The following is a 55,784-nucleotide window of genomic DNA, read 5'->3' as shown; positions in this document are numbered from 1 at the left end:
CCAACGGCTCGCAGCTTGCGAAATATGCCGCCGAGCTTGCAGACTGCGGCGTCAAGCGCATCAACGTCTCGCTCGACACGCTCGACCCGGCAAAGTTTCATCAGATCACCCGCTGGGGCGATCTCTCCAAGGTCCTGGAAGGCATCGACGCAGCCCAGGCGGCCGGCCTGAAGATCAAGATCAATGCCGTTGCGTTGAAAGGCTTCAACGACGCAGAGATTCCCGATCTCATGCGCTGGGCCCATGGTCGCGGCATGGACCTGACCTTGATCGAGACCATGCCGATGGGCGAGATCGAAGAAGACCGGACCGACCACTACATGCCGCTGTCGGAAATGCGCCGGCAACTGGAAGAGCAGTTCACCTTCTCGGAGATTCCCTATCGCACCGGCGGCCCTGCCCGTTACCTCGAAGTGGCGGAAACCGGCGGAAGGCTCGGCCTGATCACGCCGATGACGCATAATTTCTGCGAGAGCTGCAACCGCGTCCGTCTCACCTGCACCGGCACGCTCTATATGTGCCTCGGCCAGAACGACGCGGCCGACCTGCGTACAGCGCTGCGCGCTTCCGAAGACGATGCCTATCTCAGCCAGGTGATCGACGAGGCGATCGGCCGCAAGCCGAAGGGCCACGACTTCATCATCGACCGCGAGCACAACCGCCCGGCGGTTGCCCGCCACATGAGCGTCACCGGCGGCTGATCTTTCATCGGGATACCAATTTGGAAGAACAACCGACAGGCGGCCCCTCAACCGCCTGCCGGCACCTTCTCCGCGCAGGTGGGGAGAAGGGAATGTGGGGCACACCTTCGTGTCCCCACGTATTCCGCGTGTAAGTGGATAGCGCCTGTATGGGCGCGCTTGACCGTCCGGCACGTTCCCTCGCCCCGCCTGCGGGGAGAGGGTTGGTCAGCGGGTGCCCAAGCCGCCCGCCCGGACACTCAAGCCGCGTAGCTTCGATGCCCCTGTCCGCGGGCGCCGATACCGTCCGTCCCGGTACGGAAGCGTTCGATCTTGTCGTTGAGCGCTTCCACCTGCCGGCGCAGGCCATGGATCTCGGCGGTGTTTTCCTCGACCATCGCGGCGTTCTGCTGGGTGATCATCTCGACCTGATGCACCGCCGAGTTCACCTCGTTGAGACCGGTGTACTGGTCGGCGGCCGAAGCCTCGATGTTGCTGACGAGGTCGTGGATCGTGCCGATGTGGCTGTTGATCACTGTCAGCGCGTCGCCGGTTTCCTGGACGAGAGCGACGCCGCTCCTCACCTGTGCCGAGCTTTCGGAAATCAGCCCCTTGATCTCGCGGGCAGCCCCGGCACAGCGCTGGGCGAGTTCGCGCACCTCCTGCGCCACCACCGCAAAGCCGCGGCCCGCCTCGCCTGCCCGCGCCGCCTCGACGCCGGCGTTGAGCGCAAGCAGGTTCGTTTGGAACGCGATCTCGTCGATGACGCCGATGATCGTGCTGATCTTCTCCGAGGAGCGGTTGATCTCGGCCATGGCATCGATCGCCTTGGCGACCACTTCGCCGGAATGCTTGGCGTAGGAGTTGGTTTCACCGACCGAAACCGTTGTCTTGCGGGCGCTTTCGGCCGTCGCGCGGACGATATCGGTCAATTGACGCAGGGCCCGCGAGCTTTCCTCGAGGGCTGCCGCCTGCTGCTCGGTCCGGCGCGCCAGATCGTCAGCCGACGCGGCGAGATTGCCGGTGCCGCCGGTGATCTCGCCGGTGACAACGCGCACGTCGGCAAGCGTCGCCCGCAGCGCCTCGACCGCATTGTTGTAGGTGCGGGCCATGATCACGTAATCGGCGGGCAGATCCTCGGACATGCCCTCTTCGAGATCGCCATCGGCAAGTGCTGCGAGCACGTCGGAGAGCGCGTTCAGCGCCTGCATCTGCTCGGCCTCGATGCGGGCGCGCTCAGCAGCCCGGCGCGTTTCCTCTTCTGCAGAAAGCGCGCGCGCGGCCTCGGCCTCACGACCAAGCCGGACATTCTCGACCGCATTGTCGCGGAAGACGGCAACCGAGCGCACCATGTCGCCGATCTCGTCGCCGCGGTTGCGGCCTTCGATGGCAACGTCGAGGTCACCGTTGGCAAGCCGCGTCATCGTTTCGGTCACGCGCTTCAGCGGACCGCGCAGCGTCTCGACCAGCATCAGGCCACCGATGATGGCGAGCAGCGTGCCGGCGATCATCGCCACGATCGAAACGTCGGCCGAACGCTGGCTGTCGACCTTGCCGGCCTCCTGGGCGCTGCTGACGAAGCTTTCGAGCGTCGTGCTGGCGGCTGCGACCATCGTCGCCGCTTCGCTCTTTGCCGTTTGCCAGCGGCCGCCGACGTCGATCAATGCAGCGGTGTCCTTGTCGATGTTGTCGAGCGACGGGCCGAGCTTACCCGGAAGGTCGCGAAGGGCAGCGTTCTTGCCGCCGAGTTCGCCGAGCTTGGCTGAGGTTTCGCGAACCGCCAGGATGTCGGCCATGACCGGCTCGCGGCCGGCGGCATCGAGCTTGCGATGCAGTTCGCTGATGTGCAGCCGCGTGCTGTCGAGGCCCTTGAAGGTGTCGCCCATCAGCGCGATCAGGGTCTTCAGCTGCGAGATCTCGGCATCCATGCCGACGAAGCGCTTGGCGGCCGTGTCGGAATTCTTTGCGGCCTCCTTGGCAAAGTCCGCTTCGTATTTCGAGAACTTGCTGAGGATCGGCACCAGCGCGTTCTTCTTCGCCTCGTTGTCATCGCCGCCGGCAAGGGTCGCCTGCACCTTCGTTGCCTGATCCTTCAGTTCGGCAATCGGCGCCTGCACCTTTTCCGAGGCGATCTTTTCCGCCTCTTCGATCTGCTTCATGAGATGCGGCAGAAGCTTGTTCGCCTGGTCGATCTTGGCGTCGGGGTTGACGGCCATGGTTACCGGCAGGCGGAATTTCTTGATGCGCTCCGCAAGGGCCTGATAGGCGGCGGCATCGAACAGCAACGCCTTGGCAAAAGCTTCCTTCTCACCCGATTCCTTGCGGATGATGTCGATCTGCTTGTAGGCGCCATTGCCCTGTTCGGTCATGTCGGCAAGCGCCTTGTCGAGTGACGCTGTTACCTGGTCGCGCTCGAGCTTGGTCGCCCAGAGCTTGTCCGTCTGGCTGCGCATGGCTTGACCAAGCGTAAGCACCGAAGCGATTTCCGCCTTGTCCTCGGCACGGGTCAACAGGCCGTCGAGCGTCTTCACGCCGCTTTCCTGTTCGTCGATCTGGGCCGACAGTGCCGTGCGCGTCTCCTCGCTCGGCGCATCAGCAAAAGCCTGCAGCGCGCCGCGCAGCGCCTGGAAATCCGAGAGATTGTTGATGGTTTCCCGCGTCACGGTCATATGGCCGTTGAGCGTGCGGGCAGTGAAGAAGCCGATGAGACCAATGCCGGCGATAAGCGCCACGAGCGGAACCACGAAAAGCAGCACCTTGGTGACGATACGCAGCCGTTGCAGCAAGCGATCGATGAAAGACATTGCGCACCCCTGATTATTCTTATGGGAAGCAGGCCCGCGCGGCGGTTTTTCTTGGTGGAAACACCGATGGGCCATCGGCCGGAGGCTCTCCCAAGCCTCAAGCAAACGTCCCTGGAATGGCCACCCTGCAAGGTTTATTGCGGCGCCACCCCGCCGATCGCGTCATGCGAATGGATGCGGAATTGCCGCGACGATAGGCAGCGAAACTTAAGATTCCGCGAATAAGCTTATGTTCGAGCACACCGGCTTTACCGGCATGCGACAGTCTTTCCGGCAATGGTTCTCCCTCGAAGGCAATCCTTCTACTTGTCGGACAAGAAAAGTCGGAGCGGCATGCGATCCCGTTTGCACAACCCGGCAGCCAATGCTTAAACATTAGGCGATCCATTCACGGATTCGCCTCCCCATCCGCCGGCAGCGCAGGCCGCTTGCCCGGCGTCGCAGGACAGCCAGCATGCAAGCCTCCACCAATTTCCGCGGCATTCTTTTCATGTGCCTGGCGATGGTCACGTTCTCGTGCAACGACGCGCTCGTCAAATCCGTCACCGGCGCAATGAATGTGGGGCAGATCATCTTCGTGCGCGGTTTGCTGACGACGCTGATGGTCGTGCTCGCGGCCTGGCATTTTCGCGCCTTCCGGCCGATCGGAACGCTGATGCGGCCGGTGATCCTCTTGCGCATCGCCATGGAGGCGCTGGCCTCGGTCACCTATATCTCGGCCCTCGGCCAGATCCCGCTCGCCAACGCCTCGGCAATCATGCAGGCGCTTCCCCTGGCCGTCACGCTCGGCGCCGCGCTCTTCCTCGGCGAACCGGTCGGCTGGCGCCGCTGGACCGCGATCATCGCCGGCTTCATCGGCGTGCTGATCGTGCTCCGGCCGGGCCCCGAGGGCTTCACGCCGGCGGCGCTGACCGTGGTTGGGTGCGTCTTCGTCACCGCCACCCGCGACCTCTGTACCCGCCGCATCGGCCACGACGTGCCGGCGCTCTACATCACCGTATCGACTTCGCTCGTCACCACCCTCGTCGGCGCCTTGCTCATCCAGCCGATGGGCGGCTGGCAGCCGATGTCGACGACGACCATCAGCCATATCGCTGCGGCAAGCGTTCTGCTGATGCTCGGCTACCAGACGATCGTGCTGGCGATGCGGGCCGGCGACATTTCGGTGATCGCCCCCTTCCGCTACACCAGCCTGATCTGGTCGATTGCGATCGGCATCTTCTTCTTTGCCGAGGTGCCGGATCACTGGATGCTGGTCGGCGTCGCGATCATCATCGGTTCGGGTCTCTACACCTTCTATCGCGAGACGCTGCGCGGTCGCAAAGCCGTCGCCCAGCGCTCGCTGACCGGCCCACTGGAATAGGAGCCGACAATGCCCGGAAGCCGTCCCTCGCCCCTGATCAGCGCACCCCTGCCCGCCGTCGTGCTTGGCGGCGGATTGTCGCGCCGTATGGGCAGCCCGAAGTTCGGCCTTCAGCTGGGCGGCCAGACGATGTTGACGCGCATCGTCGTCCGGCTCCGGCCTCAGGTGACGAGCGTCGCCGTCAACCTCAACGTCGATCCGGCCGGCGCCATCGACAGAGGCGTGCTCGTCATCGCCGACACAGTCCCCGGTTTTTTCGGCCCGCTTGCCGGCGTGCTGACAGCCATGCGCCATGTCGCGGCGACCAATCCGGCAGCAAGCCACGTCGTCGTTGTTCCGACCGATACGCCGTTCTTTCCGGATGATCTCGTCACCCGAATGATTGCCGGCCTGACAGAGCACCAGCAGATTGCCGTTGCGGCATCCAACGGGCAGATGCATCCGTTGTTCGGGCTCTGGCCGGTCGCCCTTGCGGACGAGCTTGAGACCTTTCTGACAAGTGACCCGAAGCGCCGCGTCCGCGCCTTCATCGAACGCCACCCTTCGGTAACGGTCGATTTTCCGCTTATCGCGACGGCAGAAGGCGCATTCGATACGTTCTTCAACGTCAACACGCCCGAGGATCTGACCGACGCGGAGCAATGGTTGCGTTTCTTCGAGGATGACAAAACATGAGCGCCATGAAGATCTTCGGCATCGCCGGCTGGAAGAATTCGGGCAAGACCGGCCTGATGGTACGGCTCGTCACCGAGCTAACGCGGCGCGGCTACATCGTCTCCACCGTCAAGCACGCCCACCACGACTTCGATATCGACAAGGTCGGGGCCGACAGCTACCGTCACCGCGAGGCCGGCGCCCATGAGGTGACGATCGTCTCCGGCACGCGATTTGCCATCATGCACGAATTGCGCGGCGCCCCGGAGCCAAGCTTCAAGGAGATCCTGGCGCGGCTCGCGCCTTGCGATCTCGTCCTCATCGAAGGCTACAAGCGCGAACCGATCCCGAAGGTCGAGGCTCGTCGTCTGGAGTCAGCGAACCGCGAGCCGCTGGCGCCCACCGACCCCCACATCTGCGCAATCGCTGCCGATCATCCGGTAGAAGGCTCCGATCTGCCAGTGTTCGAGCTCGACGACACGGCGGCAATTGCCGATTTCGTCGAGAAGGTCACAGGGCTACAGCGCAAAGGCGTCTGAAATGCGCGAAGGCGCTGCAGGCTCAACGCTGTGAGGCACGGCGATACTCTTCAGGCAGCTTCGCCAGCAACTCCTGCGCTTTCTGCATCCCTTGCGCGGCCGCCTTGGCATACCACTCGGCCGCGGCTGAAAGATCCTGCTCCACCCCATCGCCTCTCGCATAGGCGATACCGAGAAAGAATTGGGCGTCCGCATTTCCTTGCTCCGCCGCCTTGCGGAACCACCTGACGGCAGCCGGAGCGTCAATCTCCACGCCGATGCCATTGAGATAGGCGATGGCGAGATTGAACTGCGCCAAGGCATAACCCTGGTCAGCCGAAAGCTTGTAGAGCCGCGCCGCCTCCTTCGCGTTCTTCTCGATACCTTGGCCATTCGCATACATGACCGCCAGGTTGAATTGCCCTTTGGGATCTCCGCGATCGGCAAGCATCAGGAACCAGCGGTGCGCCTCGGCGTAGTTTTCATCGACGCCGGCACCCGTCAGGTACATGGCGCCGACATTCATCTGCGCTTGCGGGTTTCCCTGTTCTGCCGCCTTCAGGAACAGCTCGAATGCCTGAGCCTCGTCCTTCTCGACACCGCGACCCAGCATGTAGAAGATTGCCAGATCCACCTGCGCCGAGACCATGCCCCGGTCCGCCGCCATCCGGCACCACTTCACCGCCTCCCGATCGTCGCGCCCGACGCCGAAGGCGCGCACGTAGATCGTGCAGAGGAGATTTTGTGCCTGCCCGTTTCCGGCATTCGCAGCAAGCCGCAGCCAGCGATCACCCTCCTTGGTATCGACCCGCCCCGCCTCGCTGTTGAAATAGAGCCTGCCGGCATTCACCTGCCCTTCGATGTTTCCCTGCTCGGCTGCTCGCACATACCAGTTGAGCGCCTCGGGAACGCTGCGTTCGACACCGGTGCCTCTCTCATACATAACGCCGAGATTGTACTGGGCGCGGGGTTCCCCGCCGATCGCGGCGCGCGACTCCCAGCGATAGGCCTCCGCGTCATTCCTCAGCGTACCGTTGCCCCGCAAATAGGCGACGGCAAGATTGTGCATGGCCGCAACCAGCCCCTGGTCCGCAGCCTTCCGATACCATTCGAAGGCCGCGGCCGGATCGCGCGCCGTTCCGCGCCCCTCCTGAAGCATGTAGCCGAGATTGTATTGGGCCGCGGCATAGCCCTGCTCCGCTGCCAGCCGGTAGTAGGCGATGGCCTGCGCGTCATCCTTGGCGACACCCAATCCCTGTTCGTAGTGAACGCCGATATTGTACTGGGCGGCCGGCGTCTTCTGATCGGCTGAAAGCCGAAACCAGCGAAGCGCCTCGACATAGTTCTGCTTCACACCTTCGGCACCGTTGAAGTAGATCGAGCCGAGCAGGAACTGGGCTTTCGCGTTGCCCTTCGCTGCAGCCCTCCCGTACCAGCCGATGGCTTTCATGAGATCGTGGGCAACACCTTCGCCAGTCTGGTAGCGCATGCCGAGATCGACCTCGGCCTCAACGTCACCGGCCTCGGCGCGGTCCAGCACCTGCTCGAATGGTGGCAGAGCCGTGCCTGCGCCATAGGCACGCGTAGGCAAGGAAGCCTGCACGAGCAGTGCGATAACGAGCCCGACGACGACACGTTTCATCCCACCCCTCCAGAACCGGTCGCATAGGGACAGAAGCCTACGGGGAGGAACCGGCAACGGAAAACGGATTTCGACGGGCCGCTACTTTGCGTCGAGCAGCGGCCTCGTGGCCGACGAGACATGAACCGCCGCGGAGGGCGCGCCGCATTCACGGCCCACACTTGCGGCTTACGCCAACGGCCTCGGCGTGCGGATATTTTCCGGTATCAGCCGTTGCTGGCGGTCAGTTCGTCGCGCCGACGGTCATTTCGTCCGGAGTGTCGTTCAGTCGCACGAAGCTGTAGCCCTTCGCCTTGAGGTCGAGGATGCCGCGGGCAACGCCGGCGCCGGCGGAATGGGTCGGTTGGTTGATATGGGCGATGATGACGTCGCCGTCCTTGGCGGCGCGAATGCGCTTCTCCGCCATCGCCGCACCCAGCACCGAGCCACCATCACCGTTCACCGAGTAGCCGGCGATGCGGTAGCCCATGGCGCGGATCTGGCTCATCGACGAATGGGTGTATTTGGCCGTCGCGCCGCGAAACCACTTCGGCGCCGGCAGGCCATGCGCCTTGATTGCGACAGCACCGCCATCGACTTCGGCGGCGACTGCCGCCTCGGAGCCGGCTGCCGCGATGCCATAGACGGAAATCTTCACGTCGATCGGCGGCACGTGCATGGCGCCGTGGTCCTCGATCTCGAATAGATCCGGATGCGCCTTCATCACTTCGACGACGAGGCCGTTGCGCTTCAGCCAGCGCGCGGTGACGAAGATCGTCGCGGGGATGCGGTTTTCGATCAGTGTGCCGAGGATGCGCATGTCGGTGGCGCCGCTGCAGGCATCAAGCGTCAGCGCCACCCGCGGCGCTCCGCCCTTTCCCTCGGGATTGGCGGGCAGACGCAGATCCGGCTCGACGAGCCCGGGCGCGGCGATGGCCGAATGGGCGAGCGTGGTGGCGGCAACGAGCGCGAGAACGAAGGTTTTCATGGCAATCCGAGGAAGATAAATCTGGGAAGGAATGTCAAACGACGGAAACCCGCCTTTTACGAGGCGGGTTTCCTAGTCTTATTCGGGCAGTCCTGCCCGAAGCTTGATCCGCGCAGCGCCAAACATTTTGGCGCCGCGCGCGCCTTGTTAGCGCTGCGCGAAGCCCTGTTAGCGCTGTGCGACCGGGCGAACCAGCGGGGTCACACGGCGAATGGTGACGCGACGGTTCTGCTGTTCGGCGTCCTGGGTGCGAACCTTCAGGAAGCGCTCGCCATAGCCCTGGGTCGCCAGGTTTTCCGGCGGAATGCCGTAGACCTCGGTCAGCAGCGAGGCAACCGATTCGGCGCGCTTGTCGGAGAGCACCAGGTTTGAGCGGTCCGAGCCGACGGCATCGGTGTGGCCCTCGATGAAGAAGGTTTCACCCGGATCCTTGGCGAGGATCTTCTCCATCGCGGCTGCGACCTTGCGCATGGTCTTGGCCTGCGACATCGACACTTCGGCGCTGCCCGTCGGGAAGGTGATCGTGTCGAGGTCGACGCGGCGCACCTTGTCACGCAGGCGGGCGGAGTGGCGGACTTCGTCCATGGTGTAGACGCGCTCGACACGCTCGACCGGCGGCTCGGCCAGGAACTCGTAGTAGTCGCGATCCGGATCGTCGGAAACGTCGGCGATGTAGTCACGAACCGGGATGCGCAGGCGCATCGGCGGCAGTTCGTAGCCGACGTCGATGATCGCCGGACGCGGACCCTCGTCACGCTCGGGCGCATAGATCATCAGGTATTCGTTGCCGTCGCGGTCGACACGCGAGCGCTGCAGGATGTCGCCGTAACGGTTGTAGACGGTGACGATCCGGTAGCCGCCCGGACGCACGATGGTTTCGCGGGTACGACCGCGCGGAAGCTGATCGTAGTAAGTCTCTTCCGCATCGTAACGCAGGCGCGGACGGTCGTCGCCACGCACGAAGATCTGGTCGCCGACACCGAGGATCACCCGGTTGTCGACCTGCTCGACGATCTTTACCTCGGTGATGTTGTTGGTGATGTTGTTGACCGTCGTGTTGTTGTTGATCACCGTGTTGTTGATAACAGTGTTGTTGACGATGTTGGTCGTCTCCGGAACCACGAAGACCGGAGCCTCATCGACGCGCGTCCCCTTTTCGTTGAGGTTCGCTTCGATCTTCTGCGGTAGGTCGGCCGGCATCTCGGCAGCAATCGCAGCCTGCGCTGCGGCATCGTCGGCCGGCGGAGGGGCGTCCTCTTCCTTGGCGCGCAGTTCCTCACGCAGCTTCTGGCGCTCTTCGCGCGCCTGGTTGCCGCCGGCATTGTCGGCGTCCTTGTCGCTGTCGAGCACGGCAGCACCGTTTTCGACCGGCAGCACGACGGTTTCGTCGGTCGCGGCCGGATCATCGGCGATCTTCACCTTCTCTTCTTCCGTGCGGGTGTCGACCACTTCCGGAGCCGGCTGCTGCACCTGTGGCTGCTCGGCCGTTACCGGCTGCTCCGTGCCGGGCTCGGGCTGACCTTCGCCGGTCTGCGGCTGCTCGGTACCCGGGACCGGCTGTCCCTCGCCCGTCTGTGGCTGTTCGGCACCAGGCACCGGCTGTCCCTCGCCCGTCTGCGGCTGTTCTGCACCAGGCACCGGCTGGCCTTCGCCGGTCTGCGGTTGTTCCGCGCCAGGCACAGGCTGGCCCTCGCCAGTCTGCGGCTGCGGCTCGACGGCGGGAGCGGTTTCGCCACCAGCCTTCGGCTCTTCGGCAGCCTTCTGCTCGTCAGCAGCCTTCTGCTCGTCAGCGGCCTTCTGTTCGTCAGCAGCCTTCTGTTCGTCAGCGGCCTTCTGCTCTTCAGCGGCCTTCTGCTCGTCGGCGGCCTTCTGCTCTTCAGCGGCCTTCTGCTCGTCGGCGGCCTTCTGCTCTTCAGCGGCCTTCTGCTCTTCGGCAGCCTTCTGTTCGTCAGCGGCCTTCTGCTCGTCGGCGGCCTTCTGTTCCTCTGCAGCCTTCTGCTCTTCGGCCGCCTTCTGCTCTTCAGCAGCCTTGCGGGCAGCCTCTTCCTCAGCAGCCTTCTGCTGCTCGGCAGCCTGACGTGCGGCTTCTTCTTCAGCAGCCTTCTGCTGTTCGGCAGCTTGGCGTGCGGCTTCTTCTTCAGCAGCCTTCTGCTGCTCGGCAGCCTGGCGCGCAGCTTCTTCCTCAGCGGCCTTCTGCTGCTCGGCGGCCTGGCGCGCTGCCTCTTCTTCAGCGGCACGCTGCTGCTCGGCGGCCTGACGGGCAGCCTCTTCCTCAGCAGCACGCTGCTGCTCGGCAGCTTGGCGTGCAGCTTCTTCTTCAGCGGCGCGCTGCTGTTCGGCAGCCTGGCGCGCGGCTTCTTCTTCCGCCTGGCGCTGCTTCTGCAGCAGCAGTTCCTCGTCGGATTGGCCACCGCCCTCCTGTGCAACCTCGAATGGCTTCATCAGGCTGTCGGCCACCGCGGGCGGAACCGCCACGGACACCGACAGCACCGGCAGCGCGACGGTCGCGAACAGCTTGGATCGAATCGACATTTTGTCTTCCTTCCTCTTCCTGGGAGGTCCTGGCCCGCATCCTCTCGTCAACCTGTGACACGCTGAAGAAGAGAATGCGAACACGAATACTTACGGGGCCTTGACCCAAGGTTTCGGCTTTTTTGTGTTGGCCGCGAGACGCGCGGTCCAATGCAACGCCCAAACCGCGAACCGGTTCCTTGACAAGGGCTAGCGGAGGCAAGATTAACCGCCGCTGAACGCCCCGTTCATGTTTCTCCCGCGCGGAAAACCACAATCATCGGTCGAAACTTGATTCCCGTTGAGCGCCTTCGCTTTCCTGTTGATTTTTAGTGGAAAAGAGTACGAATATCGCCACAACCGGCGGCAGACGCCCCGGCTGAAATTGGCATCCGCGAAAAACAACAATGCCGGATGTCGACCAACAGAGAGGACTATCATGCGTATTTCCAAGCGGCTGGCAGCCGCCGCATCGGCTGCCGTTTTCGTGCTCATGGCAGGCTCGGCCATGGCCGACGGCGAAAAGGTCGTGATCGGCACGGAAGGCGCTTACCCGCCCTTCAACAACCTGGAAGCGGACGGCACGCTGACGGGCTTCGACATCGACATCGCCAAGGCGCTGTGCGTGGAAATGAAGGCCGAGTGCACTTTCGTGACGCAGGACTGGGACGGCATCATTCCGGCGCTCATCGCCAAGAAGTTCGACGCCATCATCGCGTCCATGTCGATCACCGCCGAGCGCAAGGAAAAGGTCGACTTCACCAACAAGTACTACAACACCCCGCCGGCAATCGTCGTGCCGAAGGATTCGCCGATCACCGAGGCAACCGCAGCCGCCCTTCAGGGCAAGGCGCTCGGCGCGCAAGGCTCGACCACCCATTCCAACTATGCCGAAGCGCATATGAAGGGTGCCGAAATCAAGCTCTATCCGACGGCTGATGAGTACAAGCTCGACATCGCCAACGGCCGTATCGACGCAGTCATCGACGACGTCGTCGTGCTCTCGGAATGGCTGAAGACCGCTGACGGCGCCTGCTGCAAGCTGCTCGGCACCCTGCCGATCGACCCCGTTATCAACGGCGACGGCGCCGGTATCGCGGTCCGCAAGGGCGACGATGCGCTGCGCGAGAAGTTCAACAAGGCGATCGAGGCGATCCGCGCCAACGGCAAGTACAAGGAAATCAACGAAAAGTACTTCCCATTCGACGTTTATGGCAGCTGATTGACGGTTTCCGGTGCGAATCCATAGTGAATCATGCCGGAAAAACGTCGGTTGATGCGAAAATTGCAACGGCGGATGGCTTGCCCTTCCGCCGTTTTTGTTTGACAAGTGCCTAAAACAAAGCGCGATCGATACGCATAAAAACAGCGCAAAAGGGGAAATCTCTGACATGAGCGGGTTGTTTGCCGGCTTCTATTCCATCCTCTCCTGGATCGGATCGATCGTCGATCCATTCTGCGGCCCGGTCGGGGTCTTTACCTGGCTCGCACCTGGCACGCTTCTCGCCTGCGGTGACACCGGATGGGGCGACGATATCGCCCACGGCTTCGTCATTACCGCGAGCCTTGCCATCGCAACGCTGCCCGTCGGCCTGTTGATCGGCTTCTTCATCGCGCTGGGCAAGCAGTCCGAAGAGCGCACGGTTCGGCTCGCGTCGAACATTTACACGACGATCTTCCGCGGCCTGCCCGAACTGCTGACGCTCTTCATCGTCTATTACGGCTTGCAGATCCTCGTTCAACAACTGCTGGCATCGCTCGGCTACGACGGTCCGGTCGAGATCAATGCCTTCTTCGCCGGCATGATCGCACTCGGCGTCGTCTTCTCCGCCTATTGCTCGGAGGTGCTGCTGTCGGCTTTCAAGGCCATCCCGCATGGACAATACGAAGCCGGTGACGCCCTTGGCTTGCATCGCGGCCGCACCATGCGCCTCATCATCCTGCCGCAGCTCGTGCGCATCGCCCTGCCCGGTCTCGGCAATCTCTGGATGGCGCTGCTCAAGGACACCGCCCTCGTCTCGGTCGTCGGCCTGACCGACATCCTGCGCCAGACCGGCATTGCCGCCCGCGTGACCAAGCAGGCCTTCGAATTCTACGGTGTTGCCTGCGTGCTCTTCCTGATCCTCGCGATGATTTCCTCGATCGTCTTCTCCTACATTGAACGGCGAACCAAACGTGCGGAGATGGGCCGATGAGTGTCGTTGCAACGATGATCCCGCCGCAGGCGCCGCCGCCGGTTCCGCCGAAGCCCTACACGCTCACCCGCTTCGTCGGCAGCGTTGCGCTCGGCATCTGGCTGGCACTCGGCGTCGGTATCTTCCTGACCGTGGTCGGCGGCTGGGATCCGGACAAGTTTGCCAAATACGGCCCGCGCTTCATCAACGGCCTCGGCGTCACGTTGATGCTGGTCGGCCTTTCGATCGTCATGGGCGCCATCCTGTCGCTGCCGATCGCCTTTGCCCGCATGTCGAAGAACAAGGTCCTGTCGTGGTTCGCCTACGGATACGTCTACTTCTTCCGCGGCACGCCGCTGCTGGCACAGCTCTTCCTCATCTACTACGGCCTCGGCAGCTTTCGCCCGCAGCTGGAAGCGGTCGGCCTGTGGTGGTTCTTCCGCGACGCGTGGAACTGCGCGATCTTCGCTTTCACGCTCAATACTGCGGCCTACCAGGCGGAAATCCTGCGCGGCGCGATCGAGAGCGTGCCGCGCGGCCAGCGCGAAGGCGCTGACGCGCTTGGCCTTCCCCAGCGCGTCGCCTTCTGGAAGATCATCCTGCCGCAGGCAATGATCGTGGCGCTGCGCCCCTACGGCAACGAGATCATCCTGATGATCAAGGGCTCGGCGATCGTCGCGATCGTCACCGTCTTCGATCTCATGGGCGAAACCCGCTATGCCTTCTCGCGTACCTTCGACTTCCAGATGTATATCTGGGCAGCCATTCTCTACCTCATCATGGTCGAGATCCTGCGCAACATCTGGAGCCTGCTGGAAGCGCGGCTGACCCGCCATCTGAAGCGATAGGCTTTCTACGTCGGTTTCGAACAAAGCTTGGCAGCACTCCCTAAGAGAGGCTGCCAAGCTTTTGTTATTTCACGAGAAAGTTTCACTTCGGGACAAATATTAGCCCTTGATTAACAAATCAGGCGTTTCATCATAGGGACCAACCTTTGCGAGAAGTGAGGTCCACATGACGAACGAGATGGAACTTCAGCTCAAGGGCTACGGACTGACGACGGCGCAGATCCTCTACCACCTGCCCGACCATCCGGCCTTCCTGCAAACCTATATCTGGCAGCACTACGACATTGCGCCGGACTTCCCCGAAATGCGCAGCTTCCTGAAATTCTGGGAAGAGAAACTGGACGGGCCGCTGCATTCGGTGCGCTACGTGCACCGCAAGCTGATCTCGGCCACCGAATGGCGCGCACTGAAGGGCGAGCTCATTCTGCACTGAGAGCCGCCGACGGCGACCGCTCTCTGTCACCAGGAACCCTGGATCGGCGAGGCGTGACGCCCGGCGCCCTCAGACATGCACCTCCCCATGCGCGAGTTCGCCTTCGCGCGGCTCCTTGTGCAGCGAGCCGTAGAGCACCAGCCCGTAAAACACGATGACACCAACAATCACCGGCCAGCCGGGCAAGGGACCGAGGGCCGCATTCTGGGCGACGTCCATCCAGGAGCGCACGTGGCCGAAGGGCTCGCCATTGGTGGAGATCTTCGGCGAGGAAATCTTCAGCGCCCACGCGAGCAGCAGGATCAGGTACATCCAGCAGTAATTGCGCTGCAGCCGGCGGCAAAGCGCCTCGCGGTAGCTCATCAGGAAAGCGGGCTTGCGCAGGCTCTTGGCGATCGACGCCGCCCAATTGAGGTTCGGCGTGCCATCGGGCGCCAGGATCTGGGCGAAGTAGCCGCGCTCCAATTGCCGTACCCGGGCGCGATAGACGTCGAAGAAGCGATAGCGCCGGGCTTCGATCAGGAGCAAGAGCGTAATCAGCAGCATGGCGAAGAGCAGCACGCCATGATGCGACGACGGTGTCGACAGCGAGACCGAGAGCAGCGCCGCAACGACGGTGATTGCCCAGTTGGAGGTCCGGTCGATGCGGTCGCGCCAGCCGGCCATGCGCCCCATTTCGCCGCGATAATAGTGCACCACCGCGTTGATCTGCTCCTGCGACGTCTGCGGCAAGGGCGGGCCTTTCGGCTCCTTCGTTTCGGCGCTCAAGATCAGCGGCCCAAGCTCGGCGGACATCGGCATTCCTCCCGTCTTTTCTTATGCTTGCGATGATGACTCCTTTCCTGTCGTCGATAAATCCCGATGGCGCCGCATCGCGACGTTTTTCGTCCGGAAGGCCAAGGAAATCCTGCCACTGACCGCCAAAACGCCAGATCCACGCCCGCAAACCTTTCGCCGACGGCGATTGCCAAAAACCGGCTGCGGACGTAAGAAGCGCCCATGACCCAGAAAAGCACGAAAATCGACGAGGAAGCGCTGGCCGAGGCCTATAACCGCGCCCTCTCCCTGGAAAAGTCCGGCAAGTTCGATGCCGCGGCGCAAGCCTATGCCGAAGTGCTGGCGCTCGATCCGGAAGACCACGGCGGCGCTGCCGTGCGACTGGCTTCGATGGGACGCGGCGAAACGCCGGTGAAGGCGCCCGATGCCTATGTCGCCACGCTCTTCGACCAGCATGCCGAAGTCTTCGACAACGTGCTCGTCGACCAGCTCGGCTACTGCGTGCCGCTCCTCGTCCGCCAACGCCTGCAGGCGCTTGAACTCGGGCCCTTCGACCGCGTGCTGGATCTCGGCTGTGGCACGGGTCTGACCGGCGGCGCGCTCCGCGACATGGCCGAAGACATCACCGGCGTCGACCTCTCCGAGAACATGGTCGAGATCGCCCACGAAAAAGACCTCTACGAGACGCTTTACGTTGCAGAGGCGGTCGACTTTCTCGACGACAACGACGACGAGCCCTTCGACCTGATCGTCGCCACCGACGTGCTTCCCTATATGGGCGCGCTCGAAGCGCTGTTTTTCGGCGCGGTCGACAACCTCGTCCCGGGCGGCCTGCTGATCTTCTCCAGCGAAACCCTGCCCGCAGAGACCTTCGCCGGCCGCAATTTCATGGTCGGCCCGCACCAGCGCTTTGCCCATGCCGAGAGCTACCTGCGCGACCGTCTCGCCGCCACCGGCTTCGAGATCGTCGAAGTCGGCGACATCACGGTGCGCCTGGAAGAAGGTGAGCCGATCGCCGGACATCTGGTGGTCGCGCGCTTCAAGCCCTGATCGGGCCATGACAGCATCATGAGAAGGGAGCATCGCACGATGCTCCCTTCTCTCTTTTCCGCACCCGCGCCATCGGCTACACCAAGGCGAAAGCAATGGGAGTATTCGGAAAATGGCAAAGGTTGCATTCATTGGTCTCGGCGTCATGGGCTACCCCATGGCCGGCCACCTCAAGGTCCGCGGCGGGCACGAGCTGGCGGTCTATAACCGCACCTTCGCCAAGGCCGAAAAGTGGGCGGCCGAGTTCGGTGGTCGCGCGGCGCGTACCCCGGCAGAGGCCGCCGATGGCGCCGATTTCGTCTTCTGCTGCGTCGGCAACGACGACGACCTGCGCTCTGTAACGACGGCCAAGGACGGCGCCTTCGAAAAGCTGAAGGCCGACGCCATCTTCATCGACAACACCACAGCCTCCGCTGAGGTCGCCCGCGAACTCTACGAAGCGGCCAAGGCCCGCAATGCCCACTTCGTCGATGCCCCGGTTTCCGGCGGCCAGGCAGGCGCCGAAAACGGCGTTCTGACGGTGATGTGCGGCGGCGACGAAGCCGCCTTCGATCGCGCCAAGCCGGTCATCGAAGCCTTTGCCCGCATGGTCGGCCTGATGGGTCCGGCCGGTGCCGGCCAGATCACCAAGATGATCAACCAGATCTGCATTGCCGGCCTCGTCCAGGGGCTCGCCGAAGGCATCCACTTCGGCAAGAAGGCGGGTCTCGACATCGAGAAGGTCGTCGACGTCATCTCCAAGGGGGCAGCCGGCTCCTGGCAGATGGAAAACCGTCACAAGACGATGAATGCCGGCAAGTACGACTTCGGCTTCGCCGTCGACTGGATGCGCAAGGACCTCGACATCGTGCTCGCCGAAGCCCGCCGCAACGGCGCCAAGCTGCCGGTGACCGCGCTGGTCGACCAGTTCTACGGCGATGTGCAGGAAATGGGCGGCAACCGTTGGGATACGTCCTCGCTGCTCGCCCGCCTCGAAAAGTGAGCCTTAGCCCGTCCTCGACCGCGGGCGAGATCATCGCTCACCTGCGGTCTCTCGGCTCTGAAGACAATCTCGCCGGCATGGCGCGTTTCGGTATCGTCACCGACGCCGCCATCGGGCTTTCCAACGTCGAGCTTCACAAGATCACCCGGCTGGTGAAGACCGATCACCGCCGGGCGCTGGCGCTCTGGCAAACCGGCATTCGCGAGGCGCGCATCCTGGCCGCCTTCACCGCCGATCCGAAAGTACTGACGCTCGACGAGGCGCGCCGTTGGGCGGAAGATTGCAATTCCTGGGAAGTGGTCGATACCGTCGCCGACCTTTTTATTGCCGCGCGCTTCGAGCGCGAACTGATCCCGGAATTTTCAGCCGACGAACGGGAATTCGTCCGCCGCATCGCCTTTGCGATGATCGCGACGGCTGCAGTTCACCTGAAGAAAGAACCGGACGCAGCGCTTCTCGCCTGGCTGCCGTTGATCGAGCAGCATTCCGGCGACGAGCGCAACTTCGTGAAGAAAGCGGTCAACTGGGCGCTCCGGCAGATCGGCAAGCGCAACGCCGCCTGCCACGGCCCGGCCCTTGCGCTTGCGAAGCGACTGGCGGAAAGCTCGAACCGCGCCGCCCGCTGGACGGGCAAGGACGCGGTTCGCGAACTGTCGAACGACAAGATTCTGGCAAGGCTTGGCCTCCCCTGAGTCTGCTAGCTGAGGTCAGTCCTCGCTGGATTTCGCCTGGTCGATCATCATGTAGTCGAGCGGCAGCTCGGTCGTATACTTGATCTGCTCCATGGCGAAGACGGAGGAAACGTCGCGGATCTCGATCTTGGCGATCATGCGCTTGTAGAAGGCGTCATAGGCCGCGATGTCAGGCACGACGACACGCAGCAGATAGTCCACGTCGCCACTCATGCGGTAGAACTCGACGACTTCCGGAAATTCGGACACGACCTCGGAGAAGCGGCGCAACCACTCCATCGAATGGGAGTTCGTACGGATCGACACGAAGACCGTGACCTTGGTGTTGATCTTCACCGGATCGAGCAGCGCGACGCGGCGGCGGATGACGCCGTCCTCTTCCATCTTCTGGATACGCCGCCAGCACGGCGTGGTCGAAAGCCCGACCTTCTTGGCGAGGTCGGCAACGGCCAGCGTGGAATCCTCCTGCAGCAGGCGCAGGATTTTGCGGTCTAGGCGATCCATAAAAGTCCCTCTCGAATTATTTTTCCCTCTATAGCGCGAAATTGATGAAGATAAAGAAAATTGTTTCAGTTCGTGAGAACGAAAACACGTTCGCGCAAGAAGGGCAGCACGTCCGCTTCGAACCAGGGATTTCGCTTCAGCCAGCCGGTGTTGCGCCAGCTCGGATGCGGCAACGGCAGGATCGCCGGCACGGCGTTGCGCATCGCGTAGCGCCGCCAGTTCTTCACCGTCTCGGTCATCGATTTCGGACAGTCCGGGCCGATATGCCAGCGTTGCGCATAGTGGCCGATCGCCAGCACCAGCTCCACCTGCGGCATCTGCTCCATCACCCGGTGGCGCCAAAGCGGCGCGCATTCGCGCCGCGGAGGCAAGTCGCTGCCATGGGCGTCATAGCCCGGAAAGCAAAAACCCATCGGCACGATCGCGAATTTCTCCGGATCGTAGAAGCTCTCGCGATCGACAGCCAGCCATTGCCGCAGCCGATCGCCGGACGCATCGTTGAACGGCAGACCGCTGTCATGCACGCGCAGTCCGGGCGCCTGCCCGGCGATCAGGATGCGCGCCGCAGTGGAGATCACCGCCACAGGCCGCGGCTCGTGCGGCAGCCGGTCGGCCTCGCCGCGCAGCGGGCTGTCGCGACAGATGCGACAGGCCGAAATTTCCGCCCGCAACCGATCGAGTTGAGCAATGCGGTCGTCAGGCATCGGCGATACCGGAAAAAAGTGCGGTCAGGCGTTCGAGCAGCCAGCTGCGGATCGCCGCAAGCCAGCCATCGATGAGGTGCGGCCCCTCGTCGGGATGACCGTTCGTCCGGCGCCACTCCTGCGGTTTCACGAATTCGCCGGCCCAGAGCCCGCGCTGCTCCCGTTCTGCCCTTGCCTCCTCAGCCTCATAGCGCCCGTAGCTCACCGCATAGCCCGAAAGCACCATCTCGCGCCCGACATCGCGGTGGGCAGCATCGCAAACGCCGAGCTCGCGGCCGTATTTGTCCCGGCCGTGAAACCGACAGCGCACATCACCCGCCGAGACGAGCGCCCGCAATCTGTCGCGCGCCTCGCGGCCGCAGTCCCAGGCGACGCCGTCGCGCCTGCAGGTCTGGTCGAGCTCCGGCGCGTCGATGCCCTCGATGCGGACGCGTTTACCGTCGATCCGCAGGCTGTCGCCGTCGCTCGCGATCGCCGCGCCCCGTGCCGAACCGGTCGCAGATCGCTCTCCGACGGGCAGCCTGTCGGCGACAAACGCGCCGATCACCAAGAGGATGAGAATGATCCATCCGCCGGCCATGCCGCCACGTCCGCCGGACGGCGCATGACCGCGGGACCTGCCGCGGCCCTTGGGAAACCGATATGTCGTCCGTCCGAATTTCACGCCTACCCTAACCTCGATTGCCGCGGGACTGCCTCGCAGACCAGCGCGTCATAAACATGGTCGATTCCAAAAGATTAGAGAAGGAACCTCACATGCAGCGCGATCCATCACGACCTGAACACGGCTGCGCCACAATGGTTGTCGAATCCTTCACGCACCGCAGCAACTTCTTAAGGATTGCTCACTAGACTGCAACGCAATCGCAACCGTCGCATATGAGCATGAGTATCGCTGCCAGCACATCGACCGATAAGATTATCGTCGACAAATCGCGTAGCCATCGAAACAAGGCCGTTTCGAGGACGGTCCGCGCGACGCGCGAGCGGCTGCAGACAGGCTCGTCGGTGCCCTCGGGCTTCGAGCGCGAGATGCTCAATCTCTACATCGACAGTGCTCTGCATGGCGCGATCGCCATTCCGGTGCTTGTTACGCTGATTGCGGCGGTCGGCATCTATCTCTCCGGCAATCTCGGTTTCGTCCTCTGGGCGGTCATGACGCTCTCGGCCCATGCCGTCACGCTCTTCTTTGCGCGCAAGGCACGCCGGGAAGACATCAGCGCCGAGAAGGTTCCGGTCTGGCGCCGCCGCTTCCTGCTCGGCCAGGTGCTGATGGGCCTCTGCTGGGCGACCTTCGTCGCACAGGATTGCGCGAGCTGCGGCAACGTGCGCTTCGGCTTCTTCGAGGGCACGGTGCTGCTGGTCGCGCTTGCTGCGACCGCTATGGGCACGTTCCTGCTGCGCAATGCGCTCCTTTACACTTTCGCCCCGGTCGTGGCAGCCCTCGCCTTTGCGTCGCTCACGACCGGCGACGTGATCTATATGGGGCTCACCGGCGTCATCTCGCTGTCGCTGCTCTTTCTGGTGCTGATGACGGACCGCATGAACCGCGCAAGCGTGCACATCCTCTCCGTTCAATCGGAAAAGGACGACCTGATCGCGGAACTTGAAGTTGCAAAGTCGATGTCCGACGAAGCCCGCCGGCGTGCCGAAGAAGCAAACCTCGCCAAGTCGCGCTTCCTCGCATCCATGTCGCACGAGCTGCGCACGCCGCTGAACGCCATTCTCGGCTTCTCCGAGGTGATGTCGACAGAGGTTCTGGGCCCGCTCAGCAACCCGACCTACAAGGAATACACCAACGACATCCACCGCTCTGGCGAGCACCTGCTGAACCTCATCAACGAGATCCTCGACCTGTCGCGCATCGAGGCCGGCCGCTACGACCTCAACGAGGATTCGGTCAGCCTGGTCGATATCGCCGAGGATTGCATCGGCATGGTGCAACTGAAGGCGCGCGCCAAGAACATCACCATCCACCAGCAGTTCGAACACGGCATGCCCTCGGTCTGGATCGACGAAAAGTCGATGCGCCAGGTCATTCTCAATCTGCTGTCGAATGCCGTGAAGTTCACCAATACCGGCGGCGAAGTCACCTTCAAGGTCGGTTGGACCGCGGGCGGCGGCCAGTATCTCTCGATCAAGGACAACGGCCCCGGCATTCCCGAGGAAGAAATCCCGATCGTGCTCTCGGCCTTCGGCCAGGGCTCGATTGCCATCAAGAGCGCCGAACAGGGCACGGGTCTCGGCCTGCCGATCGTCCAGGCCATCCTCGCCAAGCACAATGGCGAATTCATCCTGCGCTCGAAGCTGCGCGAAGGTACAGAGGCGATCGCCATCCTGCCGGCGCGCCGCGTGCTCGAAAGCCTGCCGGCGATCGAGGATGTCGCAGCCCCGGTTCGCCGCCGCAAGAGCTTCGCCTGATCCATGCACATCGAAACGCAGCGCCTCAGGCTTCGGCCCTGGGAAGAACGCGATATCGCGCCTTTCGCGCTTGCCAATGCCGATCCTGAAGTCCGGCGCTACTATTATCCGGCCATTCTGACGCGCGACGAAACGGCAACGATGATTGCCGACTGCGCCCGCCATCTCGCCGACCGCGGCTTCGGCTTCCTCGCCGTTGAACGCAAATCCGATGGCGCGCTGATCGGCGGTCTCGGCCTTTCTGAGGCTGGAGACGAAATCCCCGGCGGACCGCAGGTCGAAATCGGCTGGATCCTTGCCCGCCCGTACTGGCGGCAAGGATACGCGCTGGAAGCGGCGAGCGCCTGCCTGGACCATGCATGGCGCACACTCGGCCTTGCCGAGGTTATCGGCTATACCTCGCGCATCAACCAGCCTTCGCGGGCGCTGATGGAAAGATTGGGCATGCGCTCGGATCCGGCCGATGATTTCGACGACGTCACGGTACCCGGGGGCAACCCGCTGCGTCCGCATGTGCTTTATCGGGTGAAGGCGCCGGCCCGTTAGCCGGTCAGTTCATGAAGCCGTCGAAGATCACGACATAGGCGGCATAGACACCGTTGGCGACAATCAGGCAGAGGCAGGCGAAGGAGCCGAGATCCTTGGCGTTCTTACCCATTTCCGAGATTTCGGGAGAAACGCGATCGACAATTTCCTCGATTGCCGTGTTGATCGCCTCGAAGGCCATCATCAGCAGGAACAGGATCGCCATCGCCACATATTGGAAGAAGGTTGCGCCGACGATGATGAAAGCGATCATCGCGGCGGCAAAGGCGATCAGCTCGTGGCGAAAGGCAGCCTCGCCGATCAGCCGCTTGGCGCCGCCGAGCGAATAGCTCGCAGCGGCAAAGAGATGCCGAATGCCGGTCTGCTTCTCGACAGGACCCGTCTGTCCAATGCGGTGCGTGGTGTTCTTGGCGTCCATTTCGTCTCGACAGGGCTTGAAACTGTGCTTGCTTCGACATCGTGATTAAGGCGAATGCAAGGCGGTCTCGGTTGCGGGCACCCAAGACTATAGCTAGGGCGCGCATTTGCGCTTTGGATAGGCGAGAAGGACGCATCCATCAAGGCCCGGCACGCGACAGCTTCGCGCCCGTGACAGGCCTTGGACAGAAACCGGCCGGCCTTCCTGCAAAGCCCGGCCGGAACTTCACTATTCCTTGTTGCTGACGCCGGCCTGGGCAAAGGTCGCCATGCCGCTGTGGCAAGCGGCCGCTGCCTTGACGATACCGGCGGCAAGGGCCGCGCCCGTGCCTTCGCCAAGCCGCATGCCGAGTGCCAGCAGCGGCGTCTTGCCGAGCTTCTCGATCGCGCGCAGATGCCCCGGTTCGCCCGAAACATGGCCGATCAGGCAATGGTCGAGGGCCGACGGGTTGGCCGCCTTCAGGATCGAAGCCGCAGCGGTCGCCACGTAGCCGTCAATGATGACAGGTACCTTCTGGACGCGGGCGGCCAGGATGGCGCCAGCCATGGCCGCGATCTCACGACCGCCGAGGCGACGCATCAGTTCGAGCGGATCGGACAGGTGATCGCGATGCAGCGCCACGGCCTTTTCGACCGCGGCGATCTTGCGCTTCAGCACCTCGCCTTCGGAGCCGGTACCCGGACCGACCCATTCTTCGGCCGTGCCACCATAAAGGCCGAGATTGATCGCGGCCGCGATCGTGGTGTTGCCGATGCCCATTTCGCCGATGCACAGAAGATCCGTGCCGCCGGCAATCGCCTCCATGCCAAAGGCCATGGTCGCGGCGCAATCGCGCTCGGACAGCGCGGCTTCCTCGGTGATATCACCGGTCGGGTATTCGAGTGCGAGGTCGAAGACCTTCAGCCCGAGGTCGTGGCTGACGCAGATCTGGTTGATCGCAGCGCCACCGGCGGCAAAATTCTCGACCATCTGTGCGGTGACGGATGACGGGAACGGGGTCACGCCCTGGCGGGTGACGCCGTGGTTGCCGGCAAAGATCGCCACCAGCGGCCGGTTGACCACCGGCGCCTTGCCCGTCCAGGCGGCGAGCCAGAAGGCGATTTCCTCGAGGCGGCCGAGCGCGCCCGGCGGCTTCGTCAGCTGGGCGTCCCGCTCCCGCGCGGCAACAAGGGCTGCCGCATCCGGGCCCGGCAGGTTGCGCAACAATTCGCGAAAATCATCAAACGGCAGGCCGCTAGCACTCATGGGAGGAATCCTTGCATCATCGTGAAGCTCTATCTACGCCCCTCATAGAGGGCGCCGAAAATTCGGGCAACGACATTTGCGCCAATCGGCGTCGCCGTCTCGATCCGCGAGCGGTCGCAGACGGCCTATGAAAGGTCTGGGAAAAGTGTGCGCGGCCCTCGCGGGTGCGCCCGCCCGGCTTGCGAGACTCGCCGCAGTCGGCGAGTTTGGCAGCGGCCGGGTCGATGGCCGCAACCTTGGAGGAGCCATGGGCTTCGTTGGCGATTTCTGTGACGATGTGGCGCGGTCGATCGGCTTTCTCAGCCGCATCCCGATGCCTGCGCGCCATTTCGAAGGTTATGACGGGCGCTTGAGCCGTGCCGTGCGCGCCTTCCCGCTAGCCGGCCTGGCGATCGCACTGCCATCGGCGGCCGTCGCCATGGCCCTCATGGCGCTGCAGGTGAGCTCGCTCTTTGCCGCCTTTGTCGTCGTCGCCATCCAGGCGCTTGTCACCGGCGCACTGCACGAAGACGGGCTTGGCGACACGGCCGATGGCTTTGGCGGCGGTCGCGACCGCGAAGCGGCGCTCGCGATCATGAAGGACAGCCGCATCGGCACCTATGCGGCCGTCGTCCTCATCCTCTCCTTCGGCCTGCGCGTCTCGGCGCTCGCCTCGATCCTGCCGCTCTTTTCGCCGCTGGGCGCCGCCATGGCGATCCTTGGCGCAGCGTGCCTCAGCCGCGCCGCCATGGTCTGGCACTGGTCGTCGCTTCCGCCGGCGCGCAGCGGCGGCGTCGCGGCCTCGGCTGGCGAGCCGGAACCGGCGGCCACGCGCTTCGCGCTTGCCTTCGGACTTCTTGTCGCAATGCTGCTCTTCTATCTCGCGCAGGTCCCGGCGCTCGGCGTCATCGCGGCGCTCGTCGCATTCCTTGCCACGGTCAAGGGCTTCGCTCGGCTGGCGATGCGCAAGATCGGCGGACAAACGGGCGACACGATCGGGGCGACGCAGCAACTGACCGAAATCGCCGTGCTCGGTGCCCTTGCGCTGACGGTTTGAAACATCGATATATCAAGGGAAAACTGAGCACGCCCATGGAATCTCCCTGCATTCTCGTCTGTTCGATCGATGACAAGACCGGCTACTGTTTCGGCTGCGGCCGTACCCGCGACGAAGTCGGACGCTGGACGCTCTATACCGATGCCGAACGCCGCGCGATCATGAGCGTGTTGCCTGCGCGGCTTGAGACCGTCGAACGCAAGCCGCGGCGCGAAACCCGACGCACGCGCATGGCGAGGGAACGCGGCGAAGCATGACCCGTCTTGCCATCCTGCTCTCGATCCTGGCCATCGGCCTTATCCTGCTGATCATCAACCACGACACCGGCCGCACCATGGGGCTCGCCAATGACCAGTTCGGGCAACTGGTCTCGCTCGGCGCCATCGCCACGCTGATCGGCGCCGGCATCCTGCAGAGCCGCCGCCGCTTCGGCGAAGGCCTGCGTCAGATCGCCATCTGGCTCTTCGTCGTTCTGGCGCTGGTCTCGGCCTATGTCTACCGCTTCGAGTTGGAGGGCTTCGGCAACCGCCTGCTCGCCGGCCTCATCCCCGGCCGCGCCACCATCATCACCGACAGCGAGGGACAGCAGGAAGTGGTGCTGCAGAAGATGCTGAACGGTCATTTCGAGACCACTGCGACGGTCGACGGCAAGGACATCAGCATGCTGGTCGATACCGGCGCCAGCAACATCGCGCTCACCTATGAAGATGCGGAAAAGATCGGCCTCGACCCGGCCAACCTCAACTATATCGTCACGGTCATGACAGCCAATGGCCGGGCCCAGGCAGCCCCCGTGATGCTTCAGGAGATCTCGATCGGCCCGATCACCCGCCGCAACATCGGCGCAACGGTCGCAGCCAAGGGCAAGCTCGATCAGAGCCTGCTCGGCATGAGCTTCCTGTCGACGCTGGAGATGCTGCAGATGCGTACCGACGAGCTGCGTCTGCGCGACTGACCGGCATCGGCCCCGGCGCGCGGTCGTGTCACGCATAGAAGCAAGGGGAGCACGGCATGGATTTCATGCGACTGCTGAAGTCGATCGAGGAACTGCTCTATGAGCTCGTCTGCTGGCTGCTGTTTTATCCGCTCACCCTGTGGCGCACGCTGCGCCACCCGCAGGCGATGATGCGCTATGCCGACGTCGAGCTCGGCGACGACCTGCCGGAGCAGTACTCGGATGCGCTGAGCCCGCCGCTTTTTCTGCTGATCACGCTGCTCCTGGCGCATGGGCTGGAGCTCGGCCTCGTCAGCCGCGCAGTTCCCTGGGCGCCGACGTCGCTGCTTGCCTCCGACTCCAACCTGCTGATGTTTCGGGCTGTCGCCTTCAGTATTCTGCCTCTGCTGATGGCCGTGAAGCTCTTGCGCAACAAGGGTGCCAAGCTGACACGCGAGACGCTGCGTCCGCCCTTCTTCAGCCAGTGCTACGTCACGGCACCCTTCGCTTTTGCCATCAGCCTCGGTGGCCAATTGCTCTTGGCCGGGCACAACGCCTTCACCACTGTCGGCGCCGCCTTCGTGGTCGCTTCGATCGTCTGGTACATCGTTGCCGAAACGCGCTGGTTCATGGCCGACCTCGGGCTCTCCGCCGTGCGGTCGCTCCTCCACGTCGTGGTCACGATTCTTCAGGCGCTGCTCGCGATGGCCGTCGCCAGCACGATCATCGCCTATGCCAGTGGAGCCGTGCCGGCGCTAGCACCCTGACCAGACCGACGGAAGTCAGTTACGCAGGCGGTAGCCGGTGCGGAAGATCCAGGCGAGCACCGACATGCAGACAGTCAGGAAGGCAATGATGATCACCGCGCTGAAGATCGGGTTGACGTCCGACACCTCGAAGAAGCTCCAGCGGAAACCGCTGATGAGGTACAGCACCGGGTTGAAATGGCTGACGGCCTGCCAGAAGGGCGGCAGCATCTTCACCGAATAGAAGCTGCCGCCGAGGAAGACGAGCGGCGGGATCACCAGCATGGGGATCAGGTTCAGTTGCTCGAAATCCTTGGCCCAGATGCCGATGATGAAGCCGAACAGGCTGAAGGAAATCGCGGTCAGCACAAAGAAGAAGACCATGACGAAGGGATGAGCGATCGTCAGGTCGACGAAGAGCGATGCCGTCAGGAGAATGATCGTGCCGATCATCATCCCCTTGGTCGCCGCGGCGCCGACATAGCCGAGCACGATCTCGACCATCGAGACCGGCGAGGAAAGCACCTCGTAGATCGTGCCGGTGAATTTCGGGAAATAGATGCCGAAGGACCCGTTACCGATGCACTGGGTCAGAAGCGTCAGCATCATCAGGCCGGGCGTGATGAAGGCGCCATAGGAAACGCCGTCGATCTCCTGGATGCGGCCGCCGATCGCCGCGCCGAAGACGATGAAATAGAGCGACGTGGAGATAACGGGCGACACCACGCTCTGCAGAAGTGTGCGGCGGGTGCGGGCCATCTCGAAGAAATAGATCGACTTGATCGCTTCGATGTTCATCGCCCTGCCCCCACGATTTCGACGAAAATGTCTTCCAGCGAGCTCTGTCGCGTGGAAATGTCCTTGAGCCTGATGCCGGCTTCGGCCAAGGCGGCGAGCAAGGTGGTAATCCCGGTCCGCTCGGCGCTGGTGTCATAATCGTAGATCAGACAATGGCCGTCGCCTTCGAGCGTCAGGTTGTAACCCGAGAGCACGTCAGGCACGCCATCCAGCGGATGGGCGAGATCGACGCGCAACTGCTTGCGCCCGAGCTTCGACATCAGCGCCGCCTTGTCCTCGACCAGCAGGATCTCGCCGCCGTTGATGACGCCGATGCGGTCGGCGATTTCTTCCGCCTCTTCGATGTAGTGTGTCGTCAGGATGATCGTCACGCCCGAGGCGCGCAGCCGCTCGACCACGTCCCACATGCTTTTGCGCAGGTTGACGTCGACGCCGGCCGTCGGCTCGTCGAGGAAGAGGACCCGCGGCTCATGCGACAGCGCCTTGGCGATCAGCACGCGCCGCTTCATGCCGCCCGAAAGCTCGCGCAGCATGTTGTCCTTCTTGTCCCAGAGCGACAGGTCCTTCAGCACCTTTTCGATATGGGCGGGATTCGGCTTCTTGCCGTGCAGCCCGCGGGAGAAGGTGACCGTATTCCAGACGGTTTCGAAAGCGTCGGTGGTCAGCTCCTGCGGCACGAGCCCGATCATCGCGCGGGTCTCGCGGAAATCGCGCACAACGTCGTGCCCCCCGACCATCACCGTTCCGCCGCTCGGATTGACGATACCGCAGATGATCGAGATCAGCGTCGTCTTGCCGGCGCCGTTCGGCCCGAGCAACGCCAGGATCTCGCCTTCCTCGATATCGAGGCTGACGCCCTTCAGCGCCTTGAAACCGGAGGCATAAGTCTTCGACAGATTGGAAACGGAAACGATTGGCGCCATGAAAACTGATCCGGAAGGAGGGGCAGAGTCTTGAGGTCCCGCCCTATATGGGACAATTCATTCCGATTTGCAGCCGGCTGGAATGAAAAAACAAGATGACTGTGCGTCAACGAGGCTGAGACAGTCGCGTATCGGCGCCCGCTCCGGCCGATGTCTGCCTCGGGAGCTTGCGGTCAACCAGCCGGTCATGGACCAGCATACCGGCCAGCATTGCCACCACGAAGAGGACCGTTGCCGGCAAGCCAAGCGACAGCGAGGCGAGCGCCGGGCCCGGGCAAAGCCCGACCAACCCCCAGCCGACGCCGAAGATCGCCGAGCCGACGATCAGTCGCCGGTCGATGACCTGATTGTTGGGCAGATGAAAGGCCCCGTCGAACAGCGGATGTTTCAACCGGCGCGTCGCCAGAACTCCGAGCGCCGAAACGAAGACAGCGCCGCCGAGCACGACGGCAAGGCTTGGGTTCCAGTTGCCGGTTATGTCAAGAAAAGCCCGCACGCGGGCCGGATCGAGCATTCCCGACAGCGAAAGACCGAACCCGAATACGACGCCGGAGACGAGCGTCGCGGCAAGGCGGAGCAAGGCGCTGTTCATGCGAAGAAACCCGCAACGAAGACCGTGACGATCGCCGCTCCCATGAAAGTGGCGACCGCGGCGATCGAGCGGCGCGACAGCCTTGCAAGCCCGACAACGCCATGACCGCTGGTGCAGCCCGAGCCCATGCGCGAACCGAAGCCCACCAGCAGGCCCCCAACCACGAGAAGCGGCCAGGAGGCCGTCACAGTCACCGACGGCCAGGCATCGAAAATGAGGCGGTACAACGCCGGTCCGGCAATCAGCCCCAGTACGAACAATGCGCCCGACGAAGCCTGTACGCCCTGCAGCAGCCGCCCTGCGATGCCACTGATGCCGGCCACCCGGCCATTGGCCACCATCAGGATCGCCGCCGACAGGCCAATCAACAGCCCGCCTACCAGCGCATTCCCGTATTCATTCATGCTTTTGAACCATCCCGACAGAAAATCTGATAGAGCGAGCCGACGAGGCGCGCCACCTTGTCGTGGCTGAGCCGATAGAAAACCTGCTTGGCCTGCCGACGGGTCGCGACAATGCCGGCATCCCGCAACACCGTCAATTGCTGTGAAAGCGTGGGCTGGCGAATGCCCAGCATTTCCTCGAGCGCCGCGACAGAATGCTCGCCTTCGAGCAGCGCGCTCACGATCAGCAACCTGTTGCGGTTGGCAAGTGTCCTGAGGATTTTAGAAACTTCGGCGGCATGCACAGCCATATCGCTGCGCATCCCCGGAAATTGCATGACCGTTCCCATTTCGTCCTCCTGCGGCGTCAAGGAGTGAGTAGGGCCCCCAATGCTTGTAGCGGCCAACCAGACACTATCCAAGATTGTTATACGAAATAATATAATATCGTATTACTTATTACAAAACCAGACGAAACGGAGAGATCGGCACGGCCTCGCCAACCCGAGGTTTTCTCATATGCAGAAAAACATATAGAAAATTCAGTCTGTTACAATTGGATCCGAAAATGCCGGGAATCGCCATATTTGGGGCAACCGTTCGGAACGCGACCCGGACGAGTAAAACCTAAAGTATAATACTACTTATTTACGGAATCAGGTCGATTTGCAGATCTTCGCCGACAGCCGGCCAGGAACGCACTCGAACGAAAGCCGGCGCAGGATTTGCTCGGCCGACCACAGCAATTACGCCCAGCTGTCACGAAACCGTGACGCTCTTCGATCAGTTTGCAACGCGCGGGCCGCAACATCGCCCTTTGATTTGCGCTCGTGATTTGCAGGCCGGAGCCTCCCCCTTTTGCTCCGGTCGTTGGGCCGGCCTCCCCGCCGGCCTCTTTTTTTTGCCGGCTTCCGAGCTTCGATAGCCGGCATCTGGAAACCACTGGTGCCAACCGGCTGAACACCTAATCGCAGTGCCGATAACCGGTCTTGCGCGTCCTCAGGTCGAAGTGGAAATGGTCCTTGTGGAACGGGTCGCTGCCAGGGCCGAGCACGGTGTTGAAGTACTTGCAGCTGTCGGAACGCACGGCCTTCAGCAACGCCTTCTCGCGGAAGGCGAAGAAGCCCTTCTTGCGCACGTCGATTTCCTTGCCGTTCTTCAGCACGAACTTGCCGACATCGATGGCGTTGCCGCGCGCATGTTCCGACATCGGATTGCCGCGACGCGAATTCATCGTACGGCAGGAGTAGCCGCCAAGCGGCTTGATCGTCTTGATGCCGGACCAGTAGCGGTAGCGTGACGACGGGGCGAGTTCGTACTTCACCCACTTCGCGAAAGCCTCGGTCACCTCGCAATTGAGCTTGACCGCCGGCTTCACACCGATGCCGCCGGACAGCCCGCTGAGTTCGATCGGATAGTCGATGCCGCAGGACGGACCGTTGCTGATGCGCGGAATGTCGCGGAAGGTGACGCCGAGCTTTTTCAGGCGCTGGCGGCAAGCAATCTCGGAACCGGGCATCGCGCCGGTATATTCGGGCGTCGACATCGGATTGTTGGCGCGCGGCAGGAAGGCGACCTGCTGCGGCTCCTGCGTGCGCTGAAGGCGCTGCTGTTCCATGGCGCGGGCGCGCTGCGCCTGTTCGGCGGCCATCTTGTCCGGCGACAGCGGCGGCAGATCCGGGTCATAGCCAAGGTTCGCTTCGGCCGGCGCGGCGCTGTTTGCGCCGCCGAGCTGGCGCACATTCTCGTCACCAATGCCGCCGACCACCGGCTGGCTGGCATTGCCCTCGGCAATGTCGTTGCTCTGCTCTTCCGCAAGCCCCACCACCGGCTGCTCCACGCCGAGCATCGCATCCATGTTGACGCCCTCTTGGGGAATAGCGCTCGAGCCGACGCTTGCCGGCTGCGCGCCCGTCGCCACCGCCTCGTCGCTATCGAGCATCGGAAGCGCGCGGCGCGTCTGCTGAGGCGCCGCGTGCTGCGGATTGGTCTGGAAGGTCGAGGGCTGCGTGGCGGCCGGATAGGCGGCCACCTCCTCTGCCGGCACGGCATCGACAGGAACCGGCCCGATCGACCCGACCCGCGCCCCGCCATCGATGCGGCCGGGCGGCGAAAGCGCGTCATCGGTCGAGCAGGTGACGAGCGAAAACGAAAGAACGAGCGCCGTCAGCGGGCGATGGAGACGAGTAACATAGGCCATACCGAACTGCGCCTTCCTCCAGGCGGCCCGAAAAAGACCGCCGTCATCGCCCCGCTGCCCCTGCCGCCGCCACCGCGTTCAATTGGCACGCAATGGTTGCTACAGCACCTGCAATTGCTGCCTTTTGCCTGTGTCGCAAACCGGGCACAGCGGACAAAAAGCCTGATTTGCCTGGCATTTTATTCAAATACGGTAAACGAAGGCTTGCGCGCCAACCGCTGGAAATGGGGTGTCCGCGCCGCGAATGGTCCATCCATACCGACAAAAAAAGAGCCCGCGTCCTCGTCGGACGCGGGCTCGCATGCTGAAGGCCTGATCGCTTGGGCCTTAGCGGCACTCGCCGCGATGGACGATCTGGAAACCGGCACCACCCGCCTCGCAGGCGTTGGAGAAGGTTTCGATGCGGCTGCCACGCTGGCCGCAGACCGGGGCATATTCGCGGGTGCAGAACTGGCCCTCGGATGGACGGTCGTCCTCCCTGCGGCATTCGCCGCGGCCGATCACCTGGAAGCCCTCGGAACGCGCCTGGCAGGCGTTCGAGAAGGTCTGCGTGCGGCGGCCGCGCTGGCCACACACCGGATTGTATTCCATCGTGCAGGCCTGCGGCTCGCGATCCGGCGGGCGATAGTCCGGACGGCACTCGCCGCGGTGGATGACGTTGAAGCCGTCAGCGCGCGCCTGGCAGGAGTTCGGGAAGCTGCGCATACGATTGCCGCGCTCGCCACAAACCGGCGCATATTCCATCGTGCAGGCCTGCGGGCGCGTGGGCCTCGGCCCCGGCCGCGGCTCGTCGACGACGACGGTACAAGCGGAAAGAAACCCGAGCGCCAGCATCATGAGCGCGATCGGCCGGGTCAGAAGTAGTTTGAGAAGTGCCATGGTGTCCCCTCTGGTGCAGCGGCCGGCAACCGGAGCGACGCCCCGTCGAACACCTCCCGCTTCTCGCGTATCTATCCCCGGCGGTGCTGAGGTCAAGACGGAGAATGTCTCCGTGCACGACAACCGGTGTGACGACGGCGGCACCTAAACGCGTATCCTTGCGACAGCATTGCGGCCGACCCCGAATGAAAAACCCGCGCGGCGTAGCGCGCGGGTCGCAATCGACAAACCTGTGGCGTCAGGCGGCGCGGCCGTAACCCGCGTGCGAGCCTGAAGGCTGCAGCCGGAACTTGGTCAGCAGCGACTTCAGCTCGCGGCTTTCGGCCGCCAGCGTCTGGCTCGCCGCGGTGGTTTCCTCCACCATCGCCGCGTTCTGCTGGGTCATCTGGTCCATGCTGTTGACGGCGACATTGACCTCCTGCAGCCCGGTCGCCTGCTCCCGCGCGGCCGTGGCGATCGAGGCCACCTGCTCGTTGACCCGGTTGACCTGCGCCTCAATCTCCGAGAGCGCCTCGCCTGTGGAGCGAACCAGATCGACGCCGGCGCCGACCTCGCGCACCGAGGCGCCGATCAGTTCCTTGATCTCCTTGGCGGCTCCGGCCGAACGCTGCGCCAACTCGCGCACTTCCTGTGCGACGACGGCAAAGCCGCGGCCCGCCTCGCCGGCGCGCGCTGCCTCGACCCCGGCGTTGAGCGCCAGCAGATTCGTTTGGAAGGCGATCTCGTCGATGACGCCGATGATCTGGCCGATGCGACCGGACGAGCTTTCGATCCGCCCCATGGCGTCGATGGCATTGCGCACGATGCCGCCGGACTTTGCGGCGCTGGTCCTGGTCCGGTCGACCATCTCACGCGCTTCGTTTGCCCGTTCGGAGGCATGGCGAACCGTCGAGGTGATTTCGTCCAGTGCCGCGGCCGTCTCTTCAAGGGCGGCTGCCTGCTGCTCCGTCCGGCGGGAAAGATTGTTTGCCGCTTCGGAAATATCGCCGGCGCTGGCGGTGACGATCTCGGTCGAATGCGAGATCGAGCCGATGACATCGCGAAGGGCTGCGACGGCCGTGTTGAAGTCGTCCCGCAGCTTGCCGTATTCCGGCGCGATATGGCTGATCTCGGCGGTGAGGTCGCCACTCGCCAGGAGTTCGAGCGCCGCACCAACGGTTTCCATCGTCTCGGCCTGCGCCTCAGCCGTCGCCCGCTGGCGCTGCTCGTTGCCGCGCCGCTCGGAACTCAGTCGCTCCTGCTGTTCTGCCTCACGCGAGCGCAACTCCAGCCGTTCGCGCACCGAGTCACGCAGGACAACGAGGACCTTGGCCATCTGGCCGATCTCGTCGCCACGGTCGGTTTCCGGCACCTCCGAGGACAGATCTTCGTCGGCGATCGCCCGCATCGAGGCCTTCAGCTTTTCGACCGGCTTGACGACGCTGCGCACGATCGCCAGTGCCGCCATCAGGATGGCAAGAGCGGCGGCGGCAAGAATGCCGGCAACCTGCCAGGCGCGGTCGCGGAACATCGCCGCCAGGTCGTCGGCATAGACGCCGGTCCCGACCACCCAGCCCCAGGGCTTGAAGCCGGCAACGTGCGAATACTTCAGCACCGGCGCGTCGGCACCGGGCTTCGGCCAGTAGTAGTCGACGAAACCCTGGCCGCTCTTTTCGACGGTCTTTACGAACTCGACGAAGAGCTGCTTGCCGTTGGGATCCTTGTTTTCGGTGAGGTCCTTGCCGTCGAGCTCCGGCTTGATCGGATGCATGATCATGGTCGGATGCATGTCGTTGACCCAGAAATAGCCGCTGCCCTGGTAGCGCATCGCCTTGATCGCTTCGAGCGCGCGCTTCTGCGCCTCCTCGCGCGGCAGCGTGCCGGCCACTTCCAGCTTGTGATAGGCGTCGAACACGGCGATCGCGTTCTCGTCCATCGCCGCAAGCATCGCCTTTCGTTCGCCGACGAGCTTTTCCTGCGCCTGGAACAGACCGAAGGTCAGCGCCGCCGCCATGGTCAAAAGCGCAAATGCCACCAGCGCGTAGAGACGCGCCGAAATCCTGAATTTCTTCATTGCCAATCCCCTGCCCCTCGGCGCTCCCCGCGCCGCCCCAAATCCTGGCTGCCGCGGCATAGCCGGCAGGCACTCCCAGAGCCTGCAGGTTAGGATGAGGTCTTTGCAAAGCCCCTAACGAGAAACCCCTAAATTTGGCATTCCTCATTCACCCCCTGCGAAAGTATAACGAGCCGGCACCTCAAGGACGTTGCCAGCATTTGTGCGGCAGCGGGGTCTTCCCTCCGCAAGCGCGCTCGGGTTACATCTTGTCTCCAACAGGGAGACAGGCTGCATGACCGAACAGACGAGACCGACCGGCGAACTCACCTTGCGCACGCTCGCCATGCCGGGCGATGCCAATGCGGCGGGCGACATCTTCGGCGGCTGGGTGATGGCGCAGATGGACCTGTCCTGCGGCATCCGCGCGGCAGAACGCGCCCGCGGCCGCGTCGTGACGGCGGCGGTCAAGGAAATGGCCTTCGCGCTGCCCGTCAAGATCGGCGACACGCTCTGCATCTATACGGACGTGGTCAAGGTTGGCCGCACCTCGATGACGCTCAAGGTCGAAGCCTGGGCGCAGCGTTATCTCTCGCATCTGATGGAAAAGGTGACGGACGCGATCTTCGTGATGGTCGCGCTCGACGAGAACGGCAAACCGAAGCCGGTGCCGGCGGAAGAATAGGAGCGCGGCGTATGGAGCCTGCCCATACCGACCCGGAGATCTTCTCGCATATCCGCGTCGTCATGGGCATGATCGTCAGCCTGAGCCTCGCTCGGCTCTTGAGCGGCATTGCACTCTTCGTCCAGCATCCCGGCAAGACGCGCGTCTACTGGATCCACCTTGGCTGGGTCCTGTTCATGTTCGTCTTCCTCGTGCACTTCTGGTGGTGGGAGTTCCACCTGCATTCGCTGGCGGTGATCGATGTCAGCGTCTACCTCTTCGTCGTCCTCTATTGCTGCGTCTTCTTCTTTCTCTGCGTCATGCTGTTTCCAACGACGCTCGACGACTACAGCGACTACGAACACTACTTCATGTCGCGCCGGGCCTGGTTCTTTGGTGCCCTGGCGCTTGCCTTTGCGGTCGATCTCGTCGACACCGCGTTGAAGGGAAAGGCCTATTTCGCGTCCTACGGCTTTGAGTACCCGGCGCGCAACGCCGCCTACATCCTGCTCTGCATTGCCGCCGCCTGGACCCCGAGCCGCCGCTTTCACGCGGTCTTCGTCGTCGCAGCCGTCGCCTACCAGCTCGTCTGGATGTACCGGGCTTTCGATCTTCTCGATTGAGACGCGGCAGGGCCGTCGTTGAGGATTTCCGTCCAGTGGTCTTGATCCAGCGGCACGGCAGTGCTTTATCCGTTAGTCATATCTATATCTCGCATATGCAGGTCGGGGGACTGTTGCATCATGGAAATCTTTACCGCTGCCGGCCTGGCGGCGCTTCTTCAAGTCATCGTCATTGACCTCGTTCTCGCCGGCGACAACGCCGTCGTGATCGGTCTTGCCGCCGCTGGCCTGCCGACGGACCAACGCAAGAAGGTCATTCTCGTCGGCATCATCGCCGCCACGGTGCTGCGCATCGCGCTTGCCAGCGTCACGGTGCAACTGCTCGAAATCATCGGCCTGCTGCTCGCCGGCGGCATCCTGCTGCTTTGGGTCTGCTGGAAGATGTGGCGCGAAATTCGCGAACAGCAGGCAGCAAACGCGGCGGGTGAAAGCGGACAAGGCTCCGAGGCGCCCAGGAAAACCTTCATGCAGGCGGCCATCCAGATCGTCGTCGCCGACGTCTCGATGTCGCTCGACAACGTGCTCGCTGTTGCCGGCGCTGCCCGCGAACATCCGACGATCCTGGTAATCGGCCTTGCGCTCTCGATCGCCATGATGGGCATCGCCGCCGGCTTTATCGCCCGGCTGCTCAACCGCTATCACTGGATCGCCTATATCGGTCTCGTGATCATCCTCTATGTCGCGCTCGACATGATCTATCGCGGCGCAGTCGAGGTCTGGCCGCATCTGGCCCCGGCCGTGGCGGCGGTGATGTAGTTACCGCAACGCCGACGACAAACCGCTTTTCGCTGAAAAGGCAGGGTTTACGCCCTGCCTTTTTCTTTGTGTCCGTTGGGGGCGTCAGCCCTTGAAGATGAAGGAAGCACCGGCCGCGATCAGCGCGAAGCCGACCAGATGGTTCCAGCCGATCGACTCCTTCAGCCAGAAGACGGAGAAGGCTGCAAAGACGATCAGCGTGATCACCTCCTGCATCGTCTTCAACTGGGCCGCCGAATAGACCTGGTGGCCGATGCGGTTTGCCGGCACCGCCAGGCAATATTCGAAGAAGGCAATGCCCCAGCTGGCGACGATCGCCATGTAAAGCGGCGACGACGTGTACTTCAGGTGCCCATACCAGGCAAAGGTCATGAAGACGTTGGAGATCAGGAGCAGAAGAACGGGCCAGAGATAGGCGGGAGAAAGGGTGAACGACATGAAGAACCTCGGCGTGCGAATCACGCTGAGACGATGCGCCGCCGCCCCGTAGGCGCGCAAGTGCCGCCGCTTCTCCGGCGTAAAGACCTGCCTTGGAAGGCACCGACCCACTATTTTTTTGATGTCTGACGCGGCGAATCGCCGTTTCGCATCAGCTATTTCGGCGATTAGCAATCCCTGCCCTAATATTTTACGGGTTTTGCCACAATTTTGCACCGGCGCATGGTGAATGAAGCTTTGCTGCCCGACGGGGCAGACAGGGGAATACCACACTTCGAAACGGCAGTTGCCGTGAAGCTGGCTCCGCGTTTTGCCGCGGTTCGCCGGCGTGCCTGATGCGGCGTTTTCAACGCCTGCACGCGCGCGTCCGCTGATATCTCCCCGCCCAACATTGGAAACCGTTGAGCAACCGGGTGCCATGCCGGCGATTGCCAGGCCGCCCCGACCGTTCGCACCAAGCAACTTGTCAAGGAGACCTGACCATGAAGGTCCTGGCGTTTCTTGCGGCTGCCTATGTCGCGCTACTGACACCTGATTTCGCCAATGCGGGCATGCTTGCCCAGGCGCAGCAATACAAGGGCCTACACGAGGTCAAGAACAACAAGACCCTTCGTGCAGCGCTCGGCATCAACCCGGCCCGCACCCCCTGGTGCGGCCACTTCATGGGCATGGTCGCCCGCAAGGCCGGGCGCAGTCCGCCGCAGAGCTTCGGCATCGCCCGTTCCTGGCTGCGTTTTGGCGCGCCCGTGAAGCTCTCCTATGCCCGTCCCGGCGACGTCGTCGTCGTGCGCACCGGCCGCGGCTATCACGTCGGCATCCTGTCCATGCTGTCGAAATCGACGGCCCAGCTGATCGGCGGCAACCAGTCCGGCGGCGTCAGGGTCTCGCAGTTCGCACGCGGCCAGGTGGTCGCCATCAGACGGTAGCGCGGCCACAACCGCGCCCGAGCGAGCTTCTTTCAGCGCCGGCTTTCCGGAATGCTGGCTTGCGCCCTCAAGCGAGCTTCAGCTGCATGGCACAGCGCCGCTCTGCCGGCAGCCCGTGCGCAGCCTCGTTGGCAAGGATTTCGGCAAGACGCGGATCGAGTTCGCCCGCATCGAGCGCCACAAAGCCGAGCTTGCGATAGAAGTGCTCGTTCCAGGCAAGATCGCGGAACGTCGTCAGCGTGACGGCGGCGCATGACGTCACGCGCGCATGCGCGATTGCCGCCAGCATCAGCGTGCGCCCAAGCCCCTGCCCCTGACGTTCCGCCTCGACGGCAAGCTGCCAGATGTGCATGGCATCGTCGGCAACCGTAGCGCAAAGAAAAGCGATCGGCCGATCGGAGGCGTCGACCATTACCACCGATAGTCCGGTGCGCAGGAATTCGCGATGAGCTTCTGCCGATTGCACGTCGTCGTCGGCAATCCAGGCAAGCTCGGGGACGGTGCGGAACACCTCGCCGGAGGAGCGCTCGATGGCGGGCAGAAGAGAAAGGTCGCTTTCGCGTGTGGGTCGAATCAGCGGCATTGTGGCGCCATCCTACCGCTGCACAGCGCCGCGTCGACCCCGCTGCGTGTTCCCTGGCTGACCGCCACGCCGCTTAAAGCGACAACGCCATCAACATCTCGTCGAAATAGGCATCGTCGACCCGCAGCGCGCGCTGTTCCAGGCCGTATTCGACAAATCCCGCCTTCCGGTAGAGGCTGAGGGCAGCGGCGTTCGACGAGACGACTGTCAGCAACAGCCGCTCCACCTTGCCCCGCGCTTCGGCGATAATCCCGTCGACGAGCAAACGCGATAGCCCGGTTCCTCGTGCCTCCGGCAAGACGTACATGCCCCAGAGGGTCCCCTTGTGCTTTGCCTTTGTCGCCGTCTGGATCGCGAGGCCAGCAACACCCATGAGCTTTTCATCGCTATCGAAGGCGCCGAGGACGAAGCCGCTATCAAGACGTTCCGCTGTGACCTCGATCGGCCGGCTGGCCTCATCCTCGTAAGATGAACCGAAGGCTTCGGGATGCTTCAGCAGGCCGTCTAGCCGAACTGCCCGATAGGCCTCGGCATCACTGGAGGTGAGCCGGCGAATGGAAAAAGGCGCCATCACTGTTGATCCCGAGCGTGATAGAGGTTGCCGGCCTGAACCAAGCGCGGCGGCATGAAGGCCGCGAACCTTGCACAATCGGCCGCTCCGCGGAAGCACCGGCGAGTACAATCTCGCGTAGAAGCCGCGTGGAGCAATTTTACGCATTGAGCAGCGTCTTCAGGCCCGATCAGGGCGATTTACGCTTCTCGGACTTTCTAATTTAAGTTACGCTTAATTTCCTTCTGACCAGATGCCGCAGGAGGGGCCCGCCGCCTTGGAACGGAAGCTCGCCGTGATCCTTGCTGCCGATGTCGCTGGTTACAGTCGCCTTGTCGCGACCGACGAGGAAGGCACGCTTGCGACCCTGGCCACCTACTGCGAGACGATTTCCGGCCTTGCTGCGGAGCATGGGGGCCGCGTCTTCGGCGCGGCCGGCGACAGCCTGGTCGCGGAATTCCAGAGCGCCGTGCAGGCCGTGCGGGCGGCGGTCGCCATCCAGCGAACCCTTCAGCGCCGCAATGCCGACCTACCGCCAGAAAGGCGCATGGAGTTCCGCATCGGCCTCAATCTCGGCGACGTGGTTGTCGACGGCGGCAATCTGCTCGGCGACGGGGTCAATGTCGCCGCCCGGCTCCAGCAGGTGGCGCAGCCGAACGACATCTGCATTTCCGGCGCGCTCCACGACCAGATCGAAGGCAAGCTCGAGTTTCCGATGCAGCGCCTCGGTGAGCGCGCGCTGAAGAACATACCGCGTCCGGTCCTGGTCCACCGCGTCGAGTGGCGCGAGAACCCGGCGGGCGGCGACTTGCCCGGCATGCCGCTTTCCCTGCCCGACAAGCCATCGATTGCGGTGCTGCCCTTCGTCAACATGTCCGGCGATCCCGAGCAGGATTTCTTCGCCGACGGACTGACTGAGGACATCATCACCGCGCTGTCGCTTTACCGCTGGTTCTTCGTCATCGCGCGCAACTCCTCCTTCGCCTACAAGGGCCGCGCCGTCGACGTCAAACAGATCGGCCGGGATCTCGGCGTGCGCTACATCGTCGAAGGCAGCGTGCGCCGGTCCGGCTCGCGGGTGCGCGTCACCGGCCAGCTGATCGAGGCGGAGACGGGAAACCACCTCTGGGCGCAGCGCTACGAGCGTGAATTCGCCGACCTCTTCGCCATTCAGGACGAAATCACCCAGCATGTGGTCGCGGCAATCGAGCCGGAGATCCTGATCGGCGAAAACCGGCGCGCGCAATTGCGAGGCACCGACAATCTCGGCGCCTATGAATGCCACATGCGCGGCACCCTGCTGCACAATGCGCAGGATTCCGCCGCGCATTTCGACGAGGCGATCGAATGGCAGCGCCGCGCCATCGCCCTCGATCCGGAATTCGGCCGCGCGCACATGATGCTCGCCCGCTCGCTGTTTGCCCGCTGCTTCTTCGGCTTCAGCAAGGACATCGACCGCGACAGCGCCGAGCTGCAGGCGGAGGCCGCGCGCGCGGTGGTGATCGACGATCACGACCCCTATTGTCACTATGTCATGTGTCTCGCCAACTTCGCGGCCCAGCGGCCGCACGCCGCGGTCGAGGAAGCGCAACAGGCGATCGACATCAACTCCAACTTCGCGCTCGCCCACATGGCGCTCGGCTGGGCGCGCATCTATATCGGCCGCTTCGCCGAGGCGCTGGACCCGCTGCACAAGGCGTTGCGGCTGAGCCCGCACGATCCGCTCACCTATCTCTTCCTCAACCGCATGGCGCTCGCCCACTACCATCTCGGCAACTACGACGAAGCCCTGCGCTGCGCCGAACGGGCGCTGCTCTTGCGCCGCACCTATTTCAACCTGGTGATGCTGATCACCTGTCTCGGCCAGCTCGACCGCATCGATGAGGCGCGCAAGCTTCTTCCGGAAGCGATCGCCAACGCACCGAACGACGTGCCGCGCTACTGGCGCTTCTTTACCGCCTATGTCGATCCTACCGACCACGCGCATTTCAATGACGGGCTCGTCAAGGCGGGCCTGCCCATGGTTCCGTAGGCCGCCATGACACGATCGCAACTGTTCGGGGTTCTGATCGGCATGACGGTGGTGGCGTTCTTCACCATTCTGCGCGCCCAGGATCCGCAGTTGCTGCGCCAGGCGCGCGACGTCACCTTCGACGAATACCAGCGCATTGCGCCGCGCCGCTTCGAGCCCATGCCGGTCAAGATTATCGACATCGACGAGGCGTCGCTGCGCGAGCTCGGCCAATGGCCCTGGCCGCGCGATCGGCTGGCGAAGCTGACCGACCGCTTGAGCGAGATGGGTGCGGCCGCGATCGCCTTCGACGTGCTCTTTGCCGAGCCGGACAGATTGTCGCCGCGCACGGTGGTGCGCGATGTCGGCGGCGTCGATCCGTCCTTCCTTGCCGCCCTGCCGGACAATGACGAGATCTTCGCCGAGGCGATCCGCGACAAGCCCGTGGTTCTCGGCTTCGGCCTGACCAACGAGGGCAGCTACCTGCCGCCGGTCAAGGCCGGCTTTGCCCTGACCGGCGAAAGCGCCAACGAAGCGCCGCCACGCCTGCGGGCCGCGACGCCGCTCAGGCCGCAGCTCGAGGCCAATGCCGCCGGCCTCGGCCACATCAGCCTCAATCCCGGCTCGTCCTCGGCGGTGGTGCGCACCGCCCCGCTATTCCTGAGCGACGGCCAGCAGTTCTATCCGAGCCTGGCCATGGAGGCCCTGCGGGTGGCCCAGGGCGCTTCGACCTATGTGCTGGCGGCTGCACCCGACGTCGCCAACACGCTGACCGCCGTCAAGATCGGCGACTTCGTCGTACCGCTGATGTCGACCGGCGAGGTCTGGCTCTATGTCACGCCGGACACGACGGAACGCTATATCTCGGCGCGCCGCATTCTCGCCGACGGCGAGCCTTCGCCGGATATCCGCGCCGGCATCGAAGGCAGCATCGTCTTTATCGGCACTTCGGCGGCCGGACTGCAGGATGTGCGCACCACCGCGCTCGGCCAGAACGTGCCCGGTGTTTCGATCCACGCGCAGATCGTCGAGCAGATCCTGTCGGGTCGCTATCTTTCGCGCCCGGATTGGGCGAACGGGCTCGAAATCCTCTCGATCGCGCTCGCCGGAACGTTGCTGGTGCTGCTCACCACCTTCGTCAGCCCCGTGGTCGCACTCGTCTGCGGCATGGCAGTGACGGCGCTGGCGCTCGTCGCCTCCTGGATCGCCTTCTACTATGGCGGACGGCTTTTCGATCCGCTGGCGCCGATCCTCGCCGCCTCGATCACCCATTTCGCGGCCACTGCCTACCGCTTCCTGGTGACCGATCGCGAACGCCGCGAGGTGCGGCAGGCCTTCGGCCGCTATCTCTCGCCGTCGCTGCTCTACCGCATCGAGCATACGCGCAATGCCCTCAGCCTCGGCGGCGACGATCGCGAGCTCACCGTGATGTTCGTCGACGTGCGCAGCTTCACCGAAATGAGCGAGCGCATGACGCCGACCGAGGTCGTCGCCTTTCTCAACACGCTGCTCGATGCGCTGAGCCGGCATGTGCTGGCCAACGAGGGCACGCTCGACAAGTTCATCGGCGATTCGATCATGGCCTTCTGGAATGCGCCGGTCGACGTCGCCAACCATCCGCAAAAGGCAGTGCGTGCAGCGCTTGGCATGCGCGAGACGCTGGCGCGGCTCAACGCCGACAATGCCTTCGGCTTCGGCGCCGATCAGGAAGTGCGCATCGGCATCGGCATCCATACCGGGCTTGCCTGCGTCGGCAACATGGGCGCCGAGACGCGGTTCAACTATTCCGCCGTCGGCGACACCGTGAACATCGCCGCGCGCATCGAAGCGGCCTGCAAGGACGTCAACATCGACATTCTGGTGTCCGAGGCGACCGCCCAGGCTCTGCCGGACCATGCCATGCTCGACGCCGGCTCCCTCGGGCTCAAGGGCAAGACGACGCGAACGCGGGTCTATGCCGTCGCCGGCGACGAAAACCTCGCTGCCTCGCCCGCCTTCGCGGATCTGCGCGGCCTGCACGATCGGCTGGTCGCCGCACTCGGCGCTCGGACGCAGACCAGCCGCAGCATCGTCAACGCCGCCAAGCTGAAGGCAGCGGCGCTGACGCCGGCACTCGCCGGTTTCTACGCCCGGATCGGCCGCCGCGCCGACCATTTCGCGCAGACCACCGACGAGAATACCAAGCGTCCTGCCGAATGATCTTGCCCACGGCAGCCGAAAGCCACCTCACAGAGCACATGCGGAAGCGACCGCAGCCTGCTGATTTAGTGCAGTTTTCAAGAAACACGGCTCGCCAGAGGAAGGCGGCAAGGCGCACCGGCTCGGCTTTGAGATCAGGCGCGCGCCAGCAAAGCCTTCGCCGCCCCTTCAATCGTGGCTTGGGGCCTGATCCTGCGTCCCCTGATCCTGGCTCGGTTGATCGCCGCCACCGCCGTCTTGCGGTCCTGGGTCGCCGGGGTTGTTCGGCTGCGGCCCGGGATCACCCGGGTTTTGCGGCTGCGGGCCGGGATCGCCCGGGTTCTGGGGCTGCGGTCCGGGATCGCCGGGGTTCTCCGGCTGCGGGCCAGGATCCCGGGGCTTTTCTTCCGGCGGCGGCTTCTCTTCACGCGGCTTTTCTTCAACGCGAGCCGGTTGCTCTGGGATGGTACGGGTGGTGCCCTCGAACTGCGCCGCGCGCAGCCCGCAACCGCCGCCCACCCAGCCGATCGCTCCGGACAGGCGTTGACCTCCGGAGAGGAACGGCAGCGCCTGGGCATTGCCCAGGGATTTTAACGTCGTGCGGCTGACCCGTTTCGGTTCGGTGGCTCGGCGGCCGGGCTTGGCGACGACGCAATCGCAGCGCTGCGTCAGCTGCCGGCAGCCGCCTGGACCGCAGAAATCCGCCGCGCCGCTGAGCAGCACCACCGCGGTGGTGCCATCCGGGCCGACAAAGAAGTCGAAGGCGGTGCCGCGCACCCCGATGGTGCCGGCCGGCGTGACGATTTCATAGGCGGAATGGCCGGATTTGCCGCTGATCCAGCGGAACGTGCCCTTGGCGGCCATGATGGTCAGCTTCTTCACCGACTTCTTGTCGTCATAGACGAACTTGTCGATGACGACGGAAGACCCCCAGCCGACGGCAAGCTTGGTGCCGTCCTCGAAGACGAACTGCCCGAGCCCGGACTTCGATGTCGATATCCGTTCGTTCTTGTAGACAGGGTCTCTGACCGCAATCGCACCCCGCGCACCGTTGACCGCTGTCCGAATCTCCACTGCCTTGCCGACCGGTTCGGCGGCAAACAGGGACATCGGACCAAGGACCACGGCACAAAGCCCAAGTGCGGCACCACGCAAGCAGAACATGGCACCCTCCAAAGAACTATTGTTATCACGCGGCAGGCTTGGCTGTCTTCTCGCCCAATCGGGGTAACGCTGCGTCAGGCGCGCAACCGTAAGGGTTACAATGCGACAGGAATCCGACCCGCCTCGGTTGAAGCCCGCGATTCAAGGCGCAAACGTCGCCGGAATCGACTTCGGCAACCGGGGCGAAATGTTGCCCTTTTGTACTCCCTCGCCTCTTCACTTTCGGCCGGACTCTCTCCATATTCCCCGCCATGACCAAAGCTCCGAAGAATGCCCCGCCGAAGCCCTCCACCCCGTCCGGTTTCGAAGAAGCGCCGCAGGCGCCTTTGTCAGGCACGCCTCTGTCCGGCAATGTTTCCGACTGGGTGAAGCAGCTTGAGGCGGACGCGGAAGCCTCGGCCTTCGAAACCCAACGCCAGATCGCCTCCAAGGCCGGCAAGCACCGCAAGACGGTGGAGATCGCCGCCTCCAAGGCGGCGCGCAAGGCAGCGGGCGCCGATGACGAGGCGCAGCCGAAGAAGGCGGGCAAGAAAGGCAAGGTCGAGATCGTTGGCAGCAAGTCGGCGCGCGGCACCTCCATGGGCGGTTCGACCGACCCGAAGACCCGCGCCGCCGCCGGCCTCAATCCGGTGGCCGGCCTCGACGTCTCGCTGGAAGACGCCGCCAAGCTGACCTCCACCTCGGGCGTCACCGCCACCGTCGAGGCGCTTTCGGCGCTGATCGAGAGCGGCAACCCGCTGTTCAAGGACGGAAAGCTCTGGACGCCGCATCGCCCTGCCCGGCCGCCGAAGTCCGAAGGCGGCGTCGAAATCCGCATGGCGTCGGACTACCAGCCGGCCGGCGACCAGCCAACGGCGATCGCCGATCTGGTCGAGGGCCTGAACTCCGGCGAGCGCAGCCAGGTGCTGCTCGGCGTCACCGGCTCGGGCAAGACCTTCACCATGGCCAAGGTGATCGAGGCGACGCAGCGCCCCGCCGTCATCCTCGCGCCGAACAAGACGCTCGCCGCCCAGCTCTATTCCGAGTTCAAGAACTTCTTCCCGGACAACGCGGTCGAGTACTTCGTCTCCTACTACGACTACTACCAGCCGGAAGCCTATGTGCCGCGGTCGGATACCTTCATCGAGAAGGAATCGTCGATCAACGAACAGATCGACCGCATGCGCCATTCGGCCACCCGCTCGCTGCTCGAGCGCGACGACTGCATCATCGTCGCCTCGGTCTCCTGCATCTACGGTATCGGCTCGGTCGAGACCTATACCGCCATGACCTTCCAGATGAGCGTCGGCGACCGGCTCGACCAGCGCCAGCTGCTCGCCGACCTGGTGGCGCAGCAGTACAAGCGCCGCGACATGGACTTCCAGCGCGGCTCGTTTCGCGTGCGCGGGGATACCATCGAGATCTTCCCGGCCCACTTGGAGGATGCCGCCTGGCGCATCTCGATGTTCGGCGACGAGATCGACGCGATTACCGAGTTCGATCCGCTGACCGGCCAGAAGACCGGCGACCTGAAATCGGTAAAAATCTACGCCAACTCGCACTATGTCACGCCGCGCCCGACGCTGAACGGCGCCATCAAGGCGATCAAGGAAGAGCTGGTGCATCGCCTCGCCGAACTGGAAAAGGGCGGCCGCCTGCTCGAAGCCCAGCGCCTGGAGCAGCGCACTCGCTACGACATCGAGATGCTGGAGGCGACCGGCTCCTGCGCCGGCATCGAGAACTATTCGCGCTACCTCACCGGCCGCAATCCCGGCGAGCCGCCGCCGACGCTGTTCGAATACATCCCCGACAATGCGCTGCTGTTCATCGACGAGAGCCACGTCTCCGTCAGCCAGATCGGCGGCATGTATCGCGGCGACTTCCGCCGCAAGGCGACGCTGGCCGAATACGGCTTCCGCCTGCCCTCCTGCATGGACAACCGTCCCTTGCGCTTCGAGGAATGGGACGCGATGCGCCCGGATACGATCGCCGTTTCGGCGACGCCCGGTTCCTGGGAACTGGAACAGTCCGGCGGTGTCTTTGCCGAACAGGTCATCCGCCCGACCGGCCTGATCGACCCGCCGGTGGAAGTGCGCTCGGCGAAGACTCAGGTCGACGACGTCCTGGGCGAAATCCGCGAGACGGCGGCCGCCGGCTACCGCACGCTCGTTACCGTGCTCACCAAGCGCATGGCCGAGGATCTCACCGAATACCTGCACGAACAGGGCATTCGCGTGCGCTACATGCACTCCGACATCGACACGCTGGAGCGCATCGAGATCATCCGCGACCTGCGTCTCGGCGCATTCGACGTGCTCGTCGGCATCAACCTTCTGCGCGAAGGCCTCGACATCCCCGAATGCGGCTTCGTCGCCATTCTCGACGCCGACAAGGAAGGCTTCCTGCGCTCCGAGACCTCGCTGGTGCAGACCATCGGCCGCGCCGCCCGCAACGTCGACGGCAAGGTCATCCTCTATGCCGACCAGATCACCGGCTCCATGCAGCGCGCCATGGACGAAACCAGCCGCCGCCGCGAAAAGCAGATGGCCTATAACGAGGCCAACGGCATCACCCCGGAATCGGTGAAGGCCAAGATCTCCGACATTCTCGACTCGGTCTACGAGAAGGACCACGTCCGCGCCGACATCTCCGGCGTCGCCGGCAAGGGCTTTGCAGACGGCGGCCACCTCGTCGGCAACAACCTGCAGGCGCACCTCAACGCGCTGGAAAAAGCGATGCGCGACGCCGCCGCCGACCTCGACTTCGAAAAGGCCGCCCGCCTGCGCGACGAAATCAAACGCCTCAAGGCCGCCGAACTTGCAGCGATGGACGACCCGATGGCACGGGAAGAGGCACGGTCGCAGGAGGGTGGCAAGCGGTCCGCCTCCTCGACGTCATCCTCGGGCTCCACCCGAGGATCCAAGTCCACCGACGACAAGTCACTCTTCCAGAAACCCCACCTCGACGACATGGGCCGCGACGTCGCCACACCTGCCGGCTCGGACCAGTCGCTGTTCCGCCGGAACACCCTCGACGAAATGACCGTCGGCCGGACGGAAAAGCCGGTGATCGGCCATGTGCCGGACAAGCCGATTCTCACGCGAGCGAAGCCGGGTGTCGGGTCCTATGAGGACCCGGCGGACGAGAAGCGGCAGAAGGGTCGGACCAAGGGGAAGACGGGGCGGCCGGGGCGGTAACGCCGAAGTGCAGTGGGCTCAATAATATTTCCAATTCATGAACTGCTATAAGTTTTCTTTTGGGGTAAATCATTGACGTAAATAGTTGGCTCGAAGAGATCCTCCCGAAATACGACAGACTTACAGATTCTGTCACGAGCATCGCAAGAAGCTTACTAGAAGAAAATAATATAGAGTATCTCTCTATAACAGGAAGAACAAAAGAAAAGAAAAACATAAATGAAAAAATTACACGGAAAGGATACAATAACCCACAAAAACAATTAACAGACATATCTGGAATACGAATTATACTATTTATAGAATCAGACACAATTAAAGTCTCAAATATAATAAAGTCATCATTCTCGATAGACGATGAAAACAGCATCAACAAGGACGAAAGTCTGTCTTCAAACGAAGTTGGGTATAGATCAGTTCACTATGTGTGCGACCTCGGCCCTCAGCGAGAGAATCTTCCGGAATTCGCCGGATTGAAGGGACTGAAGTTCGAATTCCAGATAAGAACCGTATTGCAACACGCTTGGGCAGAGTTGGCTCATGACCGCTCCTACAAGTTTCGCTCTGCGCTGCCCAAAGAAATTCAGAGGCGCCTGTATCTACATGCGGGCCTACTGGAAATAGCCGACAAGGGGTTCAGCGAGATCGCAAACGAGATTGATCTCTACTCTAAGAAGATATCAGAACAATACGAATCGGGAAATCTCGATATTGAAATAAATTCGATTAGTCTCACAGAATTCGCGGAGTCGTGGGCAAAGGAAAACAAGTATCCACTGAAACAAATGTCCCAATCAACAAACTTTACAGAATTGATAAGAGAACTTCGTGGATTCGCCATTAATAAGATAGGCGATATTCGCGATATAATTCCTCATAAATACGCTGAAGAAGCCAATAAACTTCAAATAAAGTCAAATATTTTTGGACTTATTAGAGATTGGATGATTATAAAAGATATTGATAAACTTAAAAAAGAAATAAAGACCAACTGGGTCATATCTGATCCGGATTTCGAATTTCCCGAACAGGAGCTGTATAAAAAATTATCGTCTCCGGAGAACTACAAAAAAATTATTGAGTATGCTTTAAGGGAACACGTCTCTGATGATGAAGATGAGGGAGACAGTTAGCCTGCAGCCCCCAAATCCGAACACGCCCTTCTACATCCAACACTACTCAGGCGCCTCTTGGTGAAAGATTGGCTTATGGCGGGTCGTCCAGCCGTCAAGGGCACCGGGGAATCCAACAGAATACAATTTGAGGCGTCGTCATCTTTTCACCGATCCTAGTAGACACGGCGAGCCGTTCGGATCCCTTCCACCCCCTTGCCGCCTCCCCTGTTCCCCGCTACAACCACCGCATGATCAAGACCGCGCTCATCGCTGCCAACTATTATGCGACGTCTCCATAGGGAGCGGCGCGTTTCGATCATGCCTTGAAACAAGCCGCCGTCAGGCGGCTTTGTTTTGTTCAGTGCTCCCTGGCGGCATAGCCATGGAGAGTACCGATGACCCATTCCGACAATCCAACCGATGCCTTTGAGCCGCGTTCCGCGATCACCTGGACGCTGGTTGAGCGCGGTTATGTCAACCAGGTGACCGATCTTGCGGGCGTCGACGGCGCCTTTGCGGCCGGCGTCGTGCCTGTCTATGCCGGTTTCGATGCGACGGCGGACAGTCTGCATGTCGGCCATCTCATGCCGATCATGGCGCTTCGGCGTCTGCAGCAGGCCGGCCACAAGCCGATCGTTCTGATTGGCGGCGGCACCACCCGGATCGGCGATCCCAGCTTCCGTTCGGCGGCACGGCCGATGCTGTCGGAAGACGAGATTGCGGCCAATGTCGCCGGCATCCGCAAAGTGTTCGAGCGGCTGCTGACCTTTGGCGACGGGCCGTCCGACGCGGTCATGGTCAACAATGCCGACTGGCTGGACCGGATGGCCTGGATCGACATGCTCCGGGACGTCGGCAAACATTTCTCTGTCAACCGCATGCTTTCCTTTGACAGCGTGAAAACGCGGCTGGAGCAACAGGAGAACCTGAGCTTCCTCGAATTCAACTACATGATCCTGCAGGCGGTCGATTTCCTCGAGCTGTTTCGCCGCACCGGTTGCCGGCTGCAGCTCGGTGGCGGCGACCAGTGGGGCAATATCGTCGGCGGCGTCGATCTCTTGCGCCGGATCGAGGGCGCGGAAGTCTTCGGCATGACCACGCCGCTCCTGACCACCGCCTCGGGCGTCAAGATGGGCAAGACAGCGGCCGGCGCGGTCTGGGTCAACGAAGACCGCCTGTCGCCCTACGACTACTGGCAGTTCTGGCGCAACGCCGAGGATGCCGACGTGGTGCGCTTCCTCAAACTCTTCACCGAACTGCCGATCGACGAGATCGAAAGGCTCGGTCGCGCCGAGGGTGCGGAACTGAATGCGGTGAAGGAGCGGCTTGCCAACGAGGCGACGGCACTGGTGCATGGGCGGCAAGCGGCCGATCATGCACAGCAGACGGCGCGGCAGGCTTTCGGGCAAGGCGAAGCCGCCGCGGGCTTGCCGACCGTCGAACTCGACGACGCCGAGCGCACTGCCGGCGTGATGCTGATCGACCTGCTCGTCCGGGCCGGGCTGGCGGCATCGAAGAGCGAAGCGCGGCGGGCGATCTCAGGGCGCGGCGTCCGCATCGACGGCGAGGTCGTCGAGGATGGCGACGGACTGCTGACCGTCGCCGGGCGCCCGCTGCGGCTCTCGCTCGGCAAGAAGCGCCATGTGGTGGTGAAGTAGCGGTTCTCCGCTACGACCACAGCCTCACCGCCCTCGACCCGGCGCTTGTTTTGGACCCTCCTCGCGCCACATCTGCGGCGCGGGGGATGCGTCGGCAAACCAAAGCGCCTGTGTGCGCTGGCTCGGCATCTCCTGCCGCGCCGACGCGCGGCAGCTGGATCTCTGTGACGCGCACAGAGATGAGGGCGGAGATGATGCAGCCGCAGAAATCGTGGCTTGGGCGTGACGACGGTAACCGGCGGCGCTCTTATGAAATCGGCTCGCAGCGAACCACCTTGGCCGAAGAAGTGCCGGGATTACCCGACCGCCCTCATTCCTGTGCCTGTCACAGGAGTCCAGCAGCGCCGCGTCTGCGGCGCGAAGGGCCTACTGCCAAAAAGTTTGCCGGAACGAGCCGCCGCAGTTTTCCGCCGTGCGGCCGCATTGGTACGGGATCCCTGTGACGAGCAGAGATGGACGGGGCTGCAGCCGCCAAGATCGCGGCTCCAACGGCCCGGACAACACATCGGGGCTGTGGCGGGCGGCATCGTGGCGCCAACGCCGCTCGAAAGTGAGCCCGCCCACGGCCACGCCGACGTCGCGGCGATCAGCCCACCGCAACCGCCCTCGCCTCGACCTGCCCTGCGTCGTCGCCAAACTCCTCGCCCCACTTGCAGAGCGCATCCGCCGCCACGTTCAGCGCGGCACCGCGTTTGGTCAACGAATAGACCACCTTTGGCGGCGTTTCCGGATAGGTGGTGCGGCTGACGAGGCCATCGGCTTCCAGTTCGCGCAGTTGCTGCGCCAGCATCTTCTCGCTGATGGCGGGCATCGCCTGACGCAGGCGGCCGAAGCGGCGCGCGGCCTTGCCGAGTTCGCAGAGAATATCGACCTTCCACTTGCCCTCGATCGCCCGCAGCGCGGTCATGAAACCGCAGTTTTCCATGGCATCCGTCACGTCATCCTCCCTTACGCCGGGGTAACCACTTACCCGCGCGTGCGTATTGCGACCCGATTGTCCCGTCTTACGTCTCAGCCGCGACGACAAATGCGTCGCCTCGAACAAGCGAAGCGGGATGCGCGTAGCGAGCGCCGATCCCGCACCAAGGATATGGAGACTGGATATGCAACCTGCAATCAGCGTTTTGGGAATGGGGCGGATGGGGTCGGCATTGGCGCATGCGCTGCTCAAGGCCGGGCACCCGACGACGGTGTGGAACCGTACGCCGGCAAAGGCCGCGCCGCTCGCCGCAGCCGGAGCCGAAGTGGCGGCCAGCGTACGCAACGCCGTCGCAGCCTCCGACATCGTCATCGTCAATGTCAGCGACTACCAGGCGACGCAGAGCCTGCTGCGCGACCCTGACGTCACTGGCACCCTCAAGGGCAAGCTGATCATCGAGCTGACCTCCGGCACGCCCGATGGCGCCCGCGAGGTGCAGGATTGGGCCGGGCGGCATGGCATCCGCTACCTCGACGGTGCGATCCTGGCGACGCCCGATTTCATCGGCACCGAAGCGGGCACGCTGCTCATCTCCGGCCCGGCCGCGGCGTTTGAGGAAAGCCGCGCAGTGCTCGGCGCGCTCGCCGGCAATGTGCAGCATATCGGCGCTGATCCGGGCCTTGCCAACGCGCTCGACAGCGCGGTGCTCGCCCTGATGTGGGGCGCGCTGTTCGGCGCGCTGCAATCGATCGCCGTCTGCCGCGCCGAGGCGATCGATCTCGAAACGCTTGGCAAGCAATGGTCGGCGACGGCGCCTGTCATCGATGGCCTCGTCGCCGACCTGATCAAGCGCAGCGCCGCCGGGCGCTATGCGGCCGACGACAAGACGCTTTCCTCGGTCTCGCCGCACTATGGCGCCTTCCACCATCTGGTCGAGCTGATGGCCGCCCGCGGCATCGACCGGACGATCACCGACGGCTACGAGGCGATCTTCCGCCGTGCCATCGACGCCGGCCACCTGCACGACGATTTTGCATCGTTGTCGCTGTTCATGGGGCGTCCGTAACGCGTAGGTGACGGGGCGCGCGCCGTCCGCTGTGCCGCCCCGCGCCACAATCTTTCAGATTTGCGCTTTAAGCCTTTGATCCATCGCCGCGTTCTGCGCCTGCCGCGTCCTTGCTCCGCGTGCGGCGGTGCGCACTCACTTCGCGGCCTCCGCACCGCCCCCTTCGCCTGCCGGCTTGAGTACTCCGACCAAGGTCTTGCCGTCGGTGAAGTAAGGATCGCCGCCGCCGTTGCGACCCGATGTGGTGGCGCCGACGCCGGGGATCTCATAGGTCGATGCCACTTGCCCGGCCTTGTCGAGGTCGTCGATGACCAGATTGCGTTCGGCATCGAGATCGGGGCCGATGTGGTGGGTGATCTGGCCGGTATCGTGGCTGAGGCCGACGCCGCGGTCGAAGCTGGCCGAACCGAGCCAGAGCGGGCCGCTGCCCTCCACAGGCTTGGTCGTCTGCCAAAAGCGCACATGGTTGCGCTGGTCGGCGCTGTGGCCGACCGGCTTCTCGAAGGCCAGGTCCTGCTTGCGCCCCTCATAGAACAGCGGACTGACGGGCGCGTCGAGATCCGGCCGGTCGAGCACGACGCTGAGGCCGATATCGACCGAGGACCTGAGCGTCACCTTGTCGGCGGCGTCCCATCCGGCCGCGGCGAAGGCGCGGATGATCTGCTCCTTGGAGCCGACCAGCCCGACATTGATCGGGTCGCCGGGAATACCCTGCTCCGTGGACGTTACCATGGGATTGAGCGGAACCCTGCGCCTGGAATCATGGAAGACCCAGAGTTCCGGGACGAGAAAATAGCTGACCGCGAGATAGGCGGCGAGCATGGTCGCCAGCAGGAGAACGGCTGCACGCATGTGTGAGCGGCTCATGCCACTCTCCTTCGCTCCAGACGATGGCAGAAGTCCCGGCTATCGGACACAGACGAAGACTATGGCACCGATGGAGGCGACTGCACAGCGGTGCCACAAAGGCGAACGCCGGTGATATCAACGCCGCCGATCGCGCCGGCCGACAGCCAGGTGTCCGGATCACGGTTGTCGTCGTCGTCCCGGCGTACTTACCACCGGCAAAGTCGAGACGGCGCCGCCTACTCCGCCGCGTGCGCCTTCACCTCCAGCGCCTCAAGCTCGTAGGAATACCCCTCCAGCATTTCATAGGCCTGCTCGATCGTCTTGATCTGCTCGTCGGTGCTCTTGATCGCCTCGGCGATCGAGCGCGAGCGGGCGCGCAGCATCGAGCCGAGCACGTCGGTCTCCGGCCGGCGGCCGAGGCGGTCGAGGTGCTTGCGCACGCGGGCCCGGTGGCGCTCGAGCTCAAGGATGTGGAACCGGCTCTTGACGATATCGTCCGAAAGCTTGCGGCGCATGGCGGCGACGGGATCGAAGCTGCCGGGCTCGCGCTCGTCGAGGATGAACTCGTTGACCAGCGTTTCCAGCATCATCAGGCCCTTGAGATCGCGCGCGTCGGCCAGCTGCGGATCGTAACCGGTGTCGTCATAGACCTTGCGGCGCACCGGATCCTTGAGCAGCTCATAGGCCACCTGCAGTCGCGCGAACTGTTCGGGATCGCCGCCGGAATCCGGATGCGCGGATTTCGCCGCCTTGCGATAGGCGTTGCGGATCGCCTGATTGTCGGCGTCGCGTTCCAGTCCAAGCAGTTCGTAAGGGTCGATCACGCTGTCCCTCTCCGTATGTCACTCTCGCCACCAGCAAGACCTGGCCGGCGCACTCTCACCAATTCAGCCCCGGCGACACCTCGTCCGTACGGCGACACCTCGTCCGCACGGCGATACTTCGTCCGTCCTCGCGGCCGCCCGTCTGCGCCACTGGCTACGCCATCGGCGGCCAAGACGGAACCAACCTTCGGTAAAACCTGCGCGTTATCCCGGGGATGCGCAAGTCTTATGGAGAGGCGCAAGCCTTCCCCCAGGCAGTCCGCCCCCAAAACGCAAACGCCCGTTGGCGGCGCGCACGTTCGGTCGAGGTCGGGACGAAATTGTGTCCGGAAACCGGCCGTCCCCGATTTTTCTCCCTGCCCGGAAAGCGACGGTCGAGAACCGGCCAAAGCCCTGCAAAGACAGAGGCTGGACGGCTTCCCGCGGCGCACAAGGCGCTTGCCTTTTTCTGCAAATCCTGTCACTTCTTGCCCCGTTCGGGCGATTTCTATCCCGGAGACTGGACTTTCAACTGCGCCCGGCCTTGTGTCGGGACCGCCGGCAGCGGCACCGTAGACGTCTTTTCCCCGATATCGTGACCACTCGACGCCTTTCCGCTTGCAAGCGGAAGACGAGATGCCCACATCCCCCAGGGGGCGCGGGCAACGCAAATTGACTGAAGGAAAAGGACTTCTTCCATGGCCACCAAGGGCATCGTAAAATTCTTCAACCAGGACAAGGGCTTCGGCTTCATCACGCCGGATGGCGGCGCGAAGGACGTGTTCGTACACATCTCCGCCGTTCAGGCCGCTGGCCTCGCTACGCTCAAGGACGGCCAGCAGGTCACCTTCGACACCGAGCCGGATCGCATGGGCAAGGGCCCGAAGGCCGTCAACATCCAGGCTGCCTAAGCCGGATCGTCCAGTCGGACATTCATTTGGAAACGGCGCTCCGCAAGGGACGCCGTTTTCGTTTGGGGGGCGCCTCAGCCCCCACGGATCAGCTCCTAACCCGGCCTTATAGGCAGCGGGTCTCCAGAAGCAGCTCCAGCCCCCCATGCTCGGGCTCGACCCGAGCATCCAGAACCAGAGGCGCCATCTTCTCTCGACGCAGCAAAGCCTGCGCCGGACGCGCGGCCCAATGAGCGCTCAGGCGAACTCGAGGACGACAAACGGAGAGGTCTGCGGCACTTACCCTCGAACGCCCCGCGGGCGCCCGCACACTCGATGACCGCCTACTCCGCCGCCTGCTTGGCCGCCGTCGCCTCGAAGACCGCGTCGAAGGCCGCGTGGATTACGTCCGGCCCCGCGCCCTGGCGGGTCGCATCGGAGGACAGGATCTGGCGATAGCGTCGCGCACCCGCCCAGCCCTGGAACAGGCCGACCATGTGGCGGGTCACGTGGATCAGCCGGCCGCCATTGGCGATATGCGCGGCGGCGTAATCGGCCATGGCGTCACGGACCTCCGCCCAGAAATCAAGATCGAGACGATGGCCGCGCTCTGAGAAGGTGGCTCCGTCTTCGACGATTGGCTTGGCGCCAGTCAGCGGATGCGGGAAATGGCGATCGGCCGCTGTCAGCATGGCGCTGTCGTGATAGGCAGCACGGCCGAGCATGACGCCGTCCAGATGCGGAAGCTGCTCAAGCGCCTGATTCAGGGTCTGAAGACCGCCGTTGATACCGATGAAAAGATTGGGATTTTCCTGCTTCAGCCGATACACGAGGCCATAGTCGAGCGGCGGGACCTCGCGGTTCTCCTTGGGGCTCAGGCCCTGTAGCCAGGCTTTGCGGGCATGCACCCAGACGGCGTCTGTGCCGGCATCGATCACCTGCGCGACGAGCGTGCGCAA

The 55,784-nt window shown here is 63.3% G+C and carries 54 protein-coding genes (2 of these 54 only partly in view); 28 read left to right on the top strand and 26 right to left on the bottom strand.

Features of this window, described 5'->3' with window-relative positions; all coding sequences use genetic code 11:
• Window positions 1–701: the 3' portion of a GTP 3',8-cyclase MoaA gene (gene moaA / locus IB262_RS03675; protein WP_112976779.1), read on the top strand. It extends 349 nt beyond the left edge of the window; only the last 701 of its 1,050 coding nucleotides appear in the window; its start codon lies off the left edge, out of view; its stop codon occupies window positions 699–701.
• 239 nt (window positions 702–940) lie between these two features.
• Here moaA and IB262_RS03670 read toward each other — a convergent pair whose 3' ends face one another.
• Complete coding sequence (locus IB262_RS03670; protein WP_112976780.1) at window positions 941–3,484, bottom strand: methyl-accepting chemotaxis protein; 2,544 nt, start codon at window positions 3,482–3,484, stop codon at window positions 941–943.
• Window positions 3,485–3,938: 454 nt separating this feature from the next.
• On the opposite strand from IB262_RS03670, the gene IB262_RS03665 reads away from it, so the two are divergent.
• The 3 genes from IB262_RS03665 to mobB are packed head-to-tail and all read left to right on the top strand — an operon-like array spanning window position 3,939 to window position 6,040.
• Window positions 3,939–4,847 carry a DMT family transporter gene (locus IB262_RS03665; protein WP_060528791.1) on the top strand — a complete coding sequence of 303 codons (909 nt, stop codon included), beginning with the start codon at window positions 3,939–3,941 and terminating at the stop codon, window positions 4,845–4,847.
• Between the two features lie 9 nt (window positions 4,848–4,856).
• A complete protein-coding gene (mobA, locus tag IB262_RS03660) occupies window positions 4,857–5,522 on the top strand; it encodes a molybdenum cofactor guanylyltransferase MobA (RefSeq protein WP_112976781.1) in 666 nt (221 codons plus the stop codon).
• Window positions 5,519–6,040 (top strand): molybdopterin-guanine dinucleotide biosynthesis protein B, encoded by a 522-nt coding sequence (mobB, locus tag IB262_RS03655; RefSeq protein ID WP_034795131.1) that lies wholly within the window; start codon window positions 5,519–5,521, stop codon window positions 6,038–6,040. The genes mobA and mobB overlap by 4 nt, the downstream gene beginning before the upstream one ends.
• A 22-nt stretch (window positions 6,041–6,062) precedes the next feature.
• Here the strand turns inward: mobB and IB262_RS03650 are convergent, their stop codons facing one another.
• From IB262_RS03650 to IB262_RS03640, 3 genes are all read right to left on the bottom strand, one after another.
• Window positions 6,063–7,661, bottom strand: coding sequence for a tetratricopeptide repeat protein (locus tag IB262_RS03650; protein WP_112976782.1), 1,599 nt, complete (start codon window positions 7,659–7,661; stop codon window positions 6,063–6,065).
• Window positions 7,662–7,884: 223 nt separating this feature from the next.
• Window positions 7,885–8,628 (bottom strand): polysaccharide deacetylase family protein, encoded by a 744-nt coding sequence (locus IB262_RS03645; RefSeq protein ID WP_192493391.1) that lies wholly within the window; start codon window positions 8,626–8,628, stop codon window positions 7,885–7,887.
• 168 nt (window positions 8,629–8,796) lie between these two features.
• Entirely contained in the window at window positions 8,797–11,160 is a 2,364-nt protein-coding gene (locus IB262_RS03640; RefSeq protein ID WP_192493390.1) for an OmpA family protein, read from the bottom strand.
• 418 nt (window positions 11,161–11,578) lie between these two features.
• Here IB262_RS03640 and IB262_RS03635 point away from each other — a divergent pair, with 418 nt between their 5' ends.
• The 4 genes from IB262_RS03635 to IB262_RS03620 all read left to right on the top strand — a co-directional run bounded on the left by IB262_RS03635 (window position 11,579) and on the right by IB262_RS03620 (window position 14,594).
• On the top strand, window positions 11,579–12,361 hold the full coding sequence (locus IB262_RS03635; protein WP_034795139.1) for an ABC transporter substrate-binding protein: 783 nt from the start codon (window positions 11,579–11,581) through the stop codon (window positions 12,359–12,361).
• Window positions 12,362–12,530: 169 nt separating this feature from the next.
• On the top strand, window positions 12,531–13,334 hold the full coding sequence (locus IB262_RS03630) for an ABC transporter permease (protein ID WP_034795142.1): 804 nt from the start codon (window positions 12,531–12,533) through the stop codon (window positions 13,332–13,334).
• A complete protein-coding gene (locus IB262_RS03625; RefSeq protein WP_060520672.1) occupies window positions 13,331–14,161 on the top strand; it encodes an ABC transporter permease in 831 nt (276 codons plus the stop codon). Before IB262_RS03630 ends, IB262_RS03625 begins: the two co-directional genes overlap by 4 nt.
• A 166-nt stretch (window positions 14,162–14,327) precedes the next feature.
• On the top strand, window positions 14,328–14,594 hold the full coding sequence (locus IB262_RS03620) for an usg protein (RefSeq protein WP_034795148.1): 267 nt from the start codon (window positions 14,328–14,330) through the stop codon (window positions 14,592–14,594).
• Between the two features lie 69 nt (window positions 14,595–14,663).
• On the opposite strand, the gene IB262_RS03615 is transcribed toward IB262_RS03620, so the two are convergent.
• On the bottom strand, window positions 14,664–15,389 hold the full coding sequence (locus IB262_RS03615) for a DUF2270 domain-containing protein (protein ID WP_034795151.1): 726 nt from the start codon (window positions 15,387–15,389) through the stop codon (window positions 14,664–14,666).
• Window positions 15,390–15,593: 204 nt separating this feature from the next.
• Here IB262_RS03615 and IB262_RS03610 point away from each other — a divergent pair, with 204 nt between their 5' ends.
• The 3 genes from IB262_RS03610 to IB262_RS03600 all read left to right on the top strand — a co-directional run bounded on the left by IB262_RS03610 (window position 15,594) and on the right by IB262_RS03600 (window position 18,095).
• On the top strand, window positions 15,594–16,421 hold the full coding sequence (locus tag IB262_RS03610) for a class I SAM-dependent methyltransferase (protein ID WP_034795154.1): 828 nt from the start codon (window positions 15,594–15,596) through the stop codon (window positions 16,419–16,421).
• A gap of 112 nt (window positions 16,422–16,533) precedes the next feature.
• Window positions 16,534–17,403 (top strand): NAD(P)-dependent oxidoreductase, encoded by an 870-nt coding sequence (locus IB262_RS03605; protein WP_112976785.1) that lies wholly within the window; start codon window positions 16,534–16,536, stop codon window positions 17,401–17,403.
• On the top strand, window positions 17,400–18,095 hold the full coding sequence (locus IB262_RS03600; protein ID WP_162728852.1) for a DNA alkylation repair protein: 696 nt from the start codon (window positions 17,400–17,402) through the stop codon (window positions 18,093–18,095). Before IB262_RS03605 ends, IB262_RS03600 begins: the two co-directional genes overlap by 4 nt.
• Window positions 18,096–18,110: 15 nt before the next feature.
• Here IB262_RS03600 and IB262_RS03595 read toward each other — a convergent pair whose 3' ends face one another.
• From IB262_RS03595 to IB262_RS03585, 3 genes are all read right to left on the bottom strand, one after another.
• Window positions 18,111–18,599 carry an Lrp/AsnC family transcriptional regulator gene (locus IB262_RS03595; RefSeq protein WP_034795162.1) on the bottom strand — a complete coding sequence of 163 codons (489 nt, stop codon included), beginning with the start codon at window positions 18,597–18,599 and terminating at the stop codon, window positions 18,111–18,113.
• Between the two features lie 65 nt (window positions 18,600–18,664).
• A complete protein-coding gene (locus tag IB262_RS03590; RefSeq protein WP_089044151.1) occupies window positions 18,665–19,303 on the bottom strand; it encodes a uracil-DNA glycosylase family protein in 639 nt (212 codons plus the stop codon).
• Window positions 19,296–19,883 carry a thermonuclease family protein gene (locus IB262_RS03585; RefSeq protein WP_112976786.1) on the bottom strand — a complete coding sequence of 196 codons (588 nt, stop codon included), beginning with the start codon at window positions 19,881–19,883 and terminating at the stop codon, window positions 19,296–19,298. The genes IB262_RS03590 and IB262_RS03585 overlap by 8 nt, the downstream gene beginning before the upstream one ends.
• Before the next feature lie 305 nt (window positions 19,884–20,188).
• Here IB262_RS03585 and IB262_RS03580 point away from each other — a divergent pair, with 305 nt between their 5' ends.
• Both IB262_RS03580 and IB262_RS03575 read left to right on the top strand, forming a co-directional pair.
• Complete coding sequence (locus IB262_RS03580; RefSeq protein WP_090294420.1) at window positions 20,189–21,724, top strand: HAMP domain-containing sensor histidine kinase; 1,536 nt, start codon at window positions 20,189–20,191, stop codon at window positions 21,722–21,724.
• A gap of 3 nt (window positions 21,725–21,727) precedes the next feature.
• Window positions 21,728–22,270 carry a GNAT family N-acetyltransferase gene (locus tag IB262_RS03575; RefSeq protein ID WP_112976787.1) on the top strand — a complete coding sequence of 181 codons (543 nt, stop codon included), beginning with the start codon at window positions 21,728–21,730 and terminating at the stop codon, window positions 22,268–22,270.
• A 4-nt stretch (window positions 22,271–22,274) separates the two neighbouring features.
• Here IB262_RS03575 and IB262_RS03570 read toward each other — a convergent pair whose 3' ends face one another.
• Together IB262_RS03570 and cobT are read right to left on the bottom strand one after the other, a co-directional pair.
• Window positions 22,275–22,688, bottom strand: a complete 414-nt coding sequence (locus IB262_RS03570) for a diacylglycerol kinase (RefSeq protein ID WP_034795175.1) — start codon at window positions 22,686–22,688, stop codon at window positions 22,275–22,277.
• A gap of 228 nt (window positions 22,689–22,916) precedes the next feature.
• Window positions 22,917–23,933: a nicotinate-nucleotide--dimethylbenzimidazole phosphoribosyltransferase gene (gene cobT, locus IB262_RS03565; protein ID WP_034795180.1), complete on the bottom strand. Its 1,017-nt coding sequence runs from the start codon at window positions 23,931–23,933 to the stop codon at window positions 22,917–22,919.
• Between the two features lie 247 nt (window positions 23,934–24,180).
• Between cobT and IB262_RS03560 the strand changes: the two genes are divergently transcribed.
• The 4 genes from IB262_RS03560 to IB262_RS03545 are packed head-to-tail and all read left to right on the top strand — an operon-like array spanning window position 24,181 to window position 26,670.
• Entirely contained in the window at window positions 24,181–24,969 is a 789-nt protein-coding gene (locus tag IB262_RS03560) for an adenosylcobinamide-GDP ribazoletransferase (RefSeq protein ID WP_112976801.1), read from the top strand.
• A gap of 35 nt (window positions 24,970–25,004) precedes the next feature.
• Window positions 25,005–25,226, top strand: coding sequence for a DUF1289 domain-containing protein (locus tag IB262_RS03555; protein WP_089044154.1), 222 nt, complete (start codon window positions 25,005–25,007; stop codon window positions 25,224–25,226).
• Window positions 25,223–25,924 (top strand): TIGR02281 family clan AA aspartic protease, encoded by a 702-nt coding sequence (locus IB262_RS03550; RefSeq protein ID WP_112976788.1) that lies wholly within the window; start codon window positions 25,223–25,225, stop codon window positions 25,922–25,924. Before IB262_RS03555 ends, IB262_RS03550 begins: the two co-directional genes overlap by 4 nt.
• Window positions 25,925–25,980: 56 nt before the next feature.
• A complete protein-coding gene (locus IB262_RS03545; protein WP_060584982.1) occupies window positions 25,981–26,670 on the top strand; it encodes a hypothetical protein in 690 nt (229 codons plus the stop codon).
• Between the two features lie 15 nt (window positions 26,671–26,685).
• Here IB262_RS03545 and IB262_RS03540 read toward each other — a convergent pair whose 3' ends face one another.
• The 8 genes from IB262_RS03540 to IB262_RS03505 all read right to left on the bottom strand — a co-directional run bounded on the left by IB262_RS03540 (window position 26,686) and on the right by IB262_RS03505 (window position 34,477).
• On the bottom strand, window positions 26,686–27,447 hold the full coding sequence (locus IB262_RS03540; RefSeq protein WP_034795209.1) for an ABC transporter permease: 762 nt from the start codon (window positions 27,445–27,447) through the stop codon (window positions 26,686–26,688).
• A complete protein-coding gene (locus IB262_RS03535; protein ID WP_034795212.1) occupies window positions 27,444–28,370 on the bottom strand; it encodes an ABC transporter ATP-binding protein in 927 nt (308 codons plus the stop codon). Before IB262_RS03535 ends, IB262_RS03540 begins: the two co-directional genes overlap by 4 nt.
• Before the next feature lie 106 nt (window positions 28,371–28,476).
• Window positions 28,477–28,962, bottom strand: coding sequence for a YeeE/YedE family protein (locus IB262_RS03530; protein ID WP_034795216.1), 486 nt, complete (start codon window positions 28,960–28,962; stop codon window positions 28,477–28,479).
• A complete protein-coding gene (locus tag IB262_RS03525) occupies window positions 28,959–29,366 on the bottom strand; it encodes a YeeE/YedE thiosulfate transporter family protein (protein ID WP_060520661.1) in 408 nt (135 codons plus the stop codon). The genes IB262_RS03530 and IB262_RS03525 overlap by 4 nt, the downstream gene beginning before the upstream one ends.
• On the bottom strand, window positions 29,363–29,695 hold the full coding sequence (locus IB262_RS03520) for a metalloregulator ArsR/SmtB family transcription factor (RefSeq protein ID WP_034795232.1): 333 nt from the start codon (window positions 29,693–29,695) through the stop codon (window positions 29,363–29,365). The genes IB262_RS03525 and IB262_RS03520 overlap by 4 nt, the downstream gene beginning before the upstream one ends.
• A 614-nt stretch (window positions 29,696–30,309) precedes the next feature.
• Complete coding sequence (locus tag IB262_RS03515) at window positions 30,310–31,545, bottom strand: extensin family protein (RefSeq protein ID WP_112976789.1); 1,236 nt, start codon at window positions 31,543–31,545, stop codon at window positions 30,310–30,312.
• Between the two features lie 327 nt (window positions 31,546–31,872).
• Window positions 31,873–32,424, bottom strand: a complete 552-nt coding sequence (locus tag IB262_RS03510; protein WP_034795236.1) for a Kazal-type serine protease inhibitor domain-containing protein — start codon at window positions 32,422–32,424, stop codon at window positions 31,873–31,875.
• 238 nt (window positions 32,425–32,662) lie between these two features.
• On the bottom strand, window positions 32,663–34,477 hold the full coding sequence (locus IB262_RS03505) for a methyl-accepting chemotaxis protein (protein ID WP_060520659.1): 1,815 nt from the start codon (window positions 34,475–34,477) through the stop codon (window positions 32,663–32,665).
• A 274-nt stretch (window positions 34,478–34,751) separates the two neighbouring features.
• Between IB262_RS03505 and IB262_RS03500 the strand changes: the two genes are divergently transcribed.
• The 3 genes from IB262_RS03500 (at window position 34,752) to IB262_RS03490 (ending at window position 36,499) form a co-directional block, all read left to right on the top strand.
• Window positions 34,752–35,141 (top strand): acyl-CoA thioesterase, encoded by a 390-nt coding sequence (locus IB262_RS03500; RefSeq protein WP_043626011.1) that lies wholly within the window; start codon window positions 34,752–34,754, stop codon window positions 35,139–35,141.
• Between the two features lie 11 nt (window positions 35,142–35,152).
• The gene (locus IB262_RS03495) at window positions 35,153–35,743 is read left to right on the top strand and encodes a hypothetical protein (RefSeq protein ID WP_060600902.1); all 591 of its coding nucleotides are present in this window, start codon (window positions 35,153–35,155) and stop codon (window positions 35,741–35,743) included.
• Window positions 35,744–35,863: 120 nt separating this feature from the next.
• Window positions 35,864–36,499, top strand: coding sequence for a TerC family protein (locus IB262_RS03490; protein WP_034795244.1), 636 nt, complete (start codon window positions 35,864–35,866; stop codon window positions 36,497–36,499).
• A gap of 84 nt (window positions 36,500–36,583) precedes the next feature.
• Here the strand turns inward: IB262_RS03490 and IB262_RS03485 are convergent, their stop codons facing one another.
• On the bottom strand, window positions 36,584–36,937 hold the full coding sequence (locus IB262_RS03485; protein WP_034795307.1) for a DMT family protein: 354 nt from the start codon (window positions 36,935–36,937) through the stop codon (window positions 36,584–36,586).
• A 482-nt stretch (window positions 36,938–37,419) separates the two neighbouring features.
• On the opposite strand from IB262_RS03485, the gene IB262_RS03480 reads away from it, so the two are divergent.
• Complete coding sequence (locus IB262_RS03480) at window positions 37,420–37,863, top strand: TIGR02594 family protein (protein ID WP_034795245.1); 444 nt, start codon at window positions 37,420–37,422, stop codon at window positions 37,861–37,863.
• 67 nt (window positions 37,864–37,930) lie between these two features.
• Here the strand turns inward: IB262_RS03480 and IB262_RS03475 are convergent, their stop codons facing one another.
• Both IB262_RS03475 and IB262_RS03470 read right to left on the bottom strand, forming a co-directional pair.
• The gene (locus IB262_RS03475; RefSeq protein WP_112976790.1) at window positions 37,931–38,446 is read right to left on the bottom strand and encodes a GNAT family N-acetyltransferase; all 516 of its coding nucleotides are present in this window, start codon (window positions 38,444–38,446) and stop codon (window positions 37,931–37,933) included.
• Between the two features lie 73 nt (window positions 38,447–38,519).
• Window positions 38,520–39,017: a GNAT family N-acetyltransferase gene (locus IB262_RS03470; protein WP_112770897.1), complete on the bottom strand. Its 498-nt coding sequence runs from the start codon at window positions 39,015–39,017 to the stop codon at window positions 38,520–38,522.
• 256 nt (window positions 39,018–39,273) lie between these two features.
• Between IB262_RS03470 and IB262_RS03465 the strand changes: the two genes are divergently transcribed.
• Window positions 39,274–41,028 (top strand): adenylate/guanylate cyclase domain-containing protein, encoded by a 1,755-nt coding sequence (locus IB262_RS03465; RefSeq protein ID WP_060600913.1) that lies wholly within the window; start codon window positions 39,274–39,276, stop codon window positions 41,026–41,028.
• Window positions 41,029–41,034: 6 nt separating this feature from the next.
• Window positions 41,035–43,206: an adenylate/guanylate cyclase domain-containing protein gene (locus IB262_RS03460; protein WP_060584971.1), complete on the top strand. Its 2,172-nt coding sequence runs from the start codon at window positions 41,035–41,037 to the stop codon at window positions 43,204–43,206.
• 168 nt (window positions 43,207–43,374) lie between these two features.
• Here IB262_RS03460 and IB262_RS03455 read toward each other — a convergent pair whose 3' ends face one another.
• Window positions 43,375–44,295, bottom strand: a complete 921-nt coding sequence (locus IB262_RS03455; RefSeq protein ID WP_246713209.1) for a FecR domain-containing protein — start codon at window positions 44,293–44,295, stop codon at window positions 43,375–43,377.
• A 305-nt stretch (window positions 44,296–44,600) separates the two neighbouring features.
• Between IB262_RS03455 and uvrB the strand changes: the two genes are divergently transcribed.
• The 3 genes from uvrB (at window position 44,601) to tyrS (ending at window position 50,298) form a co-directional block, all read left to right on the top strand.
• Window positions 44,601–47,525: an excinuclease ABC subunit UvrB gene (uvrB, locus tag IB262_RS03450; RefSeq protein WP_112976563.1), complete on the top strand. Its 2,925-nt coding sequence runs from the start codon at window positions 44,601–44,603 to the stop codon at window positions 47,523–47,525.
• A 68-nt stretch (window positions 47,526–47,593) separates the two neighbouring features.
• On the top strand, window positions 47,594–48,658 hold the full coding sequence (locus IB262_RS03445) for a GTP pyrophosphokinase (protein WP_192493403.1): 1,065 nt from the start codon (window positions 47,594–47,596) through the stop codon (window positions 48,656–48,658).
• 377 nt (window positions 48,659–49,035) lie between these two features.
• Window positions 49,036–50,298, top strand: coding sequence for a tyrosine--tRNA ligase (gene tyrS / locus IB262_RS03440; RefSeq protein WP_051659136.1), 1,263 nt, complete (start codon window positions 49,036–49,038; stop codon window positions 50,296–50,298).
• Between the two features lie 586 nt (window positions 50,299–50,884).
• Here the strand turns inward: tyrS and IB262_RS03435 are convergent.
• Window positions 50,885–51,235 carry a helix-turn-helix domain-containing protein gene (locus tag IB262_RS03435; RefSeq protein ID WP_226020687.1) on the bottom strand — a complete coding sequence of 117 codons (351 nt, stop codon included), beginning with the start codon at window positions 51,233–51,235 and terminating at the stop codon, window positions 50,885–50,887.
• A gap of 166 nt (window positions 51,236–51,401) precedes the next feature.
• Here IB262_RS03435 and IB262_RS03430 point away from each other — a divergent pair, with 166 nt between their 5' ends.
• Window positions 51,402–52,283, top strand: coding sequence for an NAD(P)-binding domain-containing protein (locus IB262_RS03430; protein WP_112976561.1), 882 nt, complete (start codon window positions 51,402–51,404; stop codon window positions 52,281–52,283).
• A 135-nt stretch (window positions 52,284–52,418) separates the two neighbouring features.
• On the opposite strand, the gene IB262_RS03425 is transcribed toward IB262_RS03430, so the two are convergent.
• On the bottom strand, window positions 52,419–53,150 hold the full coding sequence (locus IB262_RS03425; protein ID WP_112976560.1) for an LssY C-terminal domain-containing protein: 732 nt from the start codon (window positions 53,148–53,150) through the stop codon (window positions 52,419–52,421).
• Window positions 53,151–53,368: 218 nt separating this feature from the next.
• The gene (locus tag IB262_RS03420) at window positions 53,369–53,956 is read right to left on the bottom strand and encodes a J domain-containing protein (protein WP_034788490.1); all 588 of its coding nucleotides are present in this window, start codon (window positions 53,954–53,956) and stop codon (window positions 53,369–53,371) included.
• Between the two features lie 677 nt (window positions 53,957–54,633).
• On the opposite strand from IB262_RS03420, the gene IB262_RS03415 reads away from it, so the two are divergent.
• On the top strand, window positions 54,634–54,846 hold the full coding sequence (locus tag IB262_RS03415) for a cold-shock protein (RefSeq protein WP_034788487.1): 213 nt from the start codon (window positions 54,634–54,636) through the stop codon (window positions 54,844–54,846).
• 323 nt (window positions 54,847–55,169) lie between these two features.
• Here the strand turns inward: IB262_RS03415 and dusA are convergent, their stop codons facing one another.
• On the bottom strand, window positions 55,170–55,784 hold the 3' portion of the coding sequence (dusA, locus tag IB262_RS03410) for a tRNA dihydrouridine(20/20a) synthase DusA (protein ID WP_112976559.1). 477 nt of this gene lie beyond the right edge of the window; only the last 615 of its 1,092 coding nucleotides appear in the window; the start codon falls outside the window, past its right edge; the stop codon is at window positions 55,170–55,172.

The organism is Ensifer sp. ENS02 (assembly GCF_014851885.1).
Taxonomy (GTDB): Bacteria; Pseudomonadota; Alphaproteobacteria; order Rhizobiales; family Rhizobiaceae; genus Ensifer; species Ensifer adhaerens.
This window is presented reverse-complemented; position numbering and strand designations above follow the sequence as displayed.

Excerpts from the sequence above, each read along its gene's own strand:
- IB262_RS03585 (WP_112976786.1), bottom strand. The coding sequence starts at position 19,883 with ATGGCCGGCGGATGGATCATTCTCATCCTCTTGGTGATCGGCGCGTTT.
- IB262_RS03495 (WP_060600902.1), top strand. The coding sequence starts at position 35,153 with ATGGAGCCTGCCCATACCGACCCGGAGATCTTCTCGCATATCCGCGTC.
- IB262_RS03570 (WP_034795175.1), bottom strand. The coding sequence starts at position 22,688 with ATGGACGCCAAGAACACCACGCACCGCATTGGACAGACGGGTCCTGTC.
- IB262_RS03430 (WP_112976561.1), top strand. The coding sequence starts at position 51,402 with ATGCAACCTGCAATCAGCGTTTTGGGAATGGGGCGGATGGGGTCGGCA.
- IB262_RS03555 (WP_089044154.1), top strand. The coding sequence starts at position 25,005 with ATGGAATCTCCCTGCATTCTCGTCTGTTCGATCGATGACAAGACCGGC.
- IB262_RS03545 (WP_060584982.1), top strand. The coding sequence starts at position 25,981 with ATGGATTTCATGCGACTGCTGAAGTCGATCGAGGAACTGCTCTATGAG.
- IB262_RS03530 (WP_034795216.1), bottom strand. The coding sequence starts at position 28,962 with ATGAACAGCGCCTTGCTCCGCCTTGCCGCGACGCTCGTCTCCGGCGTC.
- IB262_RS03605 (WP_112976785.1), top strand. The coding sequence starts at position 16,534 with ATGGCAAAGGTTGCATTCATTGGTCTCGGCGTCATGGGCTACCCCATG.
- IB262_RS03575 (WP_112976787.1), top strand. The coding sequence starts at position 21,728 with ATGCACATCGAAACGCAGCGCCTCAGGCTTCGGCCCTGGGAAGAACGC.
- IB262_RS03510 (WP_034795236.1), bottom strand. The coding sequence starts at position 32,424 with ATGGCACTTCTCAAACTACTTCTGACCCGGCCGATCGCGCTCATGATG.
- cobT (WP_034795180.1), bottom strand. The coding sequence starts at position 23,933 with ATGAGTGCTAGCGGCCTGCCGTTTGATGATTTTCGCGAATTGTTGCGC.
- IB262_RS03500 (WP_043626011.1), top strand. The coding sequence starts at position 34,752 with ATGACCGAACAGACGAGACCGACCGGCGAACTCACCTTGCGCACGCTC.
- IB262_RS03665 (WP_060528791.1), top strand. The coding sequence starts at position 3,939 with ATGCAAGCCTCCACCAATTTCCGCGGCATTCTTTTCATGTGCCTGGCG.
- IB262_RS03550 (WP_112976788.1), top strand. The coding sequence starts at position 25,223 with ATGACCCGTCTTGCCATCCTGCTCTCGATCCTGGCCATCGGCCTTATC.
- IB262_RS03490 (WP_034795244.1), top strand. The coding sequence starts at position 35,864 with ATGGAAATCTTTACCGCTGCCGGCCTGGCGGCGCTTCTTCAAGTCATC.
- mobB (WP_034795131.1), top strand. The coding sequence starts at position 5,519 with ATGAGCGCCATGAAGATCTTCGGCATCGCCGGCTGGAAGAATTCGGGC.
- IB262_RS03625 (WP_060520672.1), top strand. The coding sequence starts at position 13,331 with ATGAGTGTCGTTGCAACGATGATCCCGCCGCAGGCGCCGCCGCCGGTT.
- IB262_RS03535 (WP_034795212.1), bottom strand. The coding sequence starts at position 28,370 with ATGGCGCCAATCGTTTCCGTTTCCAATCTGTCGAAGACTTATGCCTCC.
- IB262_RS03560 (WP_112976801.1), top strand. The coding sequence starts at position 24,181 with ATGGGCTTCGTTGGCGATTTCTGTGACGATGTGGCGCGGTCGATCGGC.
- IB262_RS03525 (WP_060520661.1), bottom strand. The coding sequence starts at position 29,366 with ATGAATGAATACGGGAATGCGCTGGTAGGCGGGCTGTTGATTGGCCTG.
- IB262_RS03645 (WP_192493391.1), bottom strand. The coding sequence starts at position 8,628 with ATGAAAACCTTCGTTCTCGCGCTCGTTGCCGCCACCACGCTCGCCCAT.
- IB262_RS03470 (WP_112770897.1), bottom strand. The coding sequence starts at position 39,017 with ATGGCGCCTTTTTCCATTCGCCGGCTCACCTCCAGTGATGCCGAGGCC.
- IB262_RS03670 (WP_112976780.1), bottom strand. The coding sequence starts at position 3,484 with ATGTCTTTCATCGATCGCTTGCTGCAACGGCTGCGTATCGTCACCAAG.
- IB262_RS03620 (WP_034795148.1), top strand. The coding sequence starts at position 14,328 with ATGACGAACGAGATGGAACTTCAGCTCAAGGGCTACGGACTGACGACG.
- IB262_RS03425 (WP_112976560.1), bottom strand. The coding sequence starts at position 53,150 with ATGAGCCGCTCACACATGCGTGCAGCCGTTCTCCTGCTGGCGACCATG.
- mobA (WP_112976781.1), top strand. The coding sequence starts at position 4,857 with ATGCCCGGAAGCCGTCCCTCGCCCCTGATCAGCGCACCCCTGCCCGCC.
- IB262_RS03415 (WP_034788487.1), top strand. The coding sequence starts at position 54,634 with ATGGCCACCAAGGGCATCGTAAAATTCTTCAACCAGGACAAGGGCTTC.
- IB262_RS03505 (WP_060520659.1), bottom strand. The coding sequence starts at position 34,477 with ATGAAGAAATTCAGGATTTCGGCGCGTCTCTACGCGCTGGTGGCATTT.
- IB262_RS03630 (WP_034795142.1), top strand. The coding sequence starts at position 12,531 with ATGAGCGGGTTGTTTGCCGGCTTCTATTCCATCCTCTCCTGGATCGGA.
- IB262_RS03650 (WP_112976782.1), bottom strand. The coding sequence starts at position 7,661 with ATGAAACGTGTCGTCGTCGGGCTCGTTATCGCACTGCTCGTGCAGGCT.
- IB262_RS03595 (WP_034795162.1), bottom strand. The coding sequence starts at position 18,599 with ATGGATCGCCTAGACCGCAAAATCCTGCGCCTGCTGCAGGAGGATTCC.
- IB262_RS03590 (WP_089044151.1), bottom strand. The coding sequence starts at position 19,303 with ATGCCTGACGACCGCATTGCTCAACTCGATCGGTTGCGGGCGGAAATT.
- uvrB (WP_112976563.1), top strand. The coding sequence starts at position 44,601 with ATGACCAAAGCTCCGAAGAATGCCCCGCCGAAGCCCTCCACCCCGTCC.
- IB262_RS03580 (WP_090294420.1), top strand. The coding sequence starts at position 20,189 with ATGAGTATCGCTGCCAGCACATCGACCGATAAGATTATCGTCGACAAA.
- IB262_RS03515 (WP_112976789.1), bottom strand. The coding sequence starts at position 31,545 with ATGGCCTATGTTACTCGTCTCCATCGCCCGCTGACGGCGCTCGTTCTT.
- IB262_RS03640 (WP_192493390.1), bottom strand. The coding sequence starts at position 11,160 with ATGTCGATTCGATCCAAGCTGTTCGCGACCGTCGCGCTGCCGGTGCTG.
- IB262_RS03540 (WP_034795209.1), bottom strand. The coding sequence starts at position 27,447 with ATGAACATCGAAGCGATCAAGTCGATCTATTTCTTCGAGATGGCCCGC.
- tyrS (WP_051659136.1), top strand. The coding sequence starts at position 49,036 with ATGACCCATTCCGACAATCCAACCGATGCCTTTGAGCCGCGTTCCGCG.
- IB262_RS03480 (WP_034795245.1), top strand. The coding sequence starts at position 37,420 with ATGAAGGTCCTGGCGTTTCTTGCGGCTGCCTATGTCGCGCTACTGACA.
- IB262_RS03475 (WP_112976790.1), bottom strand. The coding sequence starts at position 38,446 with ATGCCGCTGATTCGACCCACACGCGAAAGCGACCTTTCTCTTCTGCCC.
- IB262_RS03610 (WP_034795154.1), top strand. The coding sequence starts at position 15,594 with ATGACCCAGAAAAGCACGAAAATCGACGAGGAAGCGCTGGCCGAGGCC.
- IB262_RS03520 (WP_034795232.1), bottom strand. The coding sequence starts at position 29,695 with ATGGGAACGGTCATGCAATTTCCGGGGATGCGCAGCGATATGGCTGTG.
- IB262_RS03460 (WP_060584971.1), top strand. The coding sequence starts at position 41,035 with ATGACACGATCGCAACTGTTCGGGGTTCTGATCGGCATGACGGTGGTG.
- IB262_RS03635 (WP_034795139.1), top strand. The coding sequence starts at position 11,579 with ATGCGTATTTCCAAGCGGCTGGCAGCCGCCGCATCGGCTGCCGTTTTC.
- IB262_RS03485 (WP_034795307.1), bottom strand. The coding sequence starts at position 36,937 with ATGTCGTTCACCCTTTCTCCCGCCTATCTCTGGCCCGTTCTTCTGCTC.
- IB262_RS03455 (WP_246713209.1), bottom strand. The coding sequence starts at position 44,295 with ATGTCCCTGTTTGCCGCCGAACCGGTCGGCAAGGCAGTGGAGATTCGG.
- IB262_RS03615 (WP_034795151.1), bottom strand. The coding sequence starts at position 15,389 with ATGTCCGCCGAGCTTGGGCCGCTGATCTTGAGCGCCGAAACGAAGGAG.